42 protein-coding genes and 4 tRNA genes are annotated in these 50,303 nt (G+C 61.6%); 23 read left to right on the forward strand and 23 right to left on the reverse strand.

Features of this window, described 5'->3' with window-relative positions; translation table 11 throughout:
• The 4 genes from mfd to Q8L50_RS18935 all read left to right on the forward strand — a co-directional run.
• The coding region (mfd, locus tag Q8L50_RS09160) for a transcription-repair coupling factor (protein ID WP_305348365.1) at positions 1-2,091 on the forward strand (2,091 nt) is incomplete at its 5' end.
• A 100-nt stretch (positions 2,092-2,191) separates the two neighbouring features.
• Complete coding sequence (gene serB, locus Q8L50_RS09165; RefSeq protein WP_305348366.1) at positions 2,192-2,902, forward strand: phosphoserine phosphatase SerB; 711 nt, start codon at positions 2,192-2,194, stop codon at positions 2,900-2,902.
• A 3-nt stretch (positions 2,903-2,905) separates the two neighbouring features.
• On the forward strand, positions 2,906-3,049 hold the full coding sequence (locus Q8L50_RS09170; RefSeq protein WP_305348367.1) for a hypothetical protein: 144 nt from the start codon (positions 2,906-2,908) through the stop codon (positions 3,047-3,049).
• 12 nt (positions 3,050-3,061) lie between these two features.
• Positions 3,062-3,151, forward strand: coding sequence for a hypothetical protein (locus Q8L50_RS18935; RefSeq protein WP_370869772.1), 90 nt, complete (start codon positions 3,062-3,064; stop codon positions 3,149-3,151).
• A gap of 32 nt (positions 3,152-3,183) precedes the next feature.
• On the opposite strand, the gene Q8L50_RS09175 is transcribed toward Q8L50_RS18935, so the two are convergent.
• Both Q8L50_RS09175 and Q8L50_RS09180 read right to left on the reverse strand, forming a co-directional pair.
• Positions 3,184-4,710: an alkaline phosphatase gene (locus Q8L50_RS09175; protein WP_370869773.1), complete on the reverse strand. Its 1,527-nt coding sequence runs from the start codon at positions 4,708-4,710 to the stop codon at positions 3,184-3,186.
• A gap of 44 nt (positions 4,711-4,754) precedes the next feature.
• Positions 4,755-7,553, reverse strand: a complete 2,799-nt coding sequence (locus Q8L50_RS09180) for a 7TM diverse intracellular signaling domain-containing protein (protein WP_305348369.1) — start codon at positions 7,551-7,553, stop codon at positions 4,755-4,757.
• A gap of 141 nt (positions 7,554-7,694) precedes the next feature.
• Here Q8L50_RS09180 and Q8L50_RS09185 point away from each other — a divergent pair, with 141 nt between their 5' ends.
• Entirely contained in the window at positions 7,695-8,024 is a 330-nt protein-coding gene (locus tag Q8L50_RS09185) for a cupin domain-containing protein (protein WP_305348370.1), read from the forward strand.
• Positions 8,025-8,168: 144 nt separating this feature from the next.
• Here the strand turns inward: Q8L50_RS09185 and Q8L50_RS09190 are convergent, their stop codons facing one another.
• The 3 genes from Q8L50_RS09190 to Q8L50_RS09200 form a co-directional block, all read right to left on the reverse strand.
• Complete coding sequence (locus Q8L50_RS09190) at positions 8,169-8,558, reverse strand: response regulator (protein ID WP_305348371.1); 390 nt, start codon at positions 8,556-8,558, stop codon at positions 8,169-8,171.
• A gap of 40 nt (positions 8,559-8,598) precedes the next feature.
• Positions 8,599-8,805, reverse strand: a complete 207-nt coding sequence (locus Q8L50_RS09195; RefSeq protein ID WP_305348372.1) for a hypothetical protein — start codon at positions 8,803-8,805, stop codon at positions 8,599-8,601.
• Positions 8,806-9,034: 229 nt separating this feature from the next.
• On the reverse strand, positions 9,035-9,274 hold the full coding sequence (locus Q8L50_RS09200; protein ID WP_305348373.1) for a TIGR04438 family Trp-rich protein: 240 nt from the start codon (positions 9,272-9,274) through the stop codon (positions 9,035-9,037).
• Positions 9,275-9,393: 119 nt separating this feature from the next.
• On the opposite strand from Q8L50_RS09200, the gene Q8L50_RS09205 reads away from it, so the two are divergent.
• Entirely contained in the window at positions 9,394-9,708 is a 315-nt protein-coding gene (locus Q8L50_RS09205) for a c-type cytochrome (protein WP_305348374.1), read from the forward strand.
• 80 nt (positions 9,709-9,788) lie between these two features.
• Here Q8L50_RS09205 and acs read toward each other — a convergent pair whose 3' ends face one another.
• Entirely contained in the window at positions 9,789-11,810 is a 2,022-nt protein-coding gene (acs, locus tag Q8L50_RS09210; protein ID WP_305348375.1) for an acetate--CoA ligase, read from the reverse strand.
• Positions 11,811-11,977: 167 nt separating this feature from the next.
• Between acs and Q8L50_RS09215 the strand changes: the two genes are divergently transcribed.
• From Q8L50_RS09215 to Q8L50_RS09250, 8 genes are all read left to right on the forward strand, one after another.
• Entirely contained in the window at positions 11,978-12,586 is a 609-nt protein-coding gene (locus Q8L50_RS09215; protein WP_305348376.1) for a YqhA family protein, read from the forward strand.
• Positions 12,587-12,636: 50 nt separating this feature from the next.
• Positions 12,637-13,725, forward strand: a complete 1,089-nt coding sequence (locus Q8L50_RS09220; RefSeq protein WP_305348377.1) for a calcium/sodium antiporter — start codon at positions 12,637-12,639, stop codon at positions 13,723-13,725.
• A 127-nt stretch (positions 13,726-13,852) separates the two neighbouring features.
• Entirely contained in the window at positions 13,853-16,717 is a 2,865-nt protein-coding gene (locus Q8L50_RS09225; RefSeq protein WP_305348378.1) for a monovalent cation/H+ antiporter subunit A, read from the forward strand.
• Positions 16,714-17,079, forward strand: a complete 366-nt coding sequence (locus Q8L50_RS09230; protein WP_305348379.1) for a Na+/H+ antiporter subunit C — start codon at positions 16,714-16,716, stop codon at positions 17,077-17,079. Before Q8L50_RS09225 ends, Q8L50_RS09230 begins: the two co-directional genes overlap by 4 nt.
• Complete coding sequence (locus tag Q8L50_RS09235; RefSeq protein ID WP_305348380.1) at positions 17,076-18,719, forward strand: monovalent cation/H+ antiporter subunit D; 1,644 nt, start codon at positions 17,076-17,078, stop codon at positions 18,717-18,719. Before Q8L50_RS09230 ends, Q8L50_RS09235 begins: the two co-directional genes overlap by 4 nt.
• Positions 18,716-19,234: a Na+/H+ antiporter subunit E gene (locus Q8L50_RS09240; protein WP_305348381.1), complete on the forward strand. Its 519-nt coding sequence runs from the start codon at positions 18,716-18,718 to the stop codon at positions 19,232-19,234. Before Q8L50_RS09235 ends, Q8L50_RS09240 begins: the two co-directional genes overlap by 4 nt.
• A complete protein-coding gene (locus tag Q8L50_RS09245; protein WP_305348382.1) occupies positions 19,231-19,512 on the forward strand; it encodes a K+/H+ antiporter subunit F in 282 nt (93 codons plus the stop codon). Before Q8L50_RS09240 ends, Q8L50_RS09245 begins: the two co-directional genes overlap by 4 nt.
• A gap of 16 nt (positions 19,513-19,528) precedes the next feature.
• Positions 19,529-19,876 carry a Na+/H+ antiporter subunit G gene (locus tag Q8L50_RS09250; RefSeq protein ID WP_305348383.1) on the forward strand — a complete coding sequence of 116 codons (348 nt, stop codon included), beginning with the start codon at positions 19,529-19,531 and terminating at the stop codon, positions 19,874-19,876.
• Between the two features lie 124 nt (positions 19,877-20,000).
• On the opposite strand, the gene fumC is transcribed toward Q8L50_RS09250, so the two are convergent.
• Complete coding sequence (gene fumC / locus Q8L50_RS09255) at positions 20,001-21,386, reverse strand: class II fumarate hydratase (protein WP_305348384.1); 1,386 nt, start codon at positions 21,384-21,386, stop codon at positions 20,001-20,003.
• A gap of 94 nt (positions 21,387-21,480) precedes the next feature.
• On the opposite strand from fumC, the gene Q8L50_RS09260 reads away from it, so the two are divergent.
• Both Q8L50_RS09260 and murI read left to right on the forward strand, forming a co-directional pair.
• The gene (locus tag Q8L50_RS09260) at positions 21,481-23,034 is read left to right on the forward strand and encodes a fumarate hydratase (RefSeq protein WP_305348385.1); all 1,554 of its coding nucleotides are present in this window, start codon (positions 21,481-21,483) and stop codon (positions 23,032-23,034) included.
• The gene (gene murI / locus Q8L50_RS09265) at positions 23,031-23,810 is read left to right on the forward strand and encodes a glutamate racemase (RefSeq protein WP_305348386.1); all 780 of its coding nucleotides are present in this window, start codon (positions 23,031-23,033) and stop codon (positions 23,808-23,810) included. Before Q8L50_RS09260 ends, murI begins: the two co-directional genes overlap by 4 nt.
• On the opposite strand, the gene Q8L50_RS09270 is transcribed toward murI, so the two are convergent.
• Positions 23,807-25,120, reverse strand: a complete 1,314-nt coding sequence (locus Q8L50_RS09270; protein ID WP_305348387.1) for an MFS transporter — start codon at positions 25,118-25,120, stop codon at positions 23,807-23,809. The two genes, murI and Q8L50_RS09270, sit on opposite strands and share 4 nt — an antisense overlap.
• Positions 25,121-25,365: 245 nt before the next feature.
• On the opposite strand from Q8L50_RS09270, the gene Q8L50_RS09275 reads away from it, so the two are divergent.
• Positions 25,366-25,998, forward strand: a complete 633-nt coding sequence (locus Q8L50_RS09275; RefSeq protein WP_305348388.1) for an alternative oxidase — start codon at positions 25,366-25,368, stop codon at positions 25,996-25,998.
• Between the two features lie 13 nt (positions 25,999-26,011).
• Here Q8L50_RS09275 and Q8L50_RS09280 read toward each other — a convergent pair whose 3' ends face one another.
• Genes Q8L50_RS09280 through Q8L50_RS09290 form a run of 3 tightly spaced genes read right to left on the reverse strand, consistent with a single transcriptional unit; the run spans position 26,012 to position 31,916 of the window.
• A complete protein-coding gene (locus Q8L50_RS09280) occupies positions 26,012-27,469 on the reverse strand; it encodes an efflux transporter outer membrane subunit (protein ID WP_305348389.1) in 1,458 nt (485 codons plus the stop codon).
• Entirely contained in the window at positions 27,462-30,641 is a 3,180-nt protein-coding gene (locus Q8L50_RS09285) for an efflux RND transporter permease subunit (protein WP_305348390.1), read from the reverse strand. Before Q8L50_RS09285 ends, Q8L50_RS09280 begins: the two co-directional genes overlap by 8 nt.
• A gap of 12 nt (positions 30,642-30,653) precedes the next feature.
• On the reverse strand, positions 30,654-31,916 hold the full coding sequence (locus Q8L50_RS09290) for an efflux RND transporter periplasmic adaptor subunit (RefSeq protein ID WP_305348391.1): 1,263 nt from the start codon (positions 31,914-31,916) through the stop codon (positions 30,654-30,656).
• A 171-nt stretch (positions 31,917-32,087) separates the two neighbouring features.
• On the opposite strand from Q8L50_RS09290, the gene Q8L50_RS09295 reads away from it, so the two are divergent.
• Positions 32,088-32,717: a TetR family transcriptional regulator gene (locus tag Q8L50_RS09295; protein WP_305348392.1), complete on the forward strand. Its 630-nt coding sequence runs from the start codon at positions 32,088-32,090 to the stop codon at positions 32,715-32,717.
• Between the two features lie 31 nt (positions 32,718-32,748).
• Here Q8L50_RS09295 and Q8L50_RS09300 read toward each other — a convergent pair whose 3' ends face one another.
• The 11 genes from Q8L50_RS09300 to Q8L50_RS09350 form a co-directional block, all read right to left on the reverse strand.
• The gene (locus Q8L50_RS09300; RefSeq protein WP_305348393.1) at positions 32,749-33,384 is read right to left on the reverse strand and encodes a DUF6806 family protein; all 636 of its coding nucleotides are present in this window, start codon (positions 33,382-33,384) and stop codon (positions 32,749-32,751) included.
• 42 nt (positions 33,385-33,426) lie between these two features.
• A tRNA-Leu gene (locus tag Q8L50_RS09305) sits at positions 33,427-33,518 on the reverse strand.
• A 57-nt stretch (positions 33,519-33,575) separates the two neighbouring features.
• A tRNA-Cys gene (locus tag Q8L50_RS09310) sits at positions 33,576-33,649 on the reverse strand.
• 115 nt (positions 33,650-33,764) lie between these two features.
• Positions 33,765-33,840: transfer RNA gene (locus Q8L50_RS09315), tRNA-Gly, on the reverse strand.
• A gap of 61 nt (positions 33,841-33,901) precedes the next feature.
• The gene (gene lon, locus Q8L50_RS09320; RefSeq protein WP_305348394.1) at positions 33,902-36,331 is read right to left on the reverse strand and encodes an endopeptidase La; all 2,430 of its coding nucleotides are present in this window, start codon (positions 36,329-36,331) and stop codon (positions 33,902-33,904) included.
• 130 nt (positions 36,332-36,461) lie between these two features.
• The gene (gene clpX / locus Q8L50_RS09325; protein WP_305348395.1) at positions 36,462-37,727 is read right to left on the reverse strand and encodes an ATP-dependent Clp protease ATP-binding subunit ClpX; all 1,266 of its coding nucleotides are present in this window, start codon (positions 37,725-37,727) and stop codon (positions 36,462-36,464) included.
• A gap of 118 nt (positions 37,728-37,845) precedes the next feature.
• Complete coding sequence (gene clpP, locus Q8L50_RS09330) at positions 37,846-38,466, reverse strand: ATP-dependent Clp endopeptidase proteolytic subunit ClpP (RefSeq protein WP_305348396.1); 621 nt, start codon at positions 38,464-38,466, stop codon at positions 37,846-37,848.
• Between the two features lie 115 nt (positions 38,467-38,581).
• Positions 38,582-39,892: a trigger factor gene (tig, locus tag Q8L50_RS09335; protein WP_305348397.1), complete on the reverse strand. Its 1,311-nt coding sequence runs from the start codon at positions 39,890-39,892 to the stop codon at positions 38,582-38,584.
• 97 nt (positions 39,893-39,989) lie between these two features.
• A tRNA-Leu gene (locus tag Q8L50_RS09340) sits at positions 39,990-40,076 on the reverse strand.
• Between the two features lie 209 nt (positions 40,077-40,285).
• Positions 40,286-43,441 carry an efflux RND transporter permease subunit gene (locus Q8L50_RS09345; RefSeq protein ID WP_305348398.1) on the reverse strand — a complete coding sequence of 1,052 codons (3,156 nt, stop codon included), beginning with the start codon at positions 43,439-43,441 and terminating at the stop codon, positions 40,286-40,288.
• 7 nt (positions 43,442-43,448) lie between these two features.
• On the reverse strand, positions 43,449-44,609 hold the full coding sequence (locus Q8L50_RS09350; protein WP_305348399.1) for an efflux RND transporter periplasmic adaptor subunit: 1,161 nt from the start codon (positions 44,607-44,609) through the stop codon (positions 43,449-43,451).
• A gap of 121 nt (positions 44,610-44,730) precedes the next feature.
• Between Q8L50_RS09350 and hpnC the strand changes: the two genes are divergently transcribed.
• From hpnC to hpnE, 4 genes are read left to right on the forward strand one after another with little or no spacing between them, the layout of a single operon-like run.
• A complete protein-coding gene (gene hpnC, locus Q8L50_RS09355; RefSeq protein WP_305348400.1) occupies positions 44,731-45,624 on the forward strand; it encodes a squalene synthase HpnC in 894 nt (297 codons plus the stop codon).
• The gene (locus tag Q8L50_RS09360; protein ID WP_305348401.1) at positions 45,603-46,151 is read left to right on the forward strand and encodes a DUF2867 domain-containing protein; all 549 of its coding nucleotides are present in this window, start codon (positions 45,603-45,605) and stop codon (positions 46,149-46,151) included. The genes hpnC and Q8L50_RS09360 overlap by 22 nt, the downstream gene beginning before the upstream one ends.
• The gene (hpnD, locus tag Q8L50_RS09365; RefSeq protein ID WP_305348402.1) at positions 46,148-46,990 is read left to right on the forward strand and encodes a presqualene diphosphate synthase HpnD; all 843 of its coding nucleotides are present in this window, start codon (positions 46,148-46,150) and stop codon (positions 46,988-46,990) included. Before Q8L50_RS09360 ends, hpnD begins: the two co-directional genes overlap by 4 nt.
• Positions 46,987-48,264 carry a hydroxysqualene dehydroxylase HpnE gene (hpnE, locus tag Q8L50_RS09370; protein ID WP_305348403.1) on the forward strand — a complete coding sequence of 426 codons (1,278 nt, stop codon included), beginning with the start codon at positions 46,987-46,989 and terminating at the stop codon, positions 48,262-48,264. The genes hpnD and hpnE overlap by 4 nt, the downstream gene beginning before the upstream one ends.
• 48 nt (positions 48,265-48,312) lie before the next feature.
• Here hpnE and Q8L50_RS09375 read toward each other — a convergent pair whose 3' ends face one another.
• The gene (locus tag Q8L50_RS09375; RefSeq protein ID WP_305348405.1) at positions 48,313-49,029 is read right to left on the reverse strand and encodes an HAD family hydrolase; all 717 of its coding nucleotides are present in this window, start codon (positions 49,027-49,029) and stop codon (positions 48,313-48,315) included.
• 19 nt (positions 49,030-49,048) lie between these two features.
• On the opposite strand from Q8L50_RS09375, the gene hemH reads away from it, so the two are divergent.
• Positions 49,049-50,152 (forward strand): ferrochelatase, encoded by a 1,104-nt coding sequence (hemH, locus tag Q8L50_RS09380; protein WP_305348404.1) that lies wholly within the window; start codon positions 49,049-49,051, stop codon positions 50,150-50,152.
• Positions 50,153-50,303 lie beyond the last annotated feature (151 nt).

Here is a 50,303-nt window from a genome sequence, read left to right on the forward strand (position 1 = left end):
CGGCGCAACCGCAAGCAGGAACAGGTCAGCGACGTCGAGGCGCTGATCAAGGATTTGTCCGAGCTCAATGTCGGCGACCCGGTGGTCCACAGCGCCCACGGCATAGGCCGCTACAAGGGTCTGATCAACATGGACCTGGGCCAGGGCACCACCGAATTCCTGCATCTGCAATACGCCGATGAGGCCACGCTGTACGTGCCGGTCAGCCAGTTGCAGCAAATCAGCCGCTACACCGGTGTCAGTGCCGACGAGGCGCCGCTGCACCGCCTGGGCAGTGGTCAGTGGGAAAAAGCCAAACGCAAGGCCGCCGAGCAGGTGCGTGACTCGGCCGCCGAGCTGCTCAACATCTACGCGCGCCGCGCCGCCCGCGAGGGCCATGCCTTCCGCTACTCACCCGACGACTACGAGGTGTTTGCCAACGACTTCGGCTTTGAGGAGACCGCCGACCAGCGCGCCGCCATCCACGCGGTGATCCAGGACATGATCAGCCCGCGCCCCATGGACCGGCTGGTCTGCGGCGACGACGGCTTCGGCAAGACCGAGGTCGCCCTGCGCGCTGCCTTCATCGCCATCACCGGCGGCAAGCAGGTCGCCTTGCTGGCGCCCACGACGCTGCTGGCCGAGCAGCACTACCAGACCCTGGTCGACCGTTTTGCCAAGTGGCCGGTCAAGGTCGCCGAGATGAGCCGCTTCCGCTCCGGCAAGGAAATCACGGCCGCCATCAAGGGCATCGCCGACGGCAGCATCGACATCGTCGTGGGCACCCACAAGCTGTTGAGCCAGGACGTGAAATTCCAGCGCCTGGGCCTGCTCATCATCGACGAGGAACACCGCTTTGGCGTGCGCCACAAAGAGGCGATGAAAGCCATGCGCGCCGAGGTTGATGTGCTGACCCTGACCGCCACGCCGATTCCGCGTACGCTGGGCATGGCGCTCGAAGGCCTGCGCGATCTGAGTGTGATTGCGACCGCGCCGCAACGCCGACTGGCAATCAAAACCTTCTTGCGCAGTGAAAGCAATGGGGTGATCCGCGAAGCCGTGCTGCGTGAACTCAAGCGCGGTGGTCAGGTCTACTTTCTGCACAACGAGGTCGAGACCATCCAGAACCGCCGCGAAAAACTCGAAGCCCTGTTGCCGGAAGCACGTATTGCCGTGGCGCACGGCCAGATGCCCGAGCGCGAGCTTGAAAAAGTCATGAAAGACTTTATTGCCCAGCGCTACAACCTGCTGCTGTGTTCCACCATCATCGAAACCGGCATTGACGTGCCCACGGCCAACACCATCGTCATGAGCCGCGCCGACAAGTTCGGCCTGGCGCAGTTGCACCAGTTGCGCGGCCGCGTCGGCCGCAGCCACCACCAGGCTTATGCCTACCTGATGGTGCCCGACATCGAAGGCCTGACCAAACAGGCCAGCCAGCGGCTGGAAGCGATCCAGCAGATGGAAGAACTCGGCTCGGGCTTTTACCTGGCCATGCACGACCTCGAAATCCGCGGCACCGGCGAAGTGCTCGGTGAAAACCAGAGCGGCAACATGATGGAAATCGGCTTTCAGCTCTACAACGAGATGCTCAACGAGGCCGTGGCCTCTCTGAAAGCCGGGCGCGAACCGGACCTGCTGGCGCCGCTGAACGTCAGCACAGAGATCAACCTGCACGCCCCCGCCCTGCTGCCCAGCGACTACTGCGGCGATGTGCACTTGCGTCTGTCCTTCTACAAAAAACTGGCCACCGCGAAGACCACCGACCAGATCGATGCCCTGCTCGAAGAAATCGTCGATCGTTTCGGCAAACTGCCGGCGCAGGCGCAAACCCTGATCGACGTGCACCGCCTGCGCGTGATCGCCAAGCCTTACGGCGTGGTCAAGGTCGACGCCGCGCCGGGCGTGATCCACATCACGTTCAAAAAGGACCCACCCATCGAGTCGATGGCCATCATGCATCTGATCCAGAAAAACAAACACATCAAGCTGGCCGGCAACGACAAGCTGCGCATTGAGCGTGAGCTGAAAGAGCCGAAAGACCGGGCGCAGATGGTGCGGGATGTGCTGCGCAGCCTTGGGCAGCCCAGGGCTGTGGAAATATTGACTTAGGATGTAGCCACACCGGCGCCCCGGAATATGCAGGAAAATGGCCTCCAGCCCATACTGAACGTGCGCAAGCAGCTACTGAAACGATAGCAATCAAAGATCCATGACACCCACCGAAATTTTCCCTGGCCTCGTCGCCAACATCGCCACGCCCGACCTCAAACTCAGCGACTTCAAGCTGATCGCCTTCGACATGGACTCGACGCTGATCAATATCGAATGCGTCGATGAAATTGCCGACGCCGCCGGGCGCAAAGCCGAAGTTGCCGCCATCACCGAAGCCGCCATGCGCGGCGAAATCACCGACTACAAGGACAGCCTGCGCCGCCGCGTGGCCCTGCTCAAAGGCGTGAGCGTCGAAAGCATGGATGGCGTTTACCACGAGCGCCTCAAGCTCAATCCCGGCGCCGCCGAACTGGTGCACGCCTGCAAGGAAGCCGGCATGAAGGTGCTGCTGGTCAGTGGAGGTTTCACCTTTTTCACCGACCGCATCCGGCGCGAGCTGGGCATCGACTACACCCGCTCCAACGTGCTGGAAGTCGAGGCCGGCCTCCTCACTGGCCGCATGGTTGACCAGCCCTGGGGCGACATCTGCGACGGCGAGGAGAAGAAAAAGATGCTGCTGGAAACCTGCAGCATGCTGGGCATCACGCCTGGCCAGGCGATCGCCATGGGCGACGGCGCCAACGACCTGCCGATGATGGGTGTGGCCGGCCTGTCGGTGGCCTACCACGCCAAACCGGCAGTGCGCGCGCAGGCCATGGTCGCCATCAACGAAGGTGGGCTGGACCGCTTGCTGGAAGTGGTCCGCTAGTCGATGTTTCTGCTCAAGCGTTTCGAAAAGCTGCTGCACGCCTACCCGGACGCGGAGCCAGTGTTGCCGCCCCAAAGCTTCATTGCCTTCATCTGGGCCGCCTCCCGGGGCGCGCGTGGCTACATCCTGCTGCTTGCCGGGGTGTAGGCGCGGCCCGGGCTGGAGAACATGACCTGGGGCAGCACGAAAATGTCGATCAAGGATCCGTTCGGCAATCGCCTGACCTTTACCAACGCGATCAGCACCTGACACAGCGTCCTGCGCCTGGGGGCCCGGACACCTCAGGATTTTTCAATCACCGGCCGACCGGCCTGCACTGAAAACCTGGCCAGGGTTTCAATGCCGCTGTCCTGCTGCGTGACATCGCTGGCCACCCGCAGCGTGGTCGTCAACTGCTTCGGCGTGAACTCGACCACACCATAACCCCGTCGCTCCGAATCGGCGAACAGGAAGTGCGGGTTCTCCGCCAGCAGCTCCGGTATCCTGGCGTTGCCGGCCGAGCGCGAGGTGATGCTGGTGCCACAAAACTCCACCCCGACAACCGGGCTGGCCGTATCCGCGTAATCGGCCTTGACATGACCCACCCAGTTTTCATGCACGTCACCGCCCAGCAGCACCGGGTTGGCCACGCCATGTTTTTGCAGCGCACCGGTCAGGCGCGTGCGCGCCGCCGCATAACCATCCCAGCCGTCGTTCCACAGCACTTGCCCCGGACCCCCCTTGAAATCACGCTGCCCGAACAGCGATTGCTGGCCCAGTACGTTCCAGTGGCTGTCGCGACTCACGGGCCGCGCGAGTTCGGTCTCCAGCCAGCGCTCCTGCTGCGGGCCCAGCATGCTGCGCGCCGGATCGTTCCAGGAGGCACAGCTGGCGGGATTGAGCGTGCTCGATCCTTTTTTGCCGTCGCGCGTACAGACCTGCGCATCCTTGTACTGCCGCGCATCGAGCATGGTCAGCGATGCCAGGCGCCCATAGTGCAGGCGCCGGTAGATGCGCATCTCGGCGCCTTCGGCCAGGCCGGCCATGGCCCGCGTCAGCACCGAGGCCGGGACCGGCATGTGCTCGTAGAAGGCCTGGTAGGCCGCGGCTCGCCTTGCGGCGAAATCCGCCACCGCTTGCCCGCTGTTGCCTTCGGTGCTGCCCGCATAGTCGTTTTGCACTTCGTGGTCGTCCCAGCTCACCAGCCACGGACAGGCGGCGTGCATGGCCTGCAGGTCCACGTCGCCCTTGTGCAGCGCATAACGCTGGCGGTAGTCATCCAGCGTGAGCACCCAGCCGCCAGAGGGCACCCGAACCGCGTTGGATGCGTTGGGGTACTCATAGATGTAGTCGCCCAGAAACGTCACCAGGTCTAGGTTTTCATCACGCATGTGCCGCCATGCGCTGAAATAGCCGTGTTCCCAGCGCTGGCACGAGGCATACGCCAGTCGCAGCCGCGCCACCACCGCTTCGGGTGCCGGAAAGGTGCGTGTACGGCCCATGGGGCTGGTGGCGTCCCCGGCCACAAAGCGGTAGAAGTACCAGCGGTCGGCCTCCAGCCCCTGCACCTCCACATGCACCGAATGGGCCAGTCCCGGCAGCGCCTGGGTCTGCCCGGTCTGCACCAGGCGTGAAAATTTGTCGTCATGAGCGACCTCCCAGCGCACCGTGGCGGGCCCCTGCCCGGCAGGAAGGAGCAGCCGTGTCCAGAGCACCACCGAACCATGGGTCGGCGAACCGCTGGCCACGCCCAGGGCAAACGGCTCGGTGTCGCTGCGCAGCCGGGTCCAGGCACCGCGCGGCAAGCCCATGCCTGCGCCGCCCGCCATGGCCCATTGCAGCACCTCGCGGCGCGTGAGCGGCGCCCCGGCGCTCAAACACTTCCCCCAGTGGCGGGTGACCGCGGCAGGCGCACCGTGAAACAGCTTCCCGCCCCCGCCTGGCTGCTGACAGCGAGCGTGCCGCCGTGCATGTCCACCGCATTCTTGACAATCGCCAGACCCAGGCCGGTCCCGGGAATGCTGCCCACGTTGCTGGCGCGGTGGAAGGACTCGAACAGGTGCCCGAGTTCGTCCTCCGGGATGCCAATGCCCTGGTCTGACACCTCAAACACCACGCCCTGCGAATCCTCCGTCACCCTGAACAGCACCCGTCCACCCTGCGGTGAATATTTGACAGCGTTGGACAGCAGATTGCTGAAGATGTGCCTGAGCAGTTTTTCGTCGTACAGGCCGGGCGCGGCGCCGGTCGCATGGTCCAGCTGCAGTTCACACCGGCTGCCCGGGTGTTGCAGGCGGGCCTCCTCGATCAATTGATGGCTCAGGGCCTGCAGGTCCAGCGGGCGCGGCTCAAACTCCAGCATCCGGGCCTCGCCCTTGCCAATCAGCAGCACCCGGTCCAGCATGCGCATCATGCGCTGCACACTCGCGGCAATCGTGTCCAGCGTGTCGGACTTTTCCTGTGCCGGCAAACGCTCGCCGTAATGCTTGAGGATCTCGCCGGACGACAGGATGGTGGCCAGCGGCGTTCGGAACTCGTGGCTGGTCATGGCCACGAAACGGCTGCGCAACGCGTTCAGCTCCTTTTGCTGTTCCAGTGCCGCGCGCGTGTCTTCTTCTGATTTTTTGCGCTCGGTGATGTCCAGAAAGGTCCAGATCACGCCCGACTCGGGATCGTGGGACCGCAGGCAGTTGCCGCCCATCTGGACCCAGAAAAGCTCGCCGCTGCGGCGCCGCAACTGCAGTTCCCCGTCATACGTGCCGGACGCGCGCAAGGTCTGCCGCGCGATCCGCCCGAAGGACTCCCAGGCGAGGCTGTCGGTGTGCAAACGTTCGGACGAATGGCCAATCAGTTCCTCGCGCGGGTAGCCCACCATCTCGGCAAACTTGTCGTTCACCCATTCATGCTTGCGCGCTACCGACAGCACAATGCCGACCAGTGCGCTGTTGAGAATCGCTTCGCGTTCCGACGAGGTGCGCAGCAGCTCGGCCTCCAGATGCTTGCGACGCGTGATGTCCGTCATCACCCAGACCGTGCCCTGCGTCATGTCTCGCGGACTGACCGCCTTGCCTGACAACGAGGTCCAGATGAGTGTGCCGTCGTACTGGCGCATCTGGATTTCAGTCTCGTAGGCGCGTCCTTCGCGGATACAGGCGGCCACCTCACCGCCAACGCGCAGGTACTCCTCACGCGACAGGTAAAACGGCTCCATCGATGTCGAGGTCTGGTCACCCGCGCCAAAGATTTCAAACATGGCCTGATTGGCCCATCGAAAGCGCCCATCCGGTGTCAAAAAGGCGATTCCGACGATGGAATTTTCAAGTATGGTTTCGCGCTCCTGCAGTACCGTGCGGTAACGCTCCTGTGACTGGCTCAGCGCCTGGACCATCGCATGGTCGGCCTGGCTGGCAGCTTGCGCACGCTCTTTTTCCGCTCGCTCCACATTGATCCGGTCGGCCAGCGCAAACGACAGCAACAACATCTCCAGTGCGGAGCCAATCAGCAACGCATTGGCTGTCAGCAAATTCGACGGCAGGACGCCGGTGTTGTGCAGCACCAGCGTAACCACGCCCAGCAACAGCACCGCCCAGGCCAACAAAAAATAACGCGCGCCGGGGTGTTTGGCCCGCACGCTGAGCACGCCCGCCACCACCAGCGTGGTGACGCTGAGGACCGCCAGTACGGTGACCATCCAGGAAGACACCGTGTAAGGCAGCAGTAGCGCAGCCATCAAGGCCAGCAGCCAGCCCCCTACCAGTGCCAGAATGACACGGTTCATAAGCGGCATGCGCATCGACGTGGCCAGAAAGTTGCGTGCGAATAGAAGGCCAAACGCAGCGGCAACCGACATGCCCACGGGGGGCGAAACGCTGTTCCACCAGACTTGCTGGGGCCAGAGAAATTGGGCACCCATCCCGGTCAGGGCGGCCAGCGACAACGCCATGCCGGCTACAAAAGCCACATAAATCAGGTAAGCCCGCTCGCGTACCGACCCGTACAGCAGCAGGTTGTACAAAAGCAGGCCCGCCAGCAGGCCAAAATACATGCTGAGCAGTGAATACTCGCCCTGATCGTGCGACCACAGCGCTTGTGGCTGCCAGATGCGTACCGGCGCGGACAAGGTGCCCTGCGACTGCACGCGCAAGTACACAACCGTCTCCTGCCCGGGGACCAGCGTGATTGGCAGCACATGATTGCGGTGCGGTATCACGCGGCTGGTAAAAGGCTGAAGGTCTCCCCCCGTCTGGCGGTCAAAGCCTCCGTGGGAATTGGCCGTGAACAGCGCCAGTTGATCCAGCGCCGGGTAAGCCACCTCCAGCAGCCACTGGCGCGGCGCACCGCGCTGCGGCTGTAGCGCAATGCGCAACCAGTAGGCGGAAGTCGTCAATCCGAAATTGGTCGCTGCACCGCCCTGCGCCACGGGCTTGAAGGCGGTCTGCTGCTGCGGCGCCAGCACGTCGTCCAGCGTCCACTTCCCTGTCGCATCCTCCAGCACCATGAAGTCGCGCGACAGCGGATAGCTGGCCTCCTGGCCCACGGCCAGTTTTCCGTCCTGGGCTTGCGCCAGCGGCAGACCCAGGCACACGAGCACGGCCAGCAGCAGGCCAAACCGCCACAAGCCCGCCGGCAGGCGCAGAACTGGTAGAAACCGCAAAACGAGTTGCAAAGGCATTGGCAGACGGCGGGACACTGAGGGCTGGTCATTATCCATCGCCCTCAACTTGCGCTGGACAAGCCGGGCAAGGATGGTTACGGTGACCTTACACCGTTATGACCTTGCGCCATTACGCCAACAAGCCACAAGGAGAGCCCCATGGCCCTGATCCACGCCCAGCCTTTTGATGTCATCAGCCTGAAGCCCCTGGCGGCAAAGCTGCATGAGGTCAAAAGCCACAGCCTGCTCAAGACCTCACAACTGCAATTGATGCGCGTGGTGATGCTTACAGGTCAGACCATGCCAGAGCATCATGTCGCAGGCGAAATCACCATTCAATGCCTCGAAGGAAATGTGATGATAAGTACACCCGGGCGCTCAAGTGCCTTGGCCGCGGGCGAGCTGATGGCCCTGCCCGCACACGAGCCACACGGCTTGAAGGCAGTTGCGGATTCGTCTTTGCTGGTGACTGTCCTGCTACAGCAGTGAGCTGTGGCAGCAGGCTCGGAAAAAAATGCCCTAACCGCCCCCAGCCTTCGCTCCTGCTATATTTTTTATAGCTGCTTGCGCAGCCTGCGCAAGGGCTGGCTACCATTTTTATGGGGGAATCCGCGCCATTCGGCGGAAGCGCACTCAATGGACCGGGATGGCGACGGCGGTCTCGGCAATGCAGTACGCAAAAAATTCATCCAGCTCATTGGATTTGTCGAATACCGCGTCGGCACCCAGTGCCAGGCTGCGCTGACGAATATCGGCTGTAGCGTAGTTGGTCAGCACCACCACCTTCTGGTAGGCCTGACGGTCTCGGCACCCGGCCAGCACGCCCAGGCCACTTCCCTCCTGCAAAAACATGTCGACGACAGCCAGCTGCCAGCGACCGTCGTGCAACGACAGCCACAATGTGGCTTCTGACTCGGTGGCAGCATGGCCCACCACCTTCACGGAGGCAATTTCCTCCAGTGTCTCAATCAGATTTTCGAGAATGGTCTGATTGTCCTCAACGATATAGGTAATGAGTGCCAAGGTGTATCCAGAAAAGTCGGTGATGGGCGGCGAGCCAGTTTCAGTTCAGAAAGCCCGGTTGCCGCGCCTGAATGTGTGCCGCCCTGAGCCGCGCATGCGCAGCGTCCAGCGCTTCGAAGGCGGCGTCTATGGCCGCCTGATTGGGCACCGGGGCGCGCAACAACACGTCGTAGGTTGCCCGCAAAAAATCATAATCCGCCAACGCCACCGAGGGCCGCGCAAAGGAATTAATGACCTGTGCCTGCATTTTTTCCTCCGATGAAACAAGGATGAAACTGATCCAACCGTAGACAAACAAGCACCCTAAATTCACGATCACCTGTCTGTCTTTGTTTCATTGTGAGCAGGCAACGGCTCCGGCAACATAGGCCAAGCGAAGTTTCCAGTGTGGGAGATGGCCTACCCCTGACGGCCCGCCGTTCAACACGGCCTGCAAGGCCCCGGTAGCCTGCGCGGTGCGCCCATCGGCGCTCTGTCTATTTCCGTTTCTTGAGCATACCCATGGCATCACGCTGTTTGTCAATGCGCTCCTGCTTGCGCTTGTCCATTTTTTCCATTTCCTTTTTCTTGGTGTAGCCGCTGGCGTCCGCCCACCACCACCACAACACGGCGGCCCCAAAAGGCGCCAGCACCACCCACCAGCTCCAGGCTGCGATCGGCCCGATTTCGAGGTATTTGAGCGTGATGCCGACCACACCGATCAATAGAAAAAACATGACGGACTCCTGAAAATACGGTGGTAACCCTTTGAAAGCACGGTCAACCGAGCCCACTACAATGACGTTAAACCACTGTAACCGAATCCCCCCATCTCTTATCATCCACGAGGTCAAAGATGAAACGTCTCCTTCTGCTTATCGCTACCCTGGCTGCCGGTGTTGCAGTTTCAACGCCCGCTCTGGCCGACCTGCAGCTGGCCACCGCCAAAAACTGCATGGCCTGCCATGCAGTGGCGACCAAGCTGGTGGGCCCGTCCTACAAAGATGTCGCGGCCAAATACGCGGGTCAAAAAGATGCTGTGGACAAGTTGTCCGTAAAAATCCTGAAGGGTGGCTCGGGCGTCTGGGGACCGGTGCCCATGCCTGCCAACGCGCAGGTCAGTGCTGAAGAGGCCACAAAATTGGCCGCCTGGGTGATGGCGCAGAAATAAATCAGCCTTTCCGGCGCAAAAAAGCCCGCTGAAGCAGCGGGCTTTTTTCATGGTCGCCCGGGATTGACGGGCAAGCTTACTTAAAGGTTTTCAGACAGCTGATCGAGGATGGCGGGGTTTTCCAGAGTCGACGTATCTTGAGTGATGGCCTCACCCTTGGCGATGCCACGCAACAGGCGGCGCATGATTTTGCCGCTGCGGGTTTTGGGCAGGTTGTCACCAAAACGTATGTCCTTGGGTTTCGCAATCGGCCCGATCTCTTTGCCGACCCAGTCACGCAACTCCTTGGCGATGGCCTTGGCCTCGTCGCCTGTCGGTCGGGCTCGTTTGAGGACCACAAATGCCACGATGGCCTCTCCGGTCAAGTCATCGGGGCGGCCCACTACGGCGGCCTCGGCCACCAGCGCCGAGTGCGACACCAGCGCCGATTCAATTTCCATCGTGCCCATGCGGTGGCCAGAGACATTGAGCACATCGTCGATGCGGCCCGTGATCCGGAAGTATCCCCTGTCCACGCCGTCGGCGGCGCCGCCCTTGCTGCGCACAGCGCCGTCACCGGCCAGATAGATATTTCCGCCCATTTCCTCGGGGAAATAACTCTTCTTGAAGCGCTCGGGGTCGTTCCAGATGGTGCGGATCATCGACGGCCACGGCCGCTTGACCACCAGCATGCCGCCTGATCCATTGGGCACATCGTTACCGACCTCATCCACGATCGCGGCCATGATGCCGGGCAATGGCAGCGTACAGCTGCCGGGTACCAGCGGCGTGGCACCGGGCAGAGGCGTGATCATGTGGCCACCGGTTTCGGTTTGCCAGAAGGTGTCTATCACCGGGCAACGCTCACCGCCCACGTTTTTGAAATACCACATCCAGGCCTCGGGGTTGATGGGCTCGCCAACCGTACCGAGAATGCGCAAGCTGCTGAGGTCCGAACGCGCCGGATGGATTTTTTCGTCCCCCTCCGCAGCCTTGATCAGCGAGCGGATGGCCGTAGGCGCGGTGTAAAAAATGCTGACCTTGTGTTTTTCAATCATCTGCCAGAAACGGCCGGCATTCGGGTAGGTCGGAATACCTTCAAAGATGACCTGGGTCGCGCCCGCCGCCAGCGGACCATAGGCCACGTAGGTGTGTCCGGTGATCCAGCCGATGTCGGCGGTGCACCAGAACACATCGTCGGGCTTGATGTCGAAGGTCCAGTCCATCGTCAACTTGGCCCAAAGCAAATAACCACCCGTACTGTGCTGCACCCCCTTGGGTTTGCCTGTCGAGCCAGAGGTGTAGAGAATGAACAGCGGATGTTCGGCACCCACAAATTCAGGCTCACAGGAGGCAGCCTGCTTCGCCGTGACCTCATGCATCAGGCTGTCGCGCCCGGCGACCATATTGCAGGCCGTGGCCGTGCGCTGGTAAACGATCACGTTCTTGATGGATTCGCAGCCGCCCATGGCGATGCCTTCATCCACAATCGACTTGAGCGGCAGCTCCTTGCCGCCCCGCAACTGGAAGTTGGCGGTGATGACGGCGACTGCGCCTGCGTCCTGGATGCGCTCCTGCAGGCTTTTGGCAGAGAAGCCGCCAAACACCACGGAGTGGGTAGCGCCAATGCGCGCACAGGCCTGCATGGCCACTACGCCCTCCACCGTCATCGGCATGTAGATGATGACGCGGTCGCCCTTGTTGATGCCCATGGCCTTGAGCCCATTGGCCAACTGGCATACCTTGCCGTACAGCTCTTTGTAGGTGACGTTGGTCACCTTGCCGTCGTCGCTCTCGAAAATAATGGCCTTTTTGTTCTCGGTGGCGGTGCCGAGGTGCCGGTCCAGGCAGTTGTACGAGGCGTTGAGCTCACCGTCGGCAAACCATTTGTAGAAGGGAACATTGGACTCGTCCAGCGTCTGGGTAAATGGTTTTTTCCAGGTCAGGTTCTCGCGTGCCAGCCTGGCCCAGAAGCCCTCGAAGTCCTTTTCAGCTTCAGCGCAGAGCGCGTGGTAGGCATCCATGCCGGAGATACGAGCGCTTTTGGCCAGCGCAGGGTTCGGGAAAAATACCCGGTTTTCGACCAGCGTGGATTCGATGGCAGACGATGTGGAAGTACTCATGGTGATTTGTCTCCTCAGTGGTATCTAATGCGTGCTACTGTCATGTCCAGCACTTACAGTGCACTGACTGCCTCAACGCTTCCGGAATTGACCCATGCTTGGTCTTGCGTACACCAGGGCTATGCACGGCACCCTACAATTTACCAAACCCGTACAAACCCCATCCCATGACAGAACCCAAAATCACCCCAGCCAAAGTCTCGCCCTTGCGTCCGATTCCAAACTTCATTTTTGCGAGCCGTTGGCTACAGTTGCCGCTGTATGTCGGACTGATCGCGGCGCAGGGTGTGTATGTGTTCCACTTTCTGGTGGAGCTGCTGCACCTGATAGAAGCCGTCTTCGGGAGCCAGACCGCACTACAGGCGCTGGTGACCAGCATAGGCTACAAAACCGCGGCGCCCATCACTTCGCTTAACGAAACCGTCATTATGCTGGTCGTACTGGCACTGATTGATGTGGTGATGATCTCCAACCTGCTGATCATGGTGATCGTTGGCGGTTATGAAACCTTTGTCAGCCGCATGAATCTGGAGGGCCACCGCGACCAGCCCGAATGGTTAAGCCATGTTAACGCCTCGGTACTCAAGGTCAAGCTGGCAACGGCCATTATCGGCATCAGTTCCATCCATCTGCTGAAAACCTTTATCAATGCCGACAATTACACAGATCGGGTGCTGATCGCACAAACCGTGATTCACATCACCTTCCTGCTCTCTGCATTGGCCATTGCTTACACCGATAAACTGATGTCGGGCACCGCTGCGCGAAAACACTAACCATGCCAGAAAGGCCTTCCCCCATTGAACCCGCCCCACGAAAGTCGTAAATGACCATCCTGTTGTTTATAGGCGGCCTGATTGGCCTGGTGGCTGGCGCAGAGTTGCTGGTACGCGGCGCATCGAAACTCGCGCTGTCCTTTGGCATTTCACCCTTGGTCGTGGGACTGACCATCGTGGCTTTCGGAACCAGCGCACCGGAGATGGCGGTGTCCGCCGGCGCAGTCCTCAACGGCCAGACCAACCTGGCTCTGGGCAATGTGGTGGGCAGCAACATCTTCAACGTGCTGTTTATCCTTGGCCTTTCGGCGTTGATCACCCCGCTAGTGGTCAACATCCAGCTGATTCGCCAGGAGGTGCCCATCATGGTCGGCGCCAGTCTGCTCTTGCTGGTGTTTGCACTGGACAACAAGCTGGGGTTTTTAGATGGTGCCATCCTGTTTGCACTGCTGATCTCCTATACAGCTTTCCTGATCATCCAGTCGCGCAAGGAGACACGGGCGGCGCAGGACGAATACGCGGGCGAAATCCTCCCGGCGCCACCCGGCGGGTGGGATGCCAGCCTTCCGGCCCAGTTGCTGCTGATCGTCGCCGGCCTGGGACTGCTGGTCCTGGGGGCAGAGTGGCTGGTAAGCGCATCCGTTATTTTTGCCAAAGCCCTGGGCATCAGTGATCTGGTCATCGGACTGACCATCGTTGCGGCAGGCACCTCCATGCCCGAGGTCGCGACCTCCCTGATGGCGGCCGTCAAGGGCCAGCGTGACATCGCCGTTGGCAATGTGGTGGGAAGCTGTACCTTCAATATTCTGGGTTGCCTCGGACTGGCCGCCCTGCTCTCGGGCAACCTCGGGCTGGCCGTGCCTGCCGCACTGCTTAACTTTGATCTCTGGGTCATGATTGCAGTCGCGCTGGCATGCCTGCCCGTGTTCCTGACCGGCCGAGAAATTGCGCGCTGGGAGGGCGCCGTTTTTATTCTTTATTACGTGGCATACGTCGTTTATCTGGTCCTGGCCAGCCAGCAACACGCTGCGCTGGAAGTGTTTTCGACCGCCATGCTTGGGTTTGTGATACCGATTACCGTGATCACGCTGATCGTGGTGCTGATCCGACGCGTGCCGCCAACCCAAATCCCGCCCTGATGCACCAGGCGAAGCGGCGTGCCGCCGGCTGGCAGAGACAACGCCCGCGTCGGGACATTCACCCCTCTGAGACGGTCAGTGCGAACGCAGCCCCTAGAATCGAATTGACCCTGAAAAGTTACCAACCGTGTTGCCGCTGATCATTTTTCTTCCGCTGCTTGTCGGTACTGTTCTGACCGCCTGGTCTGGTTCAGCAGCAGCACCGACCCCACGCCAGCGCGGCCGCACCGCCTGGCTGGCAGCTGCTGTCACTGCAGCGAGTTTCATTCTGCTGTTGACCCATGCACCTGCCGTCATGGATGGGCAGGCTCACACCAGCTTCACCGCGTGGGTGCCAGAGATAGGTCTGAATCTCGGACTGCGGCTGGACGGGCTTTCCCTGATGTTTGCGCTGCTGATCACCGGCATCGGACTGCTGATCATCATGTATGCACATTTCTACCTGGGAAAGGATGACCCGGTCGGGAAATTTTTCAGCACCCTGATGCTGTTCATGGCCGCCATGCTGGGCATTGCGTTGTCGGACAACCTGCTGTTGCTGATCGTCTTCTGGGAACTGACCAGCATTGCCTCTTTTCTCCTTATAGGCTACTGGAGCCAACGCGCCGAATCGCGCGATGGCGCGCGCATGGCGCTGGCGCTCACCGGAGGCGGTGGCCTGGCGATGCTGGGGGGGTTTGTCCTGCTCGGACAGATCGCGGGGACCTACGAGTTGAGCTTGATGCTCGATCAGGGCGCGCTGATCCAGGCAGACAGCCGCTATCCTGCGGCGCTGCTGCTGATTCTGCTTGGCTGCTTCACCAAAAGCGCGCAGTTCCCCTTTCATTTCTGGCTGCCGCAGGCCATGGCTGCGCCCACACCGGTGTCGGCCTACCTGCACTCGGCAACCATGGTCAAGGCCGGCATCTTTTTGATGGCACGCCTGACACCGGTGCTGGGAGGAACAGAACTTTTTTTCGGCCTGGTTGCAACCACCGGCCTGGTCACCATGGCCTTTGCGGCCTTCATCGCGATCTTCAAGCACGACCTGAAGGCTTTGCTGGCCTATTCGACCATCAGCCATCTGGGGCTGATCACCTTCCTGATAGGACTGGGGTCGCCGCTGGCGGCGGTGGCGGCCATGTTTCACATCCTCAACCACGCCAGCTTCAAGGCGGCGCTGTTCATGATTGCCGGCATCGTGGACCATGAGACCGGAACCCGCGACATGCGCCTGCTCGGCGGTCTGCGTCATTTCATGCCATGGACGGCCACGCTTGCGATGGTGGCAGCAGCGGCCATGGCCGGTGTGCCTCTTTTCAACGGCTTTCTCTCCAAGGAAATGTTTCTGACAGAAACCGTGACCTTTGCCCAGGCCGGCGGCTGGCGCTGGCTGGTGCCCGCTGCAGCGACCTTTGCTGCACTGTTCAGCGTGGCCTACTCGGTACGGCTGGTTCACGACATTTTCTTCAACGGGCCGGCGGGCGAACTGCCCCACCCTCATCCGCACGAGCCGCCCCTGGGGATGAAAGCCCCGGTGATCCTGCTTGCCGTGATCTGCGTTGCAGTCGGCCTGCTGCCTTCGCTACTGCTCGGGCCCCTGGTGCTGGTCGCTGCCACCGCCATGCTGGGCACCGCCCCGCCTGACTACCAACTGGCGATCTGGCACGGCCTGAACCTGCCGCTGCTGCTCAGCGTGCTGGCGCTGGGCGGCGGCGCCATGCTGTATTTCATGCTGGCACGGGGTCGGCGGCTGCACCACTTGGGCTCCGAAAACTGGTTCGGCCTGTGGACCGGTCTGAATCTGTTTACCGGCGGCTCGGACCGGCTGTTCAAACTCGCCGGCCGCCTGACCGCCCGGCTGGAAACGGCCTCGCTGCAGCGCTACATCGCCTGGATGCTGACTGCCACGCTGGCCGTGGCAGCCGCGCCTTTGTTGCTGGGAGACGCGCCTGGTACCGGCAGCCGCACCCTGCTGCCAGTCTCGCTCGCGGCGCTGGTCGTCTGGGGCCTGCTGTTGCTGGCCTGTGCCTGGCTGGTGGTGCGCCATCACCAGCGTTTTCAGTCGGTCGTGGTGGTCGGGGTGGTGGGCCTGGTGACTGCACTGAGCTTCGTCAGTTTTTCCGCCCCGGACCTCGCTCTGACGCAACTGACCGTGGAAGTGGTCTCTACCGTGCTGCTGCTCATGGGCCTGGCACTGCTGCCACGCGAGTCGCCGCATGAGTCCTCCAGCAGACGCCGCACGCGGGATGCCGTGCTGGCATTGTGCGGCGGCGGCGGCATCGCGTGGCTGGCCTGGGTCATGCTGACGCGCGATCACGATTCGATCGCCTGGTACTTTCTGAACCAGTCAGCGATTGCCGGAGGCGGTACCAACGTGGTCAACGTGATCCTGGTCGACTTCCGGGGCTACGACACCTTCGGCGAAATCACCGTCCTCGGCATTGCTGCCGTCGGCGTGCTGGCGTTGATGGATGGCATGCGCACCCGCCGACCTTCCACAGATGCCGCTGGCCTGCCGTGGACTTTTGCCACGCAGCCCCTGATGCTGCGTGTGGCCGCGCGGCTGGTCCTGCCGCTGGCACTGGTCGTGACCCTCTACATCTTCATGCGGGGCCACAACCAGCCAGGTGGCGGTTTCATTGCAGGGCTCATCACCGCCGTGGCGCTGGTGCTGCAATACATGGCCATGGGCCAGTCGCGAGCCGAAGCCGTCCTTCGGGCTGATGGCGGCAGCCGCTTCGTGCGCTGGATAGGCCTGGGGCTGGGCATTGCAGGGCTCACGGGTGTCGGGGCCTTCGTGTTTGGCCAGCCCTTCCTGACCAGTGCCCATGGCCACCCCCATGTCCCCCTGCTGGGAGACATCCCACTGGCCACCGCCGCGCTGTTTGACTTGGGCGTTTACATCACCGTGGTCGGCGCCACGCTGCTGACGCTGTCCACCCTGGGCATGGTCACCCGCGAATCAGGCAAGGCCCAGACGCCCGGCCCCGCCAAGGGAGAACAGACATGAGCCTCGAGTTTCTGGTGGCCAGCGGCATCGGCGTTGTCACGGCCGCGGGCATCTACCTGATCTTGCGCGGCCGGACCTGGCCGGTGGTGCTAGGCCTGAGTCTGCTGGGCTATGCCGTCAACGTATTCATCTTTGCCATGGGCCGACTCTGGCAGGACGCGGCCCCCATTCTTTCGGCCACGGGCCGCGTCGCCGACCCGCTGCCGCAGGCGCTGGTGCTGACGGCGATCGTGATCGGTTTTGCGACCACCGGTTTTGTGATTGAGCTGGCCCTGCGAAGTCGCCACGAATCGGGAACCGATCATGTGGACGGCCATGAGCCTGGTCATGGTCCCGCCAGAGCCGGAGAAGACGCGGCATGACAGACCTGCTGCACGCGCTGTTCAACTCTCACCTGCCGGTGTTGCCGGTGTTGTTGCCGCTGTTCACGGCGGTGGCCCTGCTGCTCTTGGGTGACCAGGGCGGGGAGGCCAGCCACGGCGGGCCGCTGCTGCAACGCAGACGCCTGCTCAGTGTGGCCTCGGCGGTCCTGGGTGCCGTGCTGGCCTGGCGCCTCATGCTCGAAGCAGCGACTGGCGCGTTGACGGTTTATCCCCTGGGTGCCTGGCCAGCACCTTTCGGCATCGTGCTGGTGATCGACAGGCTGAGCGCCATGATGCTGGCCCTGACCTGGACCATTGCCGTGCCCGTGCTCTGGTATGCCGCAGGTGGCTGGGATACCCATGGGCGCCACTTTCACACCATGTTCCACTTTTTGCTCATGGGGGTATCGGGTGCCTTCGTGACGGGCGACCTGTTCAACCTGTTTGTCTTCTTCGAAGTACTGCTGATCTCGTCCTACGTCCTGCTGGTCCATGGACAGGGGCGTGCGCGTTTCAAGGCAGGTGTGCACTATGTCGTACTAAACCTCGTGGCTTCGGCGTTGTTCCTGGTAGGACTGGCCATCATCTACGGCACGACCGGCACACTCAACATGGCCGACCTCGCGCTGCGTGTCGCTCAACTCGGCAGTCAGGAAGCCACCCTGTTCACAGCTGGCGCCATGGTGCTGCTGGTGGTATTCGGCCTCAAGGCCGCCATGGTGCCGCTGTACCTGTGGCTGCCCGGCACCTATGCGGCCGCGAGCGCACCCGTCGCTGCCATGTTTGCCATCATGACCAAGGTCGGCGTGTACAGCATCATCCGTGTGCATGCCGGGATACTGGGTGAAGGTGCGGGCCATGCCGCACTGGCCGCCCAGCCCTGGCTGCTGCCGGTGGCGCTGCTCACCATGGCGCTCGGCGTGCTGGGCGCACTGGCCGCGCACAGCCTGACGCGGCTGGTGTCGTACCTGACCGTGGCGTCCGTCGGAACCATCCTGGCTGGCATCGGACTGTTCACCCCGCAGGCCATGTCGGCCGCTCTTTATTACCTGGTGCACAGCACGCTGGTGATTGCAGCATTGTTCCTGCTGGTCGAGCTCGTGGCCTCCCAGCGCGGTGATACCGGTGACCGGCTGCAACCGGCCACCCCGGTGGAACAACCCGTGCTGCTTGGCTTGATGACACTGCTGGGGGCAGCTTCCGCCGCCGGCCTGCCACCGCTGCCCGGGTTTCTGGGCAAGCTGATGATTCTGGAAAGCTCGGCGGGAGGGCCCGCCCAGGGGTGGGTCTGGACAGTGGTGCTGGTGGTCAGTTTTCTGACGCTGATTGGACTGGCACGCGCTGGCTCCATCCTGTTCTGGAGCGTACTTCCTGCAGGTGGCCTGTCCGTCCGGTCCGGCACCAGCTCGCGCCTGATGCTGGCCACGCTAGGCTTGCTGGCGCTCAGCCTGCTGCTCGCCGCAGCGGCCTCGCCCTTCAAGCGGTATACCGACGCTGCGGCCGTGCAGCTGGCCGACCGCGCCGCTTATGCCAAGGCAGTGCTGGGCCCGGTCGGAGGTGCGCAGGCAAATACCACCCGACCCTACCGTGGCGGCGCGGGTGAAGTGAGGCTACCCGCCGCGAAGGAAAACAAGCCATGAAAAAGGCAGGTTGGTTCGCCCGCCCCGGGCTGTCGCTGCTGCTGGCAACAAGCTGGTTGCTGCTACAGCAGACACTGGCCCCCTTTCATCTGATCTCGGCGGTGCTGATCGGTCTGCTGCTGCCGCGCCTTCTGGGAGACTTCCTGATGGCGCCCAGCAGGCTGCGTTTCATGCCAGCGCTACGCCTGGTGTTGATCGTGCTGTGGGATATCGTGCTGGGCAACATTGCGGTGGCGCGCCTGGTACTGGGCCCCATCTCACGTCCCCAACCGGCCTGGGTCACCGTGCCGCTGGCACTGCGGCACCCTACCGCTGTTTCCATGCTGGCCAGCATCATCACCACCACGCCCGGGACGGTGTCCTGCCTTGTCGATGAAGAAAGAAGGCACATCCTGGTTCATGCGCTGGATTGCAGTGACCCGGCGCAGATGGCGGCCGATATCAAGGTGCGTTACGAAATCCCGCTGCTGGCGATTTTTGAGCCCTCGCAGAACCACCCCGGGGAAAGCGCATGAACTTCAACATTGTGCTTCTGTCTCTCAACATCGCCGTCGGTGCCGTTACGCTGGCCATGGCGCTGTGCGCCTGGCGTCTGGCGGTTGGCCCCCACATCACGGACCGGATACTGGCCATCGATACGCTATACCTCAATGCAGTGGCGCTGGTCGTGTTGCTGGGCATTCGCCTGCAGACGCCCCTGCTGTTTGAAACGGCACTGATCATAGCCATGCTGGGGTTTGTGTCGACGGTTGCACTGGCTCGCTACCTGAGCCGTGGTGATGTGATCGAATGAAACGGAGGACATGACCATGGGACTTCATCCTGTTGCTGAATGGCTGGCCGCCGCCTGTTTGCTGATCGCCGCCTTCTTTTCGCTGGTCGGCGCCATCGGACTGGTTCGCCTTCCTGATTTTTTCATGCGCCTGCACGCACCCACCAAGGCATCCACGCTCGGTGTCGGCGGTGTGCTGGTGGCCAGCATGATCCTGGCGGCGGCCCAGGGACGGGCCGGTTTTGCGGAACTGCTGATCACCCTGTTTGTCTTCGTCACCGCGCCGGTATCGGCCAACCTGATGGCTCAGGCGGCGCTGCACCTGCGCCTGCCAGGCAAGGCTGCATCGCCCCATGAGGCGGTGCCCGAGCGCCGTCCACCCTGAAGCCCCGCGGCCAGGGAAAAATGCCATTTTCATGCGTATTCACATGCCAAAATGGCCTCCAGCCCTTTCCAAATCTACGTAGATAGCTATTAATTAGATAGCAGCCCATTGACCTGAACAGGACTCAGGGCCGGGTCATATGGGCTGGAACCACCCATTGGTCAAACTGTGCGGCCGTCACATGGCCAGAAGCAATCGCCGCATCGCGCAAGCTGCTTCCCTCTTTGTGTGCCTTCTTCGCGATGAAGGCGGCCTTGTCGTAGCCGATATGCGGGTTAAGTGCCGTCACCAGCATCAGTGATCGGTCCACCAGCTCCGCAATACGCGCCCGGTTGGGCTCTATGCCGGCGGCGCAATGGTCGTTGAAGCTGCGCATGCCGTCGGCCAGCAGGCGCACGCTCTGCAAAAAGTTGTAGGCGATCATGGGCCGGAACACGTTGAGCTCGAAGTTGCCCGAAGCGCCGCCGAAGTTGATCGCCACGTCGTTGCCGAACACCTGGCAGCACAGCATGGTCACGGCTTCGCTCTGCGTCGGGTTGACCTTGCCGGGCATGATGGACGAACCGGGCTCATTCTCCGGAATCGACAACTCGCCGATGCCGCTGCGCGGGCCGCTGGCCAGCCAGCGCACATCGTTGGCAATTTTCATCAGGCTGGCGGCCAGCGTTTTCAGCGCGCCGTGGGCATGCACCAGCGCATCGCAGGAGGCCATGGCCTCGAACTTGTTGGGCGCCGTCACAAACGGCAGGCCGGTCAGTCGCGCCAGTTCAGCCGCCACTTGCTCGGCATAACCCTTGGGCGCGTTCAGGCCGGTGCCGACGGCAGTGCCGCCCAGTGCCAGCTCGCACAGATGCGGCAAGGCGGCGCGCACATGTTTTTCACCGTGGGCCAGCTGGGCGACGTAGCCGGAGAACTCCTGGCCCAAGGTCAGCGGCGTGGCGTCCTGCAGATGGGTGCGGCCAATCTTGACGATGCTGTCAAAGTCCTGCGCTTTTTTGGCCAGCGTACCGCGCAGTTTTTCAATCGCCGGCAGCAGCTTTTGGGTGATGGCATCCACCGCCGCCACATGCATGGCGGTGGGAAACACGTCATTGGACGACTGGCTGCGGTTCACGTCGTCGTTGGGATGCACCAACCTGCTTTCGCCGCGCTCGCCGCCGAGTAGCTCACTGGCGCGATTAGCCAGCACCTCGTTGATATTCATGTTGGTCTGGGTGCCGGAGCCGGTCTGCCAGACCACCAGGGGAAATTCCCCGGCGTGCTGGCCGCTGATCACTTCATCGGCAGCGGCCATGATGGCCTGCACCTTTTTGTCGTCCAGCAAACCCAGCGCGTGATTCACCGTGGCAGAGGCGCTCTTGACCTGGGCCAGCGCCCGGATGATCTCGCACGGCTGCTGCTCACCCGAGATATCGAAGTTCTGCAGCGAGCGCTGGGTTTGCGCGCCCCAGAGCTTGTCGGCGGGCACCTCAATCGGTCCAAAAGTGTCGCGTTCAGTACGTGTTTTCATGCTCTTGGCTGACCTGTCAAAATAGCGGGTTGGCAGCTACCGTAGCACACGGTTGCCGCTCTGAAAAGCCATACCTCCACCAAGCCCCTCCACCATGACCACGACCATCCAGCAAGCCGACCTGATCGAATCCGTTGCCGCCGCCCTGCAGTTCATCAGCTACTACCACCCGGCCGACTACATCGCCCATCTGGCGCGTGCCTACGAGCGTGAGCAAAGCCCGGCGGCCAAAGACGCGATTGCGCAGATCCTGACCAACAGCAAGATGAGCGCGACCGGCCACAGGCCGATCTGCCAGGACACCGGCATCGTCAACGTGTTTTTGAAGGTGGGAATGGACGTGCGCTGGGAAGGTTTCACCGGCAGCATCGATGACGCCATCAACGAAGGTGTGCGGCGCGGCTACAACCACCCTGACAACACGCTTCGCGCCTCGGTCGTGGCCGATCCGCATTTCGACCGCAAGAACACCAAAGACAACACACCGGCGGTGATCTTCACCGAGATCGTTCCGGGCAACCAGCTCGACATCACGGTCGCGGCCAAAGGCGGCGGCAGCGAAAACAAAAGCAAGATGGCCATGCTGAACCCCGGTGACTCCATTGTTGACTGGGTGCTCAAAACCGTGCCAACCATGGGCGCCGGCTGGTGCCCGCCCGGCATGCTGGGCATAGGCATAGGCGGCACCGCCGAAAAAGCCGTGCTGATGGCCAAGGAAAGCCTGATGGACGATCTCGACATGTACGAGTTGCAGGCCAAGGCGGCCTCAGGCGCCGAACTCAGCAAGGTCGAGGCGCTGCGGCTGGAACTGTTCGACAAGGTCAATGCACTGGGCATAGGCGCGCAGGGCCTGGGAGGCCTCACCACCGTGCTCGATGTGAAAATCCAGATGTACCCGACCCACGCGGCCAGCAAGCCGGTGGCGATGATCCCGAACTGCGCCGCCACTCGTCACGCGCACTTCGTGATGGACGGCAGCGGCCCGGTTTACCTGGACCCGCCCTCACTGGACCTTTGGCCCGATGTGCAGTGGGCGCCCGACTACAAGAAGAGTAAAAAAGTTGACCTCAACACCCTGACAAAAGCCGAGGTCGCCAGCTGGAAGCCCGGCGATACCCTGCTGCTCAGCGGCAAGATGCTGACAGGCCGCGATGCCGCGCACAAACGCATCCAGGGCATGCTGGCCAAGGGCGAAAAGCTGCCGGTGGAGTTTGCCAACCGCGTGATTTATTACGTGGGCCCGGTGGACCCTGTGGCTGGCGAAGCCGTCGGCCCGGCCGGCCCGACCACCGCGACGCGCATGGACGGTTTTACCGAAATGATGCTGGCCGAGACCGGCCTGATCGCGATGATTGGCAAGGCCGAACGCGGCCCGGTCGCCATCGAGGCCATCAAGAAACACAAAAGCGCCTACCTGATGGCCGTGGGCGGCGCAGCCTACCTGGTTTCCAAGGCGATCAAACACGCTGAAGTCGTTGGTTTTGGCGATATGGGCATGGAAGCGATTTACGAGTTTGACGTGGTGGACATGCCGGTGACCGTTGCGGTGGATGCGGGCGGCACCAGCGCCCACATCACCGGTCCGGCCGAGTGGCAGAAAAGGATTGCCACGGGCGAATTCAAGGGCATTGCGGTGGCGGCGGCTTGAGCAGCAAAGCACCCATTGGTGTTTTTGACAGCGGTGTCGGTGGCTTGAGCGTGTTGCGCGCCTTGCGCGCCGAATTGCCGCACGAGGATTTTGTGTATCTGGCCGACTCGGGCTTCGCACCCTATGGTGAACGCGGTGACGCCCACGTCATAACGCGGACGCGGACTGTGACTGAGCGCCTGCTGCAAGAGCATCAGGTCAAGGCCCTGGTGATGGCCTGCAACACGGCGACCGCTGCGGCCATCGACCTCATGCGGGCGGCGTATCCGCACTTGCCGCTGGTGGGCGTGGAGCCGGCGCTCAAGCCGGCGGTTGCCCTGAGCAAGACGCGGCGCATTGGGGTGATCGGCACCCGCGGCACCCTTGGCAGCGCCAAAGTACGCGCGCTGCATGAGTCGCTGAAAGACCAGGCCGAGTTCATTCTTGTGCCTTGCGACGGTCTGGCGGACGCCATCCAGAACGACGATGCCAGTCAGATCGCCGAGCTGTGTGCCCGGTACATGCAGGCCCTGGGCAGTTTCGGCAATGAAGAGGGTCAGATCGACACCCTGGTGCTGGGCTGCACGCACTACCCGTTTGCGCAGCAGCAACTCGCGGCTCATGCCGGGGAGAACGTGACGATGATAGAGACGGGCGAGCCGGTGGCGCGGCAGACGCGCCGCCTGCTGCAGGCAGCGGACCTGCTCAAAGCGCAAGGCCAGGGCCAGGTCGCCTTGCTCACCACCGGTTCACCTCAGGTGCTGGAGGCGGCCGCGCGCCGCTGGCTGGGGATTTAGCCTGCCAGTGCATCAGCCGCCAGCGCGGCCTCGCGCCCGCGTTGCATATTCACCGGAAGCAGCAGCAGCAGGCCAATGGCAAACAGGACAGCGGTGGACAAAATGGCGGTGCGCTGGTCGCCGCCAGTCGCCCAGGTAATGGCGCCGTAACTCAGCGGCCCGATGATGCTCGCCAAACGGATGGCAAATGTCCACAGGCCATAAAACTCCGCCAGTTGTCTTTTGGGGGCAAACAGCCCGGCCATCGCGCGACCGGCCGACTGGCTGGAGCCCATGCAAATACCCGCAATCGCGGCCGCGTACCAGAATCCGCCCTTGGTGGTGGTGACGGCGGCAATCACGCAGGTGGCAATCCAGCCGACCAGCGTGATGCCCAGCGCCAGTTTGTGGCCCAGCCAATCCTGCAAATAGCCAAACGCAAACGCGCCACCCGCCGCCGCAAAGTTGAGAACAAAAATCAGGACCATGGTTTCCTGCGGCTGAAAGCCGATCACCTGCTCGGCATAAATCGCGGCCAGCGCAATCGCCACGGCCACGCCGCCCTGGTAAAAAACCGCGCAGGCCAGCAACCACATGAAGTCCTTGTAGCGCCTGGCTTCGCGAAAGGTCTGGCGCAGCTGCGCCAATGAAGCCTTCAGCCCCCCCTGCTGCAAGGCCAGCGGGTTGGGCTGCGCCCTTTCCTTAAGCAGGCGAAACGTCACGAGGGATGCCAGCCCGTAAATGACTGCGGTGATCAGCATGGTGACCGGCACAAACTGGCTGGCCGGAATGCCCCTGGCCTGGGCCCACAACACATAACCCAGACAGATGCCCAGCGCCAGCATGCCGCCGAAGTAGCCAAAACTCCAGCCCCAGCCACTGACCTTGCCCAGTGCCTCAGGCCGGGCCAGCTCGGGCAGAAAGGCGGCGGTCAGCGATTCGCCCCAGGCAAAAAAAGTGTTCGACAAAATGATCAGCACAATCGCAAACGCCACGCTGCTGGGGCCTGCCAGAGCCAGCGCAGCAGTGGACAGCACGCAGCCCACCGTGGTCAGCATCAGCAGGCGCTTCTTGGCCGCGCGCAGGTCGGCATAGGCGCCCAGGCTTGGCATGGTCAGCATGACGATCGCGTAGGACACGCTCAGCGCTGCCGTCCACGCAAAAGTGGCCCACTCGGCCTTCTGCGCAATGCCGCCCACAAAATAGGCCGCAAACACCGCGGTGATCACCACTGTGGTGTAGCCTGAGTTGGCAAAGTCGTACATGGCCCAGCCAAACACCTCGCGTTTGCGCACGCCGGGGTTGAGGGCATCCTGGGAAAAAAGCGCCATGGTTGAGCTCCTGAAGAGGCGTCAAGCATAAACCACGGCTTGGAAAACGACACTCAACGACAGCAAGTCGCTATTTTTTTGATAGCTGTTGCCAGTCATCTGGCAAGGTCTGCAGGGCTAAACCACGCAAAATCAAGGCGCTGCTGTAGTTCGCCACAGCAGACAAGCCCCTGGGCGCAGAGGTGAAACTCCAATGAGCGCACACTGGGTCCGTTCTTTGTCCCCTTTTCCCCAGGAACCCTGCCGTGCTGCCCAAACCGCCCCAACAATCACACCATGCCCAGTCGGATTTTTCCGACTGGTTTGCCTGGCGGACCACGCGTTTCCTGCGCTTCCTGGCAGATACCTTTTTTGCCGGGCGTTACGGCAACCGGGCCGTGGTTCTGGAAACGGTTGCCGCGGTGCCCGGCATGGTCGGGGGTGCGCTGATTCACCTGAAATCCCTGCGCAGCATGAAAGATGACGAAGGCTGGATTCGCACCCTGCTGGACGAAGCCGAGAACGAACGCATGCACCTGATGACCTTTATCCATATCGCCCAGCCCAGCCGGCTGGAGCGCGCCATGATCATGCTGGCACAGGGAATCTTCTACAACCTGTTTTTCCTGCTCTACCTGGTGTCGTCACGCACAGCGCACCGGCTGGTCGGCTACTTCGAGGAAGAAGCCGTCTACAGCTACACCGAGTACCTGGCCGGCATCGACGGCGGGCAGTATGAGAACGTGCCCGCGCCGCAGATCGCGATTGACTACTGGAAGCTGGCGCCAGATGCGCGCCTGCGCGATGTGATCGTGGTGGTGCGCGACGACGAAGCGGGCCACCGCGACGTCAACCACAGCTTTGCCGACCAGCTTGCGGTTGAGGCCCAGGCCGCCTGAAGAGCTTGAAGGCTCAAGGCGTCGCCGCTGTCTCTTTCCAGCCGCCGCCCAGGGTCTTGTACAAGGTCACCTGGTTTTGCAGTTGCAGCAACCGTGCCTGCACCACCGCCTGCCGCGCAGAAAAAAGCGAGCGCTGGGCATCGAGCAAATCAAGCTGGCTGGCAATGCCGTTCTGGTAGCGCAGATCCGACAACTTGAACCGCACGCCTTCGGCAGTGGCTTGCGCCTGCTGCGCCCGCAGCTGTTCACCCAGCGTCGCACGACCTGCCAGGGCATCAGCCACTTCGCGAAACGCCGTTTGAATGGCTTTTTCGTATTGCGCGACGGCAATGTCGCGCCCGGCATTGGCCGACTCCAGCCCGGCCTGATTACGGCCAGCGTCAAACAAGGGAAGGAAAAGCTGGGGTGCCAGCGACCAGCCCCACGAGCCGTTTTGAAACAGGCCCGACAAATGGTTGCTGGCACTGCCCGCCGAGGCAGTCAGCGAGATGCGCGGAAAAAACGCAGCACGCGCCGCACCGATACTGGCGTTGGCCGCCAGCAATTGCTGCTCGGCCTGGCGAATGTCGGGGCGCTTGGTCAGCAGGTCCGAGGGCAGGCCTGCCGGGACATCGACCATCACGGGAGCATCGGCCAGCGCCTGCCCGGCAGGCAAGGCAGTCGCCAGCTCGCCCTCCAGCGGCTGGCCCACCAACAGGGTCAACAGGTTCTCATCGAGTGCGCGTTGCCTCTGCAACTGGGCGCGGCTGATACGCGCCGCTTCCAGCAGGGATTCAGCCTGGCGCAGATCGAGCTCCGACGTGACGCCGTTGTCAAAACGCAGCTGGCTCAGCTTGAAAGACTCCTCCCGCGTCGCCAGCGTCTGCTGGGTGATGCTCAGGAGTTCTTCATCGGCCAGCAGACTCAGCCAGGTGTTGGCCACCGTCGCGATCAGGCTGATCTGTGTGGTCTTGCGGCCTTCCTCCGAAGCCAGGTACTGGGCCAGCGCAGCTTCCTTGAGACTGGCAACGCGGCCGAAAAAATCAATCTCATACGACGTGAGCGCCAGGCCTGCGGTGTAGACACTGGCGATGTTGCCGTTGCCCGACGCGCTGGGTTGGCGCGACCCGGTCGCGGCTGCACCCACGGTTGGAAACTGGTCGGCGCGCCGGATCTGGAACTGGGCCCGTGCCTGCTCGATGTTGAGAACAGCGATGCGCAAGTCGCGGTTATTGCGCAGCGCCGATTCGATCAGCAGACGCAGCCGGGAATCGCTGAAAAAACTCTGCCACTCGAGGTCGGCAGCCGCCACCGTCTGCAGCGCAGTCGATGCCACAGGCGGCATGCCGGCCAGCGAGCGCGACAGACGCAGGCCCGGCCACTCGCCAGCAATCGGCGCGACCGGCCTCTCGTAAGTGGGCGCCATGGAACAGGCGGCCAGCAGTGCGGCTGCGCCCAGTGGCAGGAGGGAGGTCAGCACGCTCTTACGCATGGGGATTGCCTTCATGACTTTCTGCTCCGTCGATGCCAGCCGACCGGGCATGTTCGGCATACATTTTTTTCTGCCTTTCGCTGCTCTTGAACAGGCTGCGAACGACCACAAAAAACACCGGCACAAACACCACCGCCAGCGCAGTGCCGGTGATCATGCCGCCAATCACACCCGTGCCGATGGCGCGCTGACTTGCCGAGCCCGCACCCGTGGCCAGGGCCAGTGGCAGCACACCCATCATGAAAGCCAGTGAGGTCATCACGATGGGTCGAAAACGCAGATGCGCAGCGGCCAGCGCCGATTCAATCGCGCTCTTACCCTGGGCTTCCAGGTCCTTCGCAAATTCGATGATCAGGATCGCATTTTTGGCCGACAGGCCGATGATGGTGATCAGGCCGACCTGAAAGTACACATCGTTCGAATACGCGCGCAGCAGCGTCGCCAGCAGCACGCCCAGCACGCCCAAAGGCACCACCATGATCACCGCCAGAGGGATGGTCCAGCTTTCGTACAGCGCCGCCAGGCAGAGAAACACCGCCAGGATGGCAAAGCCGTACAGGACCAGGGCCTGCGAACCTGCCAGCTTTTCTTCACGTGACTGGCCGGTCCACTCAAAACCAAAACCCGACGGTAGCTGCGCCGCGAGCTTTTCCATCTCGGCCATGGCAGCGCCCGAGCTGTAACCCGGGGCGGCAGAGCCCGAGATACGCATGGCCGGGTAGCCGTTGTAACGGATGGTCTGCTGCGCACCCGTCACCCAGCGTGTGGTGGCAAACGCCGACAGCGGCACCGGTCGGCCCTGGCTGTTGCTGGCGTTGAGCCGCAAAAGATCATCGGGCTGCATACGCGACGGCGCATCGGCCTGTACCACCACGCGCTGCAACCGCCCCTGGTTGGGAAAATCATTGACGTAGCTTGAGCCTAGAGCGGTTGAAAGCGTGCTGTTGATGGCGTCAAACGACACCCCCAATGCATTGGCTTTGTCGCGGTCAATATCGATCTGCAGCTGCGGGCCGTCCTCCAGACCGTCTGGCCGCACCTGGGCCAGCACGGGGCTTTTGCCAGCCATGCCCAGCATCTGGTTGCGGGCGCCGACCAGTGCATCGTGCCCGGCACCACCCCGGTCCTGCAAGCGAAAAGTAAACCCGCTGGCAGAACCGAGCTCGGGGATGGGCGGCGGGCTCAGCGGGAAGATAAAGGCGTCACGAATACCCGACAGGGCACCAAAGGCCCTGCCCGCCAGCGCTTCGGCCGATTGCCCCTTGCCCTCGCGCTCGGACCAGTCTTTCAGCGTGATGAATGCCAGCGCGGCATTCTGACCCTGTCCAGCAAAGCTGAAACCGAGTACACCGACCATGCTCTGCACTTCGGGCTGCTTGAGGATGTAGCCCTCAACCTGCTCCATCACTGCCCGCGTCCGTTCCTGCGTGGCGCCAGGCGGCAGCTGGACATTGACCAGCATGGTGCCCTGGTCTTCGCCGGGCAGGAAGGACGTGGGCAAACGCATGTAAACCACCGCTACCGCGGCAATAATCGCCGTGTAAATGATGAGGTAACGCGCCGCGCGTTTGAGCACCCTCGCGACCAGGCTTTCATAGCTTTTGGCCGTACGCGAAAACACCCGGTTGAACCAGCCAAAAAAACCACGTCTGTCGTGGTGGTGGCCAGCCTCCACCGGTTTGAGCAGGGTGGCGCACAGCGCCGGCGTGAGGGACAGTGCCATGAAGGCTGAAAACCCGATGGAGGCCACCATCACCGCAGCAAACTGGCGGTAGATATTACCGGTGGAACCGGCAAAAAAGGCAAGCGGCACAAACACCGAAATCAGCACCACGGTCACGCCGATGATGGCGCCCGATATCTGCTTCATCGCCTTGCGGGTGGCGTCCAGCGGGCTCAGGCCTTCTTCGCTCATGATGCGTTCGACGTTTTCCACGACCACAATCGCGTCGTCCACCACGATGCCAATCACCAGCACCATGCCAAACATGGTCAGCACATTGATCGAAAAACCCAGCGCCAGCAGCGTGGCAAAAGTGCCCAGCAGCGCGATCGGCACAACGATGGTTGGAATCACCGTGTAGCGCCAGTTTTGCAAAAACAGGTACATCACCAGAAACACCAGTGCCACCGCTTCAAACAAAGTCACCGCCACCTGGGTGATGGATATCTGCACAAAGCGGGAACTGTCATACGGAATGGCCCAGCTCATGCCCGGCGGGAAAAACCGCTCCAGCTCCGCCATCTTCTGGCGCACCGCCTTGGCCGATGCCAGCGCGTTGCCGCTGGGCGCCAGTTGCAGGCCGATGCCCACCGCCGGTTTGCCATTGAGCCGTGCCGAGGTGGCATAAGTCTGGCCACCGAGCTCGATACGCGCCACGTCCTTGAGCCGCACGGCGGAGCCGTCGGTGTTGGCACGCAGCACGATGTTGCCGAATTGTTCGACATTGGCCAGCTGTCCATTGACCACCACGGTGGCTGCGATGCCCTGCCCGCCCACATTGGGCAAGTCGCCTATCGTGCCGGAAGACACCTGCGCGTTCTGCGCCCGGATGGCCACAGTCACGTCAGCCGGCGACAGGTTGAAGCCCGCCATTTTTGCCGGATCCACCCAGATGCGCATCGCACGCTCGGAACCGAAAAGCTGGGCCTGGCCGATGCCGGGCAGGCGCTGCAGTTCGGGCACCACGTTGCGCGATGCGTAGTCGCCCAGGGCAATCGGATCAAAAGCGGGGTTGCTGGACGAGAGCATCGTGAACAGCAGAAAGTTTGAACGGGATTTGTCCACCCGCACACCCTGCTGCGTGACCGCCTGGGGCAAGCGGGGAGCCGCACGCGAGAGTCGGTTTTGCACGTCCACCTGCGCCAGATCGGCATTGGTGCCAGGCTGAAAACTGATGGTGATGGTGCCGGTGCCATTGGCCTGCGCCACCGACTCCATGTAGATCAACCCGGGCGAACCGTTCATTTCGCGCTCTATCACGGACAGCACGCTGTCTTCCAGCGTCTGTGCCGACGCGCCGGGATAGGCGGCGTTGATGACGATGGAAGGCGGCGCAACCGGCGGATACTGCGAGATCGGCAGCTGCGTGATGGCGACGCCGCCCATCACAATGATGAACAGGGCGATCACCCAGGCAAAAATAGGCCTGTCGATAAAAAACTTGGCCATGCGCCCGGCCTCCTATTTCGAAGCCGCAGAGGCTGGCGCACTGGCAGCCGCAGCCGGGGCAGAAGCGGCGCCGGCAGGCCCGCCAGCCGGCGCGCTGCCGATCGCCTGCCAGGGTACCGGCTTGACGCTGGCACCAGGCCGCAATTTCTGGAACCCGTCGACGATGACCTGCTCCCCGGTTTTCAAGCCCTCCAGAACGACCCACTGGTTGCCTTTGGCTGAATCTATTTTCACGGGACGTGTAGCGACCTTGCCCTCGCTATCAACCACCATCACCGTGTCACCCTGGGCCGAGCGCGTGACCGCCTGTTGAGGCAGGGTTATGGCGTTGCTCACTTTGGCCTGCTCCAGCCGCACCCGCACGTACAGGCCCGGTAGCAGTTGCGCGTTCGGGTTCGGCACCTCCGCGCGCAATGTGATCTGACCCGTCGTGGCATCCACCGTCAGATCAGAAAACAGCAAGCGCCCGGGCTTCGCATATTCGCTGCCATCCTCCAGCACGATCCGCACGCTGGCGGCGTCGCTGCCGCCGGCCCGTTTGAACTGGCCACCGTCCATCGCGGCGCGCAGCTTCATGACCTCGGAGGCCGACTGCGTGAAGTTGACATACATGGGGTTGATCTGCTGGATCACGGCCAGTTGCGTGGCATCACCCTGTCCCACCAGCGCGCCCTCGGTCACCAGTGCACGACCGATGCGACCGGAAATCGGCGCCGACACGGCGGCATACCCGAGGTTGATGTTGGCCGTCTGCACATTGGCTCGACCCACCGCCACATCCGCTTCGGCCTGCTTTTGGGCGGCAACCGCGTTGGCGTATTCCTGCTTGCTGATGGCATTGGCCTCGACCAGCGGCTTGTAACGGGCCGCCAGCGCGCTGGCCTGTGCCAGATTGGCCTCAGCGCGGGCCTGCCCGGCCTTCGCACTGGCGGCTGCCGCCGCGTAAGGCGCGGCGTCTATGCTGAAAAGCGGCTGGCCAGCCTTCACGTCACTGCCTTCGCGAAACAGGCGCTTCTGCAAAATCCCCGCTGCCCGCGCCCGGACCTGCGCCACGCGCGAAGCTTCGAGCCGGCCCGGCAGCTCGGTCACCAGACCGACCTCACCCTGTGTCACAGTGACCACCCCCACGGTGGCGGGCGGCGGCGCAGCCGGGGGCGCGCTTTCGCCCTTGCCGCAAGCGGCCAGAAGCAATGGCAGCACGGCGCCCAGCAGCAACACGCGACAGGACGGAAACGGGGAGGCCAGGCTGCGCTGGGCGAAGGGGGACGTAGGCATGCAGATCCTCAATTTCTTCTGGAAAACCGGCGATGGGCGCCAGGGTCCGCAGTGGCCCACGCGCCTCAGGGACGAAAGCCGCAAGATTAAGGGTTTTCGCGAATGACATAGTTTACATACGCCGTTGAATGTATATGCTCAAGGGGCAAAAAGCAGCGCAAAGGAAACACCATGGCCCGTCGAACCAAAGAAGAAGCTCTGGCCACACGCCACCGGTTGCTGGATGCGGCTGAACATCAGTTTCAGGCTAAGGGCGTGTCACGCACCAGCCTGCAGGACATTGCTCGGCGCGCTGGCGCCACACGAGGTGCTGTTTACTGGCATTTCAGGGACAAGGCAGACCTGTTCAACGCGATGATGGAGAGGGTCACCCTGCCACTGGAGCAATCTTTTCAAAGTGTCGCGCAAGACGAAATCGCCGACCCGCTTACGCGCATACGCGGTCTTGTGCGCGACGCACTGGTTCGCATCGCGTCAGACCCCCAGACACGCCGGGTATTCGAGGTGGCCACCCACAAGGTGGAATATGTCGATGAGCTGCAGGCGGTCCGGATCCGCCATCTGGGAGTCCGCAAACAGTTTCTGGTATTCGTTGAACGCGGGCTGCTGGCCGCGGCTGCCCATGAGGCCATTGCCCTGTCCGTGCCGGCGGACACGGCTGCACGGGGCATACACGCCATCCTTGACGGATTGATTCAGAACTGGATGCTGGACAACACTGAATTCGACCTGTGCAAGGTGGGTCAAGGTGTGCTGGATATTTATCTAGGCGGGTTGGGTTTCAAACCCGAGCAAAAATAGTAGCGCGGCACGCGGCGCCATTGCCCAGGAGCTAATGCAGGTGACGCGGCTTGCGACCACCGCCATGCCCGGAGCCGCCCTGCGGTCCGCCCATGCCGCGTGGCGGCCGGCCCAGCTGCATGGAGTTGACCAGTGTTTCAAAGCGCTGCTCGAACAATTTGTCCACCGCCGCCACCACATCACCAAGTTCCGTTGCGTCGAAATGACGCTCCATCATCGCGATCATGTCCTGCACCAGCAAATCGCGCTGCACCTGCATGATTGCAGCAGGGGTGGGACCGACAAAATACATCGCAAAATCGTCTCTGGCCTCCTGGCCGTCCGCCTCTTCATCCTCATCGAAATCCGCATCGTAAAAAGTGACTTCAATGGGTGCGCCACCGCTTGAAAGCTCATTCAGCGCCATACACACCTCGTCAAGCGCCTGGCGGAAGTCTTCTTCGCCGGGGACGGTCCAGCACAGCTGCAGCAAATGTTGGTGCACATCAAAGCGTATGCCAGGCTCTTCCTCATAAACACTGGCGGCGCCATCTGCCAGCGACTTCGCGCCAGAGTAGGTCCACAAGGGCTTCAGCGCATCCTGCAATTGCTCAAAGCCGACATCCTCACGCAACGGCACTTCGCCGTGAACGTGAATTTCAAATGGAGGGGTGTTGTAGCGGGCCATGGAATCTATCTTAACCAGTTGAGACCGGAAATGAACAAGAGCTGGTGCCTGAGACCGGAATCGAACCGGTACGCCCGTTTTCACGAAGCGGCGGATTTTAAGTCCGCTGTGTCTACCTATTTCACCACTCAGGCGGGGACATGCTGTCGAACAAAAAAGCCCCTGGCAGGGGCGGACGTCGAAAATTGGGATGGAGGCGCGGGCCGGAGTCGAACCGACCTACTCGGATTTGCAATCCGGTACATAACCGCTTTGTTACCGCGCCGTGATCTGTCTGCCTTCAGCAAAATCGAATGATTTTACTGACTTTCGTGATGAAAATAATCCGATGAAAGACCCAATGAAAAAGGACAGCATGTTTGCATGCTGCCCTTTTGAATTGGAGCGGGAGAAGAGTCTCGAACTCTCGACCTCAACCTTGGCAAGGTTGCGCTCTACCAACTGAGCTACTCCCGCGATAACAGCCTCAGATTATAGCGCAGTTTTTTAGCTGCGCGAACCTGCTGCATAAATTTGCTCAATGCTTGACGTTGCCGAGGGCCTCCACCGCCGGCAGGACAGCTTCAGCAGCCGCAACAGCGGACTCTTCGTCGGGCAAAGGCACCGGCTGACTCACCAAAGCGATCTTCAACACCTGGTCAATCCATTTGACTGGAACAATTTCAAGACCGTTTTTCACGTTCTCGGGAATCTCCTGCAGGTCCTTGGCATTTTCTTCAGGGATCAACACGGTCTTGATGCCGCCGCGCAGCGCCGCGAGCAACTTTTCTTTCAGGCCGCCAATCGCCGTGACCTCCCCGCGCAGGGTGATTTCGCCTGTCATCGCCACATCGCCGCGCACCGCAATCCCGGTGATGGCAGATACAAAAGCGGTGGTCATCGCCGCACCGGCGCTGGGGCCGTCCTTAGGCGTGGCGCCATCGGGCACGTGGATGTGGATGTCGCGCTTTTCAAACATTTCGTCCTTGATGCCCAGCACCCGTGCGCGGCTGCGCACCACCGTGCGCGCAGCTTCCACGGACTCCTTCATCACGTCGCCAAGAGAGCCGGTACGCGTGATCACACCCTTGCCAGGCATCATGGCCGCTTCAATGGTCAGCAGATCACCGCCCACCTCGGTCCAGGCCAGACCGACCACCTGGCCGACCTGGTTGTGTTTTTCGGCACGGCCATAGTCAAACTTGCGCACACCCAGAAAGTCATTGAGGTTGTCGGCGGTCACAAGCACCTTGGGTTCCATCTTTTTCAGCTGGATGCCCTTGACCACCTTGCGGCAAATCTTGGACAGTTCGCGCTCGAGCGAGCGGACACCGGCTTCACGCGTGTAATAACGCACGATGTCGCGCACCGCCTGCTCCTGCACTTCCAGCTCGTCATCTTTCACGCCGTTGTTCTTGAGCTGCTTGGGCAACAGGTAACGCATGGCGATGCTGGTTTTTTCGTCTTCGGTGTAGCCCGACAGGCGGATCACCTCCATCCGGTCCAGCAGCGCTGCGGGGATGTTCATCGAGTTCGAGGTCGCCACGAACATCACGTCGCTGAGGTCAAAGTCCACCTCGACGTAATGATCACCAAAGGTGTGGTTCTGTTCAGGGTCCAGCACTTCCAGCAAGGCGCTGGACGGGTCGCCCCGGAAGTCCGTGCCCAGCTTGTCGATCTCATCGAGCAGGAACAGCGGATTGCGTGTACCGGCTTTAGTCAGGCTCTGCAATACCTTGCCGGGCAGCGCGCCAATGTAGGTGCGGCGGTGACCGCGAATCTCTGCCTCATCACGCATGCCACCCAGTGCCATGCGCACATACTTGCGGCCCGTGGCCTTGGCAATGGATTGCCCGAGCGAGGTCTTGCCCACGCCTGGAGGCCCGACCAGACACAGAATCGGCGCCTTGAGCTTGTCCACGCGCTGCTGAACCGCGAGATATTCAACAATGCGGTCTTTGACTTTTTCCAGGCCGTAGTGGTCTTCGTCGAGCACGCTCTCGGCATTGGCGAGGTCGTGCTTGATCTTGGTCTTCTTGCTCCAGGGCAAACCGGTCAGCACGTCGATGTAGGTGCGCACCACCGTCGCCTCGGCCGACATGGGCGACATCAGCTTGAGTTTTTTCAGCTCGCCTTCGGCCTTCTTGCGCGCTTCCTGCGGCATTTTTGCCGCCTTGATCTTCTTTTCGATCTCTTCGATGTCGGCGCCCTCTTCCCCCTCACCGAGTTCTTTCTGGATCGCCTTGACCTGCTCGTTCAGGTAGAAATCGCGCTGGTTTTTCTCCATCTGGCGCTTGACGCGGCCACGGATTTTTTTGTCCACATTCAGGATGTCGACTTCACGTTCGAGCTGCTCGTAAAGGTTTTCCAGCCGCGACTTGACGTTGTCCAGGTCAAGAATGACCTGCTTGGCGTCGAGTTTGAGCGGCAGGTGGGCGGCAATGGTGTCGGCGAGGCGGCCGGCATCGTCAATGCTCGATATCGAGGTCAGGATTTCAGGGGGAATTTTCTTGTTGAGTTTGACGTAGTGGTCAAACTGCTGCATCACCGCACGGCGCAGCGCTTCAATCTCGCTGGTCTTGTCTGCCGGGTCAATGACGGCCGGGGCAACCGGCGTCACATTGGCGCTGAAGTGAAGTTCGCCTTCTTCGATTTTGTTGACTTTGGCGCGTTGCTGCCCCTCCACCAGCACTTTCACGGTGCCGTCGGGGAGCTTGAGCATCTGCAATATCGTGGCCACGCAGCCGACCTCGAACATGTCTTCGACCGAGGGCTCATCCTTGGCTGCGGCCTTCTGGGCCACCAGCATGATGCGCCGCTCGGCTTCCATCGCCGCTTCCAGTGCCTTGATGCTTTTGGGACGACCCACAAACAGCGGAATCACCATATGGGGAAACACCACCACATCGCGCAGCGGTAGCAGCGGCAGATCGACAGGGCTGGAAGGCAGCGTGGTTTGTGCAGACATATAACCTTAAAGGTAAGCCTTGAACGAAAGCCCTGGCATCGTGGCGGGTATCAGGCTTTCATGTTCGGCAACAACAATAACCACAGAAGTGGGGGACGCTGGCCGCTTTTCAAGCCGGCCAGTTGCGGCATCAGGCCTGTTTGGCAGACTCACGGTAAACCAGCAGAGGCGCCTTGTTTTCTTCAATTGTGGACTCGTCGACCACCACTTTTTCAACGTTGCTGGTATTGGGCAGGTCAAACATGGTGTCGATCAGCGACTGCTCCAGGATGGACCGCAAACCGCGCGCGCCGGTCTTGCGCGCCAGTGCCTTGCGGGCAATCGCCTTCAGCGCGGAGGGGCGAATCTCAAGATCCACACCTTCCATGGACAGCAGCTTGCTGAACTGTTTGACCACCGCATTTTTGGGCTCGGTCAATATCTGTACCAGGGCGTCTTCGGTCAACTCGGCCAGAGTGGCCACTACCGGCATGCGGCCCACCAGCTCAGGAATCAGCCCGAACTTGATCAGGTCCTCAGGCTCAACGTCCTTGAACGATTCCGTCAGGCTACGGGCCTTTTTGCTCTTGACCGCCGCGCCAAAACCAATACCCGACGACTCGGTGCGGTTTTCAATGACTTTTTCCAGACCCGAAAAAGCACCGCCGCAGATAAACAGGATGTTGGTGGTGTCAACCTGCAAAAAGTCCTGATTCGGGTGTTTTCGTCCGCCCTGAGGGGGCACCGACGCCATGGTGCCTTCAATCAGCTTGAGCAAGGCCTGCTGAACGCCCTCGCCCGACACATCGCGGGTGATGGACGGATTGTCGGACTTGCGTGAAATCTTGTCGATTTCGTCGATGTACACAATACCCTGCTGCGCGCGCTCAACTTCGTAGTTGCAGCTCTGCAGCAGCTTCTGGATGATGTTCTCGACGTCTTCCCCGACGTAGCCGGCTTCGGTCAGCGTGGTGGCGTCGGCCATCACAAACGGCACGTTGAGGGTGCGCGCCAGCGTCTGCGCAAGCAGCGTCTTGCCGGAGCCTGTGGGGCCGATCAGCAAGATGTTGCTTTTGGTCAGCTCAACATCGTCTTTTTTGGCTTTTTCCTTGTGCCGCAGACGTTTGTAGTGGTTGTACACCGCCACTGCCAAAGTGCGCTTGGCGGGCTCCTGCCCAATCACGTAACCGTCCAGCGTGGCCTTGATTTCCAGCGGCGTGGGCAGGTCCCCGCGCGTCTCGCGCACATCGTCTCCGGCGGGCAACTCGTCACGGATGATTTCGTTGCACAGATCGATACATTCATCGCAGATGAAGACCGACGGACCCGCGATCAGCTTTTTGACTTCATGCTGACTTTTACCGCAGAAGGAGCAGTAGAGGGTTTTTTCGCTGGAAGAGCCTTTTTTGTCGGCCATGGGTGGAATGCCTTTGAATGCCCGGAGGAGGTATCGGTCAATGATAACCAAATAAAAACGGCGTTCTCTGTTACAGAAAACGCCGTTGCTGCTGTGCAACTGGTGGAAACCAGTGTGTTCAGGGGCGTTTGGCGATCACCTGATCCACCACGCCATAAGCTTTGGCCTCATCGGCAAACATGAAGTAGTCGCGCTCAGTGTCTCGCTCTATTTTTTCGACGGTCTGACCGGTGTTCTCGGCCAGGATGCGATTCAACTGATCGCGCGTCTTGAGGATGTCGCGGGCGTGGATCTCGATGTCGGTCGCCTGGCCCTGGGCACCGCCAGAAGGCTGGTGAATCATCACACGCGAATTGGGCAGCGAAAAGCGCTTGCCCTTGGCACCGGCCGCCAGCAAAAAGGCGCCCATGCTGGCCGCCATGCCCACACACAGTGTGGACACATCGGCCTTGATGAATTGCATGGTGTCGTAAATCGCCATGCCCGCCGTCACCGAACCGCCCGGTGAGTTGATGTAGAAGGAAATATCCTTGTCCGGGTTTTCACTTTCCAGGAACAACAGCTGGGCGACCACCAGGTTGGCGGTCTGGTCATTGACCGGACCCACCAGAAAAATAACGCGTTCCTTGAGCAGGCGCGAATAAATGTCGTAAGACCGTTCGCCACGGCCGGATTGCTCAATCACCATCGGCACCATGCCGAGGCCTTGAATCTCCTGCGCATTGCTGTAAATGTTCATGTGTTCTCCAAAGGTTGGGCTTACTTTACCCAAAATAAATGGGGCTTGAAGCCGTAGCCGCAAGCCCCTGCATCAGAAATCAGCTGACAACAAGGCCAGTGGCCCGCCGGTCGCTTCAGTTCTGGGCCATCAATTCATCAAAGGACACCGATTTCTCGACGATTTTGGCTTTACCCAGCACAAAATTGGTCACGTTGTTTTCGATCACCACCGACTCAACCTCGGCCATGCGTTTTTCGTCGCTGAAATACCAGCGCACCACATCCTGCGGTTTTTCATAGCTGGAGGCCAGTTCTTCCACATGGGCCTTGACCTGCTCGGTTTTGGGAAACAGGTCGTTGGCACGGGTCAGTTCAGCCACCACCAGGCCGAGGCGCACGCGCTTTTCGGCTTGCGGACGGAAGATATCGTCAGGAATCGGCGCCTTGTCGGCATCCTTGATGCCGCGTTGCTTGAGGTCAGCGCGTGCGCCTTCGACCATGCGGTCCAGCTCGGACTGAACAATGGCTTGCGGCACATCGAGCTCGGCATTTGCCAGCAAGGCGTCCATGACGGCATTTTTGTTGCGCGCCAACAGACGGAACTTGACCTCGCGCTCCAGGTTCTTGCGGATGTCGGCGCGCAGGCCTTCCACGCTGGCGTCGGCGATTCCCAGGGATTTGGCCAGCGCTTCATTGACTTCAGGCAGGTGGGCAGCTTCAATTTTCTTGACCGTGACCATGAAGTCAGCCTGTTTGCCAGCGACTTCCTTGCCGTGGTAGTCGGCCGGAAAGTTCAGCGGAAAAGTCTTGCTTTCGCCGCTTTTCATGCCGCGCACGGCATCTTCGAATTCCTTGAGCATCTGGCCTTCGCCGACCAGGAACTGGAAAGCTTCGGCCTTGCCGCCGGCAAAAGCTTCGCCGTCGACCTTGCCTTCAAAGTCGATGGTGGCGCGGTCGCCGTCCTGGGCCGGGGCGTCCAGCGCGCGCTGCGCAAACGTCCGACGCTGCTTGCGCAGGATGTCCACCGTCTTGTCGATCGCTTCGTCGCTGACGTCGGCAGTGACTTTTTCGACTTCAGCATTGGCCAGGTCACCGATCTTGACTTCAGGATAGACCTCAAAAACAGCGTCAAAGGACAGCTCGCCTTCAGGAGCGCCTTCCTTTTCGCTGATGCGCGGCTGGCCCGCCACGCGCAGCTTGGCCTCGTTCGCCGCCACCGAGAAAGCTTCACCGACCTTGTCGTTCATCACCTCGTAGTGCACCGAATAACCATAACGCTGGGCCACCACGTTCATGGGCACCTTGCCGGGACGAAAACCGTCCATCTTGACAGTGCGCGCCAGGCGCTTCAGGCGTGAATCAACTTCGGACTGGATGGTGTTGACCGGCAGGGTCAACGTCATCTTGCGTTCCAGCTTTTCAAGGGTTTCAACAGTCACGGCCATGATCTACTCCTAATATCCAGACGATGTAAAAGACAGACTGTGCGCACCACCGGAAGGCGGTGCAGCAATCAATCGTCCTGAAAAATCTCAAAAAAAGTGGTGCGCGGGGCGGGACTCGAACCCGCACAGTATTGCTACCGTCAGGACCTAAACCTGGTGCGTCTACCAATTTCGCCACCCGCGCGCCGGAAACAAAAACGGGAATCCTCAGCTTTTAGGCTTACGGACCCCCGCCTGAAATCGGTCAACTTTCTATTTTAGCCTGTATCGGCTACCAGTCAGCCGCCACCCTTCTCCGCGAACGGATTAAGCCAACGCCGGTGTTTCGCGTGGCTCGCGCCTGACGCGAAACCAGGCGGGTCTGGGCGCTGCGCGCCGCCCCGCCGGGCGGATTTATTGAAACGCCGGTGTTTCGCGTTTCACGCGAAACCATGCGGCGTACATCGCCGGCAGCGCCAGCAAGGTCAGCACGGTGGCGACGATCAGCCCACCCATGATGGCAACCGCCATCGGGCCCCAGAAGACGCTGCGTGACAGTGGGATCATGGCCAGCACGGCGGCAGCCGCCGTCAGCACGATGGGACGCAGGCGGCGCACGGCGGACTCGACAATCGCATCCCATGCCGGAATACCGGCGCTGCGGTCCTGCTCGATCTGGTCGATCAGGATCACCGAATTGCGCTGGATCATGCCCATCAGGGCAATCACACCCAGCAAGGCAACGAAGCCAAATGGACGACCGAGCAGCAGCAGCGCGCCTGCGACGCCGGCAATGCCCAGCGGCCCGGTCAAAAAGACCAGCATGGCGCGGCTGAAGCTGTGCAATTGCAGCATCAACAGCGTGAAGGTCAGGAACAACATGATTGGAATGCCCGCTGCGATGGAGCCCGAGCCTTTGCTGCTTTCCTCCACGGCACCGGCGACTTCAATGCGATAACCCGCCATGCCATTTTTCTGCCATTTGGCTTCAATGACTTTCAGGGCCGGCAAAAGCTCGTTGGTGACCGTCGCGCCCTGCAGGCCTTCGACAATGTCACTCTGAACGGTGATCGCGTAGTCGCGGTTCTCGCGCCACATCACGCCCGGCTCCCAGGTGAACACGGGTTTGGCGATCTGGGTCAGCGGAATCGACTTGCCCGATGCCGTCGGCAGGTACGCATTGCCAAGATCGGTGATCGCATTGCGTTCATCCAGCGGCTGGCGAAGCACGATGTCTATGAGTTTGTCGCCCTCGCGGAACTGGCCCACGTTGCTGCCGCTCAAAATGGTTCTGGATGCCTGCGCAATCGACTGGCTGGTCACGCCCAGCGCACGCGCCTTGGACTGATCAACTTCCAGGCGCAGCACCTTGACGGATTCATTCCAGTTGTCGTTGGTGCCGCGCGTGTTGGGGCTTTCGCGCAACACGGCCTTGACCTCGTCGGCGCGCTCGCGCAGCACCAGCGGATCGATGCCGACCACACGGAACTGCACCGGGTAGGGCACGGGCGGGCCATTGGGCAGCAGCTTGATGCGGCCGCGCACCTCGGGAAACTCCTGGGCCAGCAGCGCGGGCAGCTTGATGCGCAGCGACTCACGCACCTTCAGGTCCTTGGGCAGCACAATGAATTGCGAAACGTTGGTCTGCGGAAAAACCTGATCGAGTGGCAGGTAAAAACGCGGCACGCCTGAGCCCACCCAGGTACTGACTGAACGCACGCCGTCTTCCTTCAGTAAACGCTCTTCCACGCGTTTGGCGGTGAGCTCATTGGCGGCAAACGATGTGCCTTCCGGAAACCAGATATCCACCATGATTTCTGGCCGGCTGGAGTCCGGAAAAAATTGCTGCTGGACTTTGCCCATACCAACAATGCCCAGCGCAAAGACAAGTATCGTCGCGCCAATCGTGATCCAGCGGTACTCGACACACCAGTTGACCAGGCGACGGAAACCCCGGTAGAACGGCGTGTCAAAGTGCTCGTGGTGATCGGCCTTCCCATCGACCGGCAGCGGTTTGGCCTTGAGCAGCAGCGTGCCCAGGTAGGGCACAAAGTAGACCGAGACGATCCAGCTCAGCACCAGCGCAATCACGGTGACCGCAAAAATCGCGAAGGTGTATTCACCCACCGTCGATTTCGCCATGCCAATCGGCAGAAAACCAACCGCCGTGATCAGCGTGCCGGTCAACATGGGCATGGCGGTAATTTCGTAGGCAAAGGTGGCGGCGCGCACCTTGTCGTAGCCCTCTTCCATCTTGCGCACCATCATTTCGACCGCAATGATGGCGTCATCGACCAGCAGGCCCAGCGCAATGATGAGCGAGCCCAGCGATATCTTGTGCAGGCCAATGCCGAAGTAACTCATCGCCAGAAAAGTCACCGCCAGCACCAGCGGAATCGTGATGCCCACCACCAGCCCGGGCCGCATGTCGATGTAATAACGCTTCCACAGCGGGTGCTGCCCGGGGCGTCGATGAAAACCCAATGCAATAAAACTCACCGCCAGCACAATCACCACGGCTTCAATCAGCACACTCACAAACTCATTGACCGATTTGGCCACCGCCGTGGGCTGGTCCTGGATCTGCACCAGTTCCATGCCTGCCGGCAGCCTGGCAGCTATGCGGCTGGTCGTGGTTTTGAGCGCCTTGCCAAGTGCAATGATGTCCCCGCCCTTGGCCATGGACACACCGAGTGCAATCACTTCCCGGCCCTGATGCCGTACCTTGACCGCAGGCGGGTCCACATAGCCACGCTTGATCTCGGCAATGTCGCCCAGGCGCAACTGATTGCCCGAGTTGCCGCGTATCGGCATGGCGCGCAGCTGTTCAACGGCTTCAAACTGCCCGGCCACGCGGACTTGCACCACGTCGAGTGGGGTCTGCACTGCGCCAGCCGACTCCACCGCGTTTTGCTGGCCCAGCTGGTTGAGCACCTGGTTGAAATCAAGGCCAAGCTGTGCCAGGCGTTTCTGCGAGATTTCGATGAAAATTTTTTCGTCCTGCACGCCAAACTGTTCCACCTTGGCGACGTCCGGCACACGCAGCAGTTGCTGGCGTACGTCGTCGGCAAAGGTTTTGAGCTCGGCATAGTTGAAACCGTCGGCCTGCAGCGCATAGATCACGCCATACACGTCGCCGAAATCGTCATTGAAGAAAGGCCCGACCACGCCACCCGGCAAGCTGCCGCGCATGTCGCCCACCTTTTTGCGCACCGCATACCAGACACCCGCCACATCGGCGGCTTTGGACGAGTCCTTGATCTGGAAGATGATCTGCGACTCGCCCGGCTTGGAGTAGCTGCGGATCTTGTCGGCAAACGGCACTTCCTGCAGCGTGCGCTCTATCTTGTCGGTCACCTGCTCCGCCACCTGCTGCGCGGTAGCGCCCGGCCAGTAGGTGCGCACCACCATCGCGCGGAAGGTAAATGGCGGGTCTTCGTCCTGGCCAAGCTGGAAGTAGGCGGCTGCGCCCAGCAGCATCAGCACCACCATCAGGTAACGCGTCAGCGCCGGGTGGTCCAGCGCCCATTTGGACAGGTTGAAACTGTCTTTGGGTTGAATCTGGTTCATGCCTGCCTCACTTCGCAGAGGGCGCGGGCGCAGTGGCGGCGGCAGCAGACGCTATCGAATCAGTAGCTGCCTGCGCAGTTGGCGCCTGGGCTACAGGCGCTTTTGACTGATAAATCGTGACTTTCTGGCCGGGCGACAAGACATGTACCCCGGCGCTGACCACCAGCATGCCGGGCTGCAGACCGGCAGCGATGACGGCTTCATTGCCATCGGCTGTGGCAATCTGGATGGTCTGCGACCTCACCGTCATGCTGGCCTTGTCCAGTACCCAGACTGCGCTGTTTTTGCCCTCCTGGCGCAAGGCGCTGGTGGGCAGCTTGATGACCTGCAGGCCACTGGCGCCCAGGCCCTGCGGCTGTACATACACCGTGGCGCCCAGCACCGGGGGCTCGCGCGTGTCCAGCGCCACTTTCACCGGGTAGGTGCGGGTGGCAGGGTCGGCACTGGCCGACACCTCGCGCACCTTGCCCGCCAGCTCGGTACCCTGCGCCCAGACGCGTACCTTGACCGGCATGCCGACCCGGATGGCCGCGACCTTGTCTTCAGGCACCGAAAACACCACATCGCGCGGGCCGTCGGCGGCGATACGCAGCACCGGTGTGCCGGCAGACACCACTTGCCCGGCCTCGGCTTCCACCGCCGTCACCACACCCGAGACGTCGGCCACCAGCACAGCGTAATTGGCCTGATTGCCCTGCACTGCCAGCTGCGACTGTGCCTGCTCCAGCTGGGCCTGCGCCGCTTTCAGCGTGGCCTCGCGGCGCTCCAGCTCGGCACCGCTGATGAAGTTCTGCTCTTTCAGCTCTTTGTAGCGCTTGTAGTCGGCCGCAGCCAGATCACGCTGTGTGGCAACTGCTGCCACCTGGGCGCGCGCCGCATCGGCGGCCAGTTTGTAATCCTGCGGGTCCAGTTGGGCCAACACCTGCCCGGCCTTGACGCGCTGGCCCAACTCGGCCTGTCGCTTGATGATTTTTCCGCCCACCCGAAAACCCAGGCGCGACTCGACCTGGGCTTTGACCTCACCCGCAAATTCGTGGCTGGAGGTGAAGGTATCCACCCCCACGGTCAACACCTTGACCGCTCGCACCGGCTCCTCGGGCGCGGCAGGTTTGGAACAGGCGGCCAGCAACAAGGCGGCGCCAAGAACGGCAAAGACGGTTTTATGCATGATGTGCTTGACTGGATCGGTGGCGGACCAGCCGCAAAACGGCTAGAAAATTTGCTACTACTGACTGACTGGTTAGTAATCTAGGGTAAATGCCCATGCTTGTCAAGCGACAATCCGTGCCATGAATCCCGGCCCTCCCGCCCCCAGCCCAAGCGCGCCACTGGTCCTGCAGTCACCCGCGCAGCACTACGAAAACTTCCCCGTGGCCACGCTGCTGTGCCCGCCGCAACTGCGCCCCGCGGTTGCAGCGATTTATTGGTTTGCCCGCACCGCCGACGACATTGCCGATGAAGGCGATGCACTGCCCGACCAGCGCCTTCAGGAGTTGGCCGCCTACCGCGCTGACCTGCTCGCCGCCGCAGACGACCAGCCTGTCTCGTCGCGCTGGCCAGAGGTATTTGGACCCCTGCAGCCGGTTTTAAGGCAATTCAAGCTTCCTGTCTCCCTGCTGGCAGACCTGCTCAGCGCATTTGAACAAGACACCGTCAAACAGCGCTACGCCAGCGAGGCCGAACTGCTGGACTACTGCCGCCGCTCGGCCAATCCGGTAGGCCGGCTGCTGCTGCATCTCTATGGCGTCAGCGACGGCGCTTCGCTGCAGCAAAGCGACCACATCTGCAGCGCGCTGCAACTGATCAACTTCTGGCAGGACCTCAGCGTGGACATTCCGCGTGGCCGCATTTACCTGCCGCAGGACAGCTGGGCCGCCCATGGCGTTGATGAGGCGCAACTGCTGGCCCGCGAGGTGAATCCACATACTATTAATTTGATAGCTGCTAGCGCACACTCGGCAAGGGCCCGCATGCTAAAAGGCCTTGAACTTCCAGCTGCGGTGGCGCGGCAGATGGGCGGCTTCAGTGGCTGGCGCGCGGCGTTTGAGCTGCGCTGCGTGATCCAGGGCGGGCTGCGGATTCTCGACAAAATTGATGCCCTGCACTACCACACACTGGTGCAGCGGCCCAAACTCAATCGCTGGGACGCACTGGTGATTTTATGGAAAGCCCTGTTCGCATGATCCGGTCTGTCGCCATCCCCTCCGCCTGCCAGCTCAGCGCCCGACAGATGGATGCCAACTTTGCCGACGCGTATGAAGCCCTGGTTCCGGCATCACAACTGACGGCCACCGAGATTTACCGGGCCATCACCCGCCAGACGCCGGGCTGGGTAGAGGGCCTGATGCGCCTGCGCAACCAGCTGGTTCAACCTTTTGGGCTGAAGAACCTGGGCACGCTGGCCACGGTGCCGCCTGGCGAGGCGGTACCGGGCAAACGCATGGGGCTTTTTGAAGTGGTCAGCAGCAGCCCGAATGAGCTGGTCTTGCAGGATGACGACAAACACCTGCTGGTTCAACTGTCGGTGTTGAAGCAAACACATGACAACACCTGTGACAAGCTGACCCTGAGCACGGTGGTTCATATCCACAACACCCTGGGGCGGGTGTACATGGCTTTTGTGGGTCCGGCCCACAAGCTGATTGCCCCTGCTGTGCTGCGCCGTGCGCCGCAGGCGGTGGCATCAAGCCTGCGACAATCCCGCCCATGAGCCCTGAGGAATACGTTCAGCAAAAAGCCGCCGCGTCTGGCAGCAGTTTTTATTACGCCTTTTTGTTTTTGCCCAGGGAAAGGCGGGCCGCCATCACCGCGTTTTATGCCTTTTGCCGCGAGATTGATGATGTGGTGGACGAGGTCACCGACCCCGGCGTGGCGCACACCAAGCTGGCCTGGTGGCAGGCCGAAGTGCTCAAGGCTTATGCAGGCACGCCCAGCCACCCGGTGATGAAAGCGCTGATGCCGCTGGCGCCGGGCTACCAGATCGAGGCGCGCCACTTGCAGGCGGTGATTGAAGGCTGCCAGATGGATCTGGCGCAAAACCGCTACCTCGACTTTGCCAATCTCAAAACCTATTGCCACCTGGTGGCCGGCATTGTGGGAGAAGTCGCGGCGCGTATATTTGGGCAGACCGAAGACGCGACTACCGCCTATGCCCACAAGTTGGGACTGGCCTTCCAGATGACCAACATCATCCGCGATGTCGGTGAAGACGCGCTGCGCGGCCGCATCTACCTGCCGGTCAACGAAATGCAGCAGTTTGATGTGAAGGCCCACGAAATATTGAAGCGCCAATACTCGGACCGCTTCAGCGCGCTGATGAAGTTCCAAACGCAACGCGCCCTCAGCCTGTACGACGAGGCCCTGGACCTGCTGCCAGAAGCAGATCGCCGTTCGCAAAAACCCGGCCTGATGATGGCCAGCATTTACCGCACCCTGCTGCGCGAAATTGAAGCCGATGGCTACCAGGTGCTGCACCAGCGCGTCAGCCTGACGCCGCTGCGCAAGTTCTGGCTGGCCTGGAAGACACAGGCGTTTGGGCGGGTCGTTTGAAGATTGCCGTCATAGGCGCAGGCTGGGCCGGCTGCGTGGCGGCAGTTGAAGCCACCCGCCTTGGACAACAGGTCACGGTTTTTGAGGCGGCACGTATCCCTGGCGGCCGTGCACGGCGGGTGGACGTGCCGTGGCCGGAAGCGCGCACCCTGCCCCTGGACAACGGCCAGCACATCCTGATAGGTGCTTACACCGAAACGCTGCGGCTGATGGCCGACCTGGGCCTGAACCCTGAGCAAACACTTCTGCGCCTGCCGCTGACACTTCAGTTCCCGGACGGCACCGGTCTGGCTTTTCCCCGGCTGCCCGCGCCACTGGACGCGATCGCTGCCATCGCGCGCGCGCGCGGCTGGTCCTGGCGCGACAAGCTGTCGCTGCTGCGCGCCGCCACGGGTTGGCAGCTCGCAGGTTTTCGCTGCGCGGCTGATCTGTCTGTTGCGCAGTTGTGTGCCGGGCTCACGCCGACTGTGATGGCCAGCCTGATAGAGCCGCTGTGTGTGTCGGCACTCAACACACCCGCCGACCGCGCCAGCGCCCAGGTCTATTTGCGGGTACTGCGCGACGCGTTGTTTGCCCAATCACGCGGCTCCAACCTGCTGCTGCCGCGTGTGGACCTCAGCGCCCTGCTGCCTGATGCGGCGCTGGCCTGGCTCGCACAACACGGGGGCGCCGTGCACCTGGGAACGCGGGTGCAAAGCATCGCGCCCGCCGCCAAGGGCTGGCTGGTGGATACCGAAGCATTCGACCGCGTGATCCTGGCCTGCCCGCCCCGGGAGGCTGCACGGCTGGCCGAGCACTGCGGTATGCCTTGCGATGCCTGGCTGGCGCGTGCTCGCGCCTTGCGTTTTGAGGCCATCACCACGGTTTATGTGTCTGCGCCCGGCACACGCCTGGCGCAGCCCATGCTGGCCCTGCACGCCAGTGCGCCAGAGGGCGGTTCGCCGGCGCAGTTTGTTTTTGATCGCGGCCAACTGGGCGGACCAGCTGGCCTGCTGGCTTTTGTGGTCAGCGCCAGCACAGCCGACAGCGCCGCGCAGACTCAAGCCGTGCTGACCCAGGCGCAGCAGCAACTGGGCCTGCAAGGGCTGAGCGCAGTACAAACCATTACCGAAAAACGTGCCACCTTTGCCTGCCTGCCCGGCCTGCAGCGGCCCGGCGCGCAACTGCTGCCCGGCCTGCTGGCATGCGGTGACTATGTGGATGGACCTTACCCGGCCACCCTGGAGGGCGCGGTGCGCTCGGGTTTGCAGGCGGCGCAAATTGCTCTCAATTAAGTAGCTGCTTGCGCATATACAGCAAGGGCTGCAGGCCTATTTAACCACCTAACCACCTAACGGCGACTGGACGGCCTGCAACAGGTCACACAGCTCCGTCAGATTGGTCACGGTTTCATGCGGCAAGGCATCGTGTGCCCAGAGATGATCTGACCGATTGACCCACACGGTCTGCATGCCCGCGTTCAGCGCGCCCAGCACGTCCAGCGCAGCGTCGTCGCCCACATGCAGCACGTTGTATGGCTGCACACTGACGGCGCCGGCGGCGGCATGAAAAATCCGCGAGTCGGGCTTGCCGACCCCAAAGGCCTGCGCACTGATGGCGGCCTGAAAATACGGCTCCAGTCCAATCCGGCCGATCTCCGCATTGCCGTTGGACAGGGCCACCAAGGGGTAACGCTCCGACAGAAACTCCAGCGCCAGCAGCGCATCGTCATAAAGCGTGACCTCATGGCGCGCGGCAAAAAATACCTCAAACGCTTCATCTGCCAGCAACGGGTTTTCCTTGGAGCGGTACAACGCCACACGAATCGCCTCGCGCCGGATGGCACTGAGGTTGTGTTTGAGCTCGGGTCGACTGCGCACAATATGCTCTCGGATATCGTGCCGGGCACCGGCATTGGCAAACAGCGCGGCGGTCATCGGTGCGTGGCGGCCCAGCCAGGCGTCAAGGGCGGCTTCAGCTTTTTCTATCACGGGCCAGACGGGCCAAAGGGTGTCATCAAGATCAAGGGATATGGCTTTGATAATTGTCAGGTCGAGCATAGGTAGGTGAGAATAACCCATGGCTTTCTCTCCCGAACCACCCTTCACCCACGGCCAGCCTCCAAAGGCTGCAGGCAGCAGCGCCGTGTTGTATTGCAACCTCGGCACGCCCGACGCCCCCACGGCTGCCGCACTGCGCCCTTACCTGGCGCAGTTTCTCAGCGACCACCGGGTGATTGAAATTCCCAGGCTGCTGTGGTGGCTGATCCTGCACGGCATCATCCTGCGCCTGCGGCCCAAAAAGTCGGCGGCCAAATACGCCAGCATCTGGACCGCGGCAGGTTCGCCGCTGAAAGTCTGGACTGCCAGGCAGGCGCTGCTGCTGGCCGCCCAACTCGCCGGGCGCGGCCATCAGGTCGAAGTGCGTTATGCCATGCGGTATGGCCAGCCGTCGATTGCTTCCGAGCTGACCGCACTCAAGGCCAGCGGTGTGACGCGTGTTCTGGTGCTACCCGCCTACCCCCAATACAGCGGCACCAGCACCGCCAGCGTGTTTGATGCGGTGTACAGCTGGGCCGCCAAAACGCGGCTGATTCCCGAGCTGCGTTTTGTCAACCACTACCACGATCACCCCGGCTATATCGCGGCACTGGCGGCGCGCGTGCAGGCGCACTGGGCACAACATGGCCGCGCGGACAAGTTGCTCATGAGTTTTCATGGTGTGCCTGAACGCACGCTGCACCTGGGCGACCCCTACCACTGCGAATGCCACAAGACGGCTCGCCTGCTGGCAGAACGACTGGGGCTGGACAAGACACAATACCTGGTGACCTTCCAGTCGCGCTTTGGCAAAGCCAAATGGCTGGAGCCCTACACCGAACCCACGCTGGTGGCCCAGGCGCAAGCAGGCCTGAGAAGTGTCGATGTGTTGTGCCCCGGCTTCACTGTCGACTGCCTGGAAACGCTGGAAGAAATCGCGCTGGAAGCGAAGGAAGCTTTCGTACATGCCGGCGGACAAAGTTTCAACTACATTGCCTGCCTGAACGACAGCGCCGAATGGCTGGCCGCTCTGGCCGACATAACCGAGCAGCATTTGTCGGGATGGCCCACACGAAGCGCACCCGACCTACAGTCCTTGGCCGCCTCGCAACAGGCGGCGCTGGCCCTGGGCGCGCGGCAATAAGCCTCTATTGCAGGCGCAGCTTCAACGCGTCCTGCACCTGAGCCAGCACACTGGCCCAGTCACCCGGGGCCGGTTGCCTGAACAGCCGGGCTGTGTCGTACCAGGGGTTGTCGCTGCGCTCGAGCAGCCAGCGCCAGTCGGGGCTGAAGGG

The sequence above is a fragment of the Polaromonas sp. genome (assembly GCF_030680935.1).
Lineage (GTDB): Bacteria > Pseudomonadota > Gammaproteobacteria > Burkholderiales > Burkholderiaceae_C > Polaromonas.

Excerpts from the sequence above, each read along its gene's own strand:
- acs (WP_305348375.1), bottom strand. The coding sequence starts at position 11,810 with ATGAGTACTTCCACATCGTCTGCCATCGAATCCACGCTGGTCGAAAAC.
- Q8L50_RS09195 (WP_305348372.1), bottom strand. The coding sequence starts at position 8,805 with ATGCAGGCACAGGTCATTAATTCCTTTGCGCGGCCCTCGGTGGCGTTG.
- hpnD (WP_305348402.1), top strand. The coding sequence starts at position 46,148 with ATGAGCCCTGAGGAATACGTTCAGCAAAAAGCCGCCGCGTCTGGCAGC.
- fumC (WP_305348384.1), bottom strand. The coding sequence starts at position 21,386 with ATGAAAACACGTACTGAACGCGACACTTTTGGACCGATTGAGGTGCCC.
- Q8L50_RS09250 (WP_305348383.1), top strand. The coding sequence starts at position 19,529 with ATGGGACTTCATCCTGTTGCTGAATGGCTGGCCGCCGCCTGTTTGCTG.
- Q8L50_RS09300 (WP_305348393.1), bottom strand. The coding sequence starts at position 33,384 with ATGGCCCGCTACAACACCCCTCCATTTGAAATTCACGTTCACGGCGAA.
- Q8L50_RS09350 (WP_305348399.1), bottom strand. The coding sequence starts at position 44,609 with ATGCATAAAACCGTCTTTGCCGTTCTTGGCGCCGCCTTGTTGCTGGCC.
- Q8L50_RS09180 (WP_305348369.1), bottom strand. The coding sequence starts at position 7,553 with ATGCCTTTGCAACTCGTTTTGCGGTTTCTACCAGTTCTGCGCCTGCCG.
- Q8L50_RS09170 (WP_305348367.1), top strand. The coding sequence starts at position 2,906 with ATGTTTCTGCTCAAGCGTTTCGAAAAGCTGCTGCACGCCTACCCGGAC.
- Q8L50_RS09245 (WP_305348382.1), top strand. The coding sequence starts at position 19,231 with ATGAACTTCAACATTGTGCTTCTGTCTCTCAACATCGCCGTCGGTGCC.
- Q8L50_RS09270 (WP_305348387.1), bottom strand. The coding sequence starts at position 25,120 with ATGGCGCTTTTTTCCCAGGATGCCCTCAACCCCGGCGTGCGCAAACGC.
- Q8L50_RS09260 (WP_305348385.1), top strand. The coding sequence starts at position 21,481 with ATGACCACGACCATCCAGCAAGCCGACCTGATCGAATCCGTTGCCGCC.
- Q8L50_RS09230 (WP_305348379.1), top strand. The coding sequence starts at position 16,714 with ATGAGCCTCGAGTTTCTGGTGGCCAGCGGCATCGGCGTTGTCACGGCC.
- Q8L50_RS09205 (WP_305348374.1), top strand. The coding sequence starts at position 9,394 with ATGAAACGTCTCCTTCTGCTTATCGCTACCCTGGCTGCCGGTGTTGCA.
- Q8L50_RS09280 (WP_305348389.1), bottom strand. The coding sequence starts at position 27,469 with ATGCGTAAGAGCGTGCTGACCTCCCTCCTGCCACTGGGCGCAGCCGCA.
- Q8L50_RS09285 (WP_305348390.1), bottom strand. The coding sequence starts at position 30,641 with ATGGCCAAGTTTTTTATCGACAGGCCTATTTTTGCCTGGGTGATCGCC.
- serB (WP_305348366.1), top strand. The coding sequence starts at position 2,192 with ATGACACCCACCGAAATTTTCCCTGGCCTCGTCGCCAACATCGCCACG.
- Q8L50_RS09235 (WP_305348380.1), top strand. The coding sequence starts at position 17,076 with ATGACAGACCTGCTGCACGCGCTGTTCAACTCTCACCTGCCGGTGTTG.
- Q8L50_RS09375 (WP_305348405.1), bottom strand. The coding sequence starts at position 49,029 with ATGCTCGACCTGACAATTATCAAAGCCATATCCCTTGATCTTGATGAC.
- Q8L50_RS09175 (WP_370869773.1), bottom strand. The coding sequence starts at position 4,710 with ATGGCGGGCGGCGCAGGCATGGGCTTGCCGCGCGGTGCCTGGACCCGG.
- Q8L50_RS09295 (WP_305348392.1), top strand. The coding sequence starts at position 32,088 with ATGGCCCGTCGAACCAAAGAAGAAGCTCTGGCCACACGCCACCGGTTG.
- hpnC (WP_305348400.1), top strand. The coding sequence starts at position 44,731 with ATGAATCCCGGCCCTCCCGCCCCCAGCCCAAGCGCGCCACTGGTCCTG.
- Q8L50_RS09240 (WP_305348381.1), top strand. The coding sequence starts at position 18,716 with ATGAAAAAGGCAGGTTGGTTCGCCCGCCCCGGGCTGTCGCTGCTGCTG.
- clpP (WP_305348396.1), bottom strand. The coding sequence starts at position 38,466 with ATGAACATTTACAGCAATGCGCAGGAGATTCAAGGCCTCGGCATGGTG.
- hemH (WP_305348404.1), top strand. The coding sequence starts at position 49,049 with ATGGCTTTCTCTCCCGAACCACCCTTCACCCACGGCCAGCCTCCAAAG.
- tig (WP_305348397.1), bottom strand. The coding sequence starts at position 39,892 with ATGGCCGTGACTGTTGAAACCCTTGAAAAGCTGGAACGCAAGATGACG.
- clpX (WP_305348395.1), bottom strand. The coding sequence starts at position 37,727 with ATGGCCGACAAAAAAGGCTCTTCCAGCGAAAAAACCCTCTACTGCTCC.
- Q8L50_RS09360 (WP_305348401.1), top strand. The coding sequence starts at position 45,603 with ATGGAAAGCCCTGTTCGCATGATCCGGTCTGTCGCCATCCCCTCCGCC.
- Q8L50_RS09290 (WP_305348391.1), bottom strand. The coding sequence starts at position 31,916 with ATGCCTACGTCCCCCTTCGCCCAGCGCAGCCTGGCCTCCCCGTTTCCG.
- Q8L50_RS09185 (WP_305348370.1), top strand. The coding sequence starts at position 7,695 with ATGGCCCTGATCCACGCCCAGCCTTTTGATGTCATCAGCCTGAAGCCC.
- Q8L50_RS09215 (WP_305348376.1), top strand. The coding sequence starts at position 11,978 with ATGACAGAACCCAAAATCACCCCAGCCAAAGTCTCGCCCTTGCGTCCG.
- Q8L50_RS09345 (WP_305348398.1), bottom strand. The coding sequence starts at position 43,441 with ATGAACCAGATTCAACCCAAAGACAGTTTCAACCTGTCCAAATGGGCG.
- lon (WP_305348394.1), bottom strand. The coding sequence starts at position 36,331 with ATGTCTGCACAAACCACGCTGCCTTCCAGCCCTGTCGATCTGCCGCTG.
- Q8L50_RS09220 (WP_305348377.1), top strand. The coding sequence starts at position 12,637 with ATGACCATCCTGTTGTTTATAGGCGGCCTGATTGGCCTGGTGGCTGGC.
- Q8L50_RS09200 (WP_305348373.1), bottom strand. The coding sequence starts at position 9,274 with ATGTTTTTTCTATTGATCGGTGTGGTCGGCATCACGCTCAAATACCTC.